The organism is Pseudomonas sp. GZD-209 (assembly GCF_049310485.1).
In the GTDB taxonomy this organism is placed as follows: Bacteria; Pseudomonadota; Gammaproteobacteria; order Pseudomonadales; family Pseudomonadaceae; genus Aquipseudomonas; species Aquipseudomonas sichuanensis.
Map to the genome: position 1 here is coordinate 1 of NZ_JBMOWQ010000058.1, position 45,652 is coordinate 45,652.

A 45,652-nucleotide genomic window follows, 5' to 3' on the forward strand; every position below is an offset into this window, starting at 1 on the left:
CCCCCGCTGTGGGACATCCCCCCCCCCCTTTTTGGGGGGGGGACGGTCTTCCCCCCGCGATTAGGCCGGTAAGGACAACACTTGCAATGACCTACACCCTCGACGACCTGCTGCACCTCATGGCCCGCCTGCGCGACCCGCAATATGGCTGCCCGTGGGACCTCAAGCAGGACTACGCCAGTATCGTCCAGCACACCATCGAAGAAGCCTACGAAGTCGCCGACACCATCGAGCGGGGTGATTTCGCCCACCTGCAGGGTGAGCTGGGCGACCTGCTGTTCCAGGTGGTCTACTACAGCCAGCTGGCGCGGGAAGAAGGGCGTTTCGAGTTCGCCGGCGTGGTCGACTCGATTACCCGCAAGCTGGTTCGTCGCCACCCCCATGTGTTTCCCACCGGCGCGCTCTATGCGCCCGTCGATACGCCCTCGTTGAGCGAGGCCCAGGTCAAGTCGCGCTGGGAAGAGATCAAGGCCGAAGAGCGTGCCGAAAACAGCGAGCCGGAGCAATTGTCGCTGCTCGACGATGTGCCGGCCGCACTGCCGGCACTGTCCCGCGCCGCCAAGCTGCAGAAGCGCGCGGCCACGGTCGGCTTCGACTGGCCCGACGCGCTGCCGGTGCTGGACAAGGTGCGCGAAGAGCTCGACGAAGTGCTCCAGGCGATGGCCGATGGTGACAGCGATGCGCTGGAGGACGAGCTGGGCGACCTGCTGTTCGCCACCGTCAACCTGGCCCGGCACCTCAAGCACGACCCGGAAAACGCCCTGCGCCGCGCCAACCGCAAATTCGAACGGCGTTTCCGTTTTATCGAACAGGCATTGCGCGAGCAGGGCCTGAACATCCAAGATCGTACCCTCGACGAACTGGACGCCCTGTGGGGCGAGGCCAAGCGTCAGGAAAAGAACCTGCCCAGCTGCAGCTGAGCCGATGCATAAGTGAGTAAAGACACCCATGAGCCTTTCCCTTCGCGACCAGTTGCTCAAAGCCGGCCTGGTCAACCAGAAACAGGTTTCCCAGACCAACAAGGCTGAGAAAAAACAGAAGCGCCTGGAGCACAAAGGCCAGGTCGAGGTGGACGACAGCCAGCAACGCGTGGCCAAGGAAGCCCTGGCCGAAAAGGCCAGGAAAGACCAGGAGCTGAACCGCCAGGTCCAGGAAAAGGCCGAGCAGAAAGCCCGCGCTGCGCAGATCAAGCAGCTGATCGAGGCCACCCGCCTGCCCAAGCTCACCACCGAGGACTATTTCAACTTCGTCGATGACAAGAAGGTCAAGCGCATCGCCGTCAACGCCCTGATGCGCAGCAAGTTGAGCAACGGTGCGCTGGCGATCGTCGGCCATGCCGGTGGCTACGAAGTCATCCCGCGTGAAGCGGCAGTGAAGATCCAGGAGCGCGACCCGCAGCGTATCCTGCTGCTCAACACCCATGTCGAAGAGGCGGACGAGGACGATCCGTACGCCGCTTACAAGATCCCTGACGATCTGATGTGGTAAGCATGAAAAACCCCGCCTAGGCGGGGTTTTTTGTTTGAAGGCGGTGTCACTGGCTAGTGCGCTGGTTTTCCAGGATTTCCAGTTCGCTGCGGTACTGCTGGGCCAGGTGTTCTTCGTGGAACATGCCGACCAGTTGGCCCTGTTGGTGCACGTCCCAGATCCGCACGCCAGCGGCCAGGCCTTCGTGGGACATTTTCGATTCGTCGCGTTCGGTTACTTGAACTGTCATCGTCAAACTCCACTGCTTGATGGGCTGCGGCACTGTGTCGCAGGCCTTCTTTATAGAGTTTGTTAGCAGGCTAAGTAAATTAAACGGCGATGAAACAAGTTTCATCCAATGACCTCATCGCGGGGCAAGTCGCATCGGCGCACCGCCGCTCCCACGGGAACCACATGGCGCGTGGGAGCGGGCTTGCCCCGCGATGAAGTCACATGAAACGCCCAGGCAAAAAGAAGCCCCGCACATGGCGGGGCTTCCGGTGTTACTGGGGCAGCGATCAGTTGCCCTTGACCGCCTTGCCATCGACCGTGCCGTCCTGCAGCACGATCACGTACTCCTTGCCGTCGGTCTCGACCTGGCGCAGTTGCACCAGCAGGTAGTCCCAGTTCTTGGCGAACCACAGCTCGGTGATGCGCTTGCTCTGGCTTGGGTCGCGTACGCGCTCGACCTTGATCGCATCGACCTGGCCGGCCTTGGTCGCCACCTTCTCGGTGCCCAGCACGCGGAAGTCGTAGGTGTCGATCTCGTCACCGTCGACCACCTGGTAGGTCATGCTCTTCTTGCCGGCGGCCACGTCATGCTGCAGCGCCAGCTGGTAGGACGACTTGTCCAGCACGCCGCGGTTGAGCGGCAGGTTGATCGCGTCGCCACGGTCGCTGCCGGTGACCTTCTTGCCGTTCCAGTCGAAGCTGAGGTCGACTTTCTTCGCCTTGCCCAGGCCGCCGCGTTCGAAGTGGTACTTCTGCGGCAGCAGGGTGTCGTTGTCGAGCTTGAGGGTGCTTTGCTCGGTGAGGCTGGCGATCATCATGGAGGCCTTGAAATTAAGGTCCCAGGTACCGTTGGCGTTCTTCACCAGGCTGCGCTCGGCAGTACCGCTCATGGGCAGCTGCTTCCAGTCAGCCGTGTAGCTGGCCGCGAAAGGCTTCAGATCAGCTGCCTGGAGGGGCAGGGCGAGCACGGCGAGAGCCAAGAGCAGGGCGCGACGCATAAATTCTCCTAGGATCGAATCAAGTGACCGCTGGCCGCCAGCGGCTGGCCATCCAGTAATGCACCCTGTTCGCTCAGACGCAAGCGCCCTTCGCCGAACCAGCGCACCGCCAGCGGGTAGATCTGGTGTTCCTGCAGGTGCACGCGCTGGGCGAGCGACTGCTCGGTGTCGTCCGTTGCAACCGGAACCACAGCCTGTACGACCAAAGGCCCGCCGTCGAGTTCCTCGGTGACGAAGTGCACGCTGCAGCCGTGCTCGGCATCGCCAGCCTCCAGCGCGCGCCGGTGGGTGTGCAGGCCTTTATACTTGGGCAACAGTGACGGATGTATGTTGAGCAGGCGGCCCTGGTAGTGGCGTACAAAGCCGCCACTGAGAATGCGCATGAAGCCGGCCAGTACCACCAGGTCGGGCTCGAAGCCGTCGATCAGCGCCATCAGCGCCGCATCGAAGGCTTCGCGGCCGTCGAAACCCTGGTGCTCGAGCAGCGCGGTGTCGATACCGGCTGCCTTGGCACGTTCCAGGCCGTAGGCATCGGCGCGGTTGGAAATCACCGCGCGGATGCGTACCGGGCTGTCACTGGCGCTGGTGTTGTCGATCAGCGCTTGCAGGTTGCTGCCGGAGCCCGACAGCAATACCACGACGTTGCAGGTCTTGCTCGGCATCAGTGTGCCTTGAGGTTCTGCAGCTCGACCTGAGCGGCGCCTTCGGCGGCTTCGGCGATGTGGCCGATCACCCAAGGCTGCTCACCGGCGGCGCGCAGTTCGTTCAGGGCGGCTTCGACCTGATCCTGGGCGACACAGATGACCATGCCGACGCCGCAGTTCAGTACGCGGTGCATCTCGTGCTCGTCGACGTTGCCTTTTGCCTGCAGGAAGTCGAACACCGCCGGGCGCTGCCAGCTGGCCACATCGACCACGGCCTGGGCGTTTTTCGGCAGTACGCGCGGGATGTTGTCCAGCAGGCCGCCACCGGTGATGTGGGCCATGGCCTTGACTGCGCCGGTGTTCTTGATCAGCTGCAGCAGCGGCTTGACGTAGATGCGGGTCGGCGCCATCAGCAGGTCGGTCAGCGGTTTGCCGTCGAGCTGGGTGTTTTCGATGTCGGTGCCGGACACTTCGAGGATCTTGCGGATCAGCGAGTAGCCGTTGGAGTGCGGGCCGGAGGACGGCAGGGCGATCAGGGCGTCGCCGGTGGCGACTTTCGAGCCGTCGATGATCTCGGCTTTTTCCACCACGCCGACGCAGAAGCCGGCCAGGTCGTAGTCTTCGCCTTCGTACATGCCTGGCATTTCGGCGGTTTCACCACCGACCAGCGAGCAGCCGGCCAGTTCGCAACCGGCGCCGATGCCGGTAACCACGGTGGCGGCCACGTCGACATTGAGCTTGCCAGTGGCGTAGTAGTCGAGGAAGAACAGCGGCTCGGCGCCGCACACCACCAGGTCGTTGACGCACATGGCGACCAGGTCCTGGCCGATGCTGTCGTGCTTGTTCAGGTTCAGTGCCAGGCGCAGCTTGGTGCCGACACCGTCGGTGCCGGAGACCAGCACCGGCTGTTTGTAGCCGGCCGGGATCTCGCAGAGGGCGCCGAAGCCGCCCAGGCCACCCATGACTTCAGGGCGTGCGGTGCGCTTGGCGACGCCCTTGATGCGTTCGACCAGTGCTTCGCCGGCGTCGATGTCCACACCGGCGTCCTTGTAGCTCAGGGAGGGTTGCTTGCTCATTGATCCAGGCCTTTAAGAGGGAGGGATTCTTGGAAAACGACCGGGACGGCCAAGGCCGGCTTCAAAAGCGGCGGCTGCCTGTACGTCACTGGTCTGCGAAGGCGCGCGATTTTATCAGGGTTGCCCCGAAGCGGCCATCCTCAGGCCGACGGGCAGGCCGGAAATCTGGGCAAAAAAGCGCTTTCACGGTGCGCGACTGGTTGCCGCGGCGGTGCCTGTATAAGGTATAGGCATCGTGACGGGCACAAAGGGCCGCGGCAGCGGAGCATTTCTCTGCGTTGCGCGGTCACAGCCGGCAGGTCCGGGCTCGTCGCTCGTGGTCATCTGGACAGGAATCCTCAATGCGTCTTTTCAATTACATCGCGGCCGGGTGCCTGGTGCTGGTCGGCGCTGCGGCGCAAGCCGAAACCGTCACCGGGCTGTATCAGGTTCGCGAACCTGTCGAAGGGCAGGGCGCCGATGCCCGCGCCCAGGCTACCAGCAAGGCCCTGGACACCTTGGTGCTGCGCCTGACCGGCGACCCCAAGGCGGCGCAGAGCCCGGCCTTGGCTGCCCTGCGCAAGGATCCCCAGCAAATCATCAACCAGGTCGGCACCGAGGCCGGGCCGCCCGAGGCGCTGCTGGTCGAGTTCGACCCCGGCAGCACTGAGCGCGCGCTGCGCCAGGCTGGCCTGGCGCTGTGGGGCAACAACCGTCCGTCGATCATCGGCTGGTGGCTCTACGACAGTGTCGAGGGCAGCAACCTGGTCGGCGATGGCCAGGCTGCCGCCGAACCGCTGCGCCGTGCCGCCCAGCACCGTGGCCTGCCGCTGCGCCTGCCGCTGGCCGACCTGCAGGAACAACTGGTGGCCAACGCCAAGCAGCTCGAGGGCAATGACCCGGCGCCGCTGCGCGAGGCGTCAGAGCGTTACGGCGCCAATGCCTTGCTGGCAGTGCATGCCCATGAGGCCGACGGCAAGTGGCAAGGCAAGTGGCAACTGTGGCTGGGCGACCAGCGCGAGCAGGGCAACGCCGAAGGTGCCGACCAGGCCGCCCTGGCCGATGCCGTGCTGCTGGCCGTGAGCAACCGCCTGGCGCCGCGCTATGTGACCCGCCCCGGTGCCAGCAGTGACCTGCTGGTACAAGTGCAGGGCATGAACCTGCAGCGCTATGCCGAACTGAGCCGCGTGCTCGAACCTTACGGCGCCCGTTTGCAGATGGCCGAAGGCGCCACCCTGACCTACGGCGTTACCGGCAACCGTGAGCAGTTGCGGGCGCAACTGGGCCTGGCCAAGTTGCAGGAGTTGCCTGCCGAGGCCGCGCCGGCACCTGCGGCCCAGGGCGAGCCTGGCACGACACCCCCTACCACTGCAGCCAAGCCGTTCGATGGCTTGCGTTTTCGCTGGTAAGGGGGCTTGGACATGATTGATATGCGTCGTTGGATCGGGCTGGGCGCCGCCTTGCTGATCGCCGTGCTGCTGTACCTGCTGCACAACATTCTTTCCCCCTTCCTGGTGGGGATTCTGCTGGCCTACCTGGCCGACCCGCTGGTCGACCGCCTCGAACGGGCCGGGCTGTCGCGGACTTGGGGCGTGGTGGTGGTCTTCAGCTTGTTCACCCTGGTGTTCATGGCCCTGCTGCTGGTGCTGATCCCCATGTTGGCCAAGCAACTGGTGCGCTTGTACGAGCTGGCGCCGCAGATGCTCGACTGGCTGCAGCATGTGGCCTTGCCTTGGGTGCAAAGCCGCCTGGGCCTGGCCGATGGTTTCTGGAAGTTCGACAAGATCAAGTCCGCCATCGGCGCGCACATGGGCCAGACCACCGATATTGTCGGTGTACTGCTGTCCCAGGCCACCGCGTCGAGCCTGGCCCTGATCGGCTGGCTGGCGAACCTGGTACTGATCCCGGTGGTGGGGTTCTACCTGTTGCGCGACTGGGACCTGATGATGGCCAAGCTGCGCAGCCTGTTGCCGCGTCAGCGCGAAGAGCAGGTGGTGGGGTTGGCCGGTGAGTGCCATGAAGTGCTGGGGGCGTTCGTGCGTGGCCAGTTGCTGGTGATGCTCGCCCTGGGCGTCATCTATTCCAGCGGGCTGATGCTGGTGGGCCTGGAATTGGGCCTGCTGATCGGCATGCTGGCGGGGTTGGCGGCAATCGTCCCGTATATGGGCTTCATCATCGGCATCGGCGCGGCCCTGGTGGCCGGGTTGTTCCAGTTCAGCGGCGATTTGTATCCGATGCTGGGGATTGTCGCGGTGTTCATGGTCGGCCAGGCGCTGGAAGGCATGGTGCTGACGCCCTTGCTGGTGGGCGACCGCATCGGCCTGCATCCGGTGGCGGTGATCTTCGCCATCCTCGCCGGTGGCGAGCTGTTCGGCTTCACCGGTGTGCTGCTGGCGCTGCCGGTGGCAGCGGTGATCATGGTGCTGTTGCGGCATGTGCATGACCTCTACAAGGAGTCGGACATGTATGGCGAGGCGATCGACCCGGACCTGTGACCGATCGCGGCGCATCGGCGCACCGCCGCTCCCACGCCAATGTCGGCTTCGTGGGAGCGGGCTTGCCCCGCGATGCGCTTGAATCCATCGCAACTGCTTGATTTTACTTGTGCTCTTCCCCTGCCGGATTGTGCCGCCCGCGTTGCGGGTATAGACTTTGCACACTCTTCACCAAAGGCCCCCTGTGGTCCCCGCGACCGCCCGCGAGCATGAAACCGATCCAGTTGCCCCTGGGTGTGCGTCTCCGCGATGACGCCACCTTCATCAACTACTATCCGGGCGCCAATGCCGCGGCATTGGGCTACGTCGAGCGGCTATGCGAAGCCGACGCCGGCTGGACCGAGAGCCTCATCTACCTGTGGGGCAAACAGGGCGTTGGCCGTACCCACCTGCTGCAAGCCGCTACCCAGCGTTTCCAGCAGCGGGGCGAGCCCGCCGTCTACCTGCCGCTGGCGCAACTGCTGGAGCGTGGCGTCGAGTTGCTTGACCACCTCGAGCAATACGAGCTGGTGTGCATCGACGACCTGCACGTGATCGCCGGCAAGGCGGACTGGGAAGAGGCCATGTTCCACCTGTTCAACCGCCTGCGCGACAGTGGCCGACGGCTGCTGCTGGCCGCTTCCAGCTCGCCCCGCGAACTGCCGATCAAGCTGGCGGACCTCAAGTCGCGGCTGACCCTGGCGCTGATTTTCCAGATGCGCGGCATGTCCGACGAGGACAAGCTGCGCGCCCTGCAACTGCGTGCCTCGCGGCGCGGCCTGCACCTGACCGACGAAGTCGGCCACTTCATCCTCACCCGTGGCACACGCAGCATGAGTGCGCTGTTCGACCTGCTCGAACGCCTTGACCAAGCTTCGCTGCAGGCGCAACGCAAGCTGACCATCCCGTTCCTCAAGGAAACCCTGGGTTGGTGACCCCCTGAAAACACCGGGCCAGAGCGGCAAAACAGAAAAGTCACATGTTTTTCGATAAAATTTGCAAATGGTTCTGATAGAAGGCATAGTTTCCCCCTTCTAAAGGACTACAGACACGGTCGTGCCCATGCTGAAGCGCTTCGCACCCCTCGTGCCACTTGCACTTGCCACCTTTCTGTTTGGTTGCGCCGTTCATGGCCCGGCCACTCAATCCCAGGATCATCGCCTGGCCGCCGAGCAATCGCTCAAGGTCAAGGCTTCCGCTTCTTCCGTATTCACCGAGGAAGAGCTGGCCAGCGAAGATGACCTGAATGCCTTCTCCAGCAACAGCAAGCCCTATCAGCTCCCGGTGCTGGCCGACAGCATCCTCGAGCGTGGCATGGCGCTGATCGGTACCCGTTACCGCTTTGGCGGCACCACCGAACAAGGCTTCGACTGCAGCGGCTTCATTGGTTATCTGTTCCGCGAAGAAGCCGGCATGAACCTGCCGCGCTCGACCCGCGAGATGATCAACGTCGATGCCCCCAAAGTCGCGCGCAACAAGCTCAAGCCAGGCGACCTGCTGTTCTTCAGCACCAACGGTCGCGGCCGCGTAAGCCACGCCGGCATCTACCTGGGCGACAACCAGTTCATCCACTCCAGCAGCCGCCGCAGCGGTGGTGTGCGCATCGACAGCCTTGGCGATCGCTACTGGAGCAAGACCTTCATCGAAGCCAAGCGCGCGCTGGCCATGGCACCGACCACCATTTCGCGCAATTGATTTGATATCAAAATGCTGTACCCTGCCGCGGCGGCGTAGCTGAAAAGCTCGCCGCCGTGCGCATTTACAGAAAGCGTCTAATCTAATTTCTCACCTATTTTCATCTTCGGCCTTGGCCGAGGCTTGTCTGACAGGACGTTCGCATCATGGCGATGTTGGCGCGCTTCGCATTTCTCTCCCTGGCGGCATTGCTTGCTGCCTGCTCCAGCCGTGCACCTGCCCCGGCGCCGGTCAAACAGCCCATGGTCTTCAGCCAGCAGCCGGCGGCATCGCCTGCGGCGGAGGATGTGCTGTTCCGCGCGATCGGCCTGGTCGGCACGCCGTATCGTTGGGGGGGTAACACCCCTGATTCGGGGTTCGATTGCAGCGGCCTGATCGGCTACGTGTACCGTGATGCTGCGGGCATCAGCCTGCCACGCACCACTCGCGACATGATCGTCATGCGCGCGCCCAGTGTGGACATCAATGCCTTGCAGTCCGGCGACCTTGTGTTCTTTGCCACCAATGGCGGAGCACAGGTCAGCCATGCCGGTATCTATGTCGGCGAAGGGCGTTTCGTCCATGCGCCGTCCACCGGCGGCACGGTGCGCCTGGACTATCTCTCCAGCAACTACTGGGCCAAGGCCTACCTGCAGGCCAAGCGAGTGTTGCCACCTGGGCACCTGGCGCAGAATCCCTGAACCCGGTGGGCCACCCACCTGGCCGTGCGCCCCTCAGGGCGCCTTGCTGATGCGCCAGGCGAGGTTGCCCATATCGTCCGCAACCAATACGCCACCGCGCGGTTTGCGCTTCCACGAGTCCTGCTGTCCAACCAACGTGCCCTGTTAGAAAGGCGGCGATAACGCGTCGGCGCCTGCGCGTTTCATTACCCACGTGAATTCCGGGCGAGACGGGCGCAGGGCGGTTCTACGCACTGGCTTGGCGAGGGCCGCTTTATATACCGCGAATGGTCGTGGTGGCTGGTAAAGGATGCGTGCTTCTTCATCGAAAGGAGCATGTCATGAGCGGCATCGAAAGCATCTTGCAGCGCAACCTGCAGGTACTGGGCACCGGGCGCGAGCTGGCCCGGCTGGCCGACGAGGTCCTGAGCGCTTATCCCGATCCCTACCAGTTGGCCGTGACCCAGGCGTCGGTCATTCTGCGCAAGCATACCGGCAAGGACTGGGACCCTCGGCAGGTCTGGTGGCATCAATTCAGCCATGCCAGCTCCAGCCATCGCAGCTTTACGGGGTGGGCGCACAGCGGTCCGCCGGCCAAGTCACTGCGCTTCACCGAGTTGATGGTCGAGCGCTTCGACCCCGGCTTCCAGGAAGCCACCGACTCGCTCGATCTCTATGGCGGCTTCTATCTCCAGGGGCCTCATGCGAACACCTACGATGAGCGCAACCAAGTGCCGCTGTTGGCCCGCAATGTCCAGCAGGACTTCTGGGCCTTGGATTTCGCCCAGTTGTACCGGCGCCAGATATCGGCATTCTGGGCCGCGCACCAAGATGACTTCAGGCTCCTGGCCAAGGTCAACCTGCTGGGCCAGTGTGCCCGTGCCGAGCAGGGCGGGCATATCGACAGCGTGGACGCGGCGCTGTTACGCGCTCATGTGGTGCCGGGGCTTTCGGCCGGGGAGCGAGCACCCTCGCTGGCACAGCTGCGTGAACAGTCGAGTGTCGAGCTGCGTGCAAGCGGCTATGGGCTGGGTGTCGCCAGTGGGGCGGCGTTGTATGCGATCCATGGGGCCGGTACCAGGGTCCTGTTGTACTGCCCCTGGGCCGAACAGGCGCTGCGAGGCTTCGACAACCCGCAGGACATGGCGGGATGGCTGCGCGAGCACCTGGCCACGGCCCAGGGCCGGGCAGCGTTCCAGCAGGCGTTGATTGCCGACCCGCAGGACCTCGAGGCTGTGCAAGCGGTGCAACAGGCCCTGCAAGCGCTGGGCGAGAGTCCGAGCGATGCGGCAGCGTTGGCGTTACTCGAGCATCAACGCAGCCCTCTCGAGCACCTTTTTGATGCTCTGGTGGAGCATGCCCGGCAGGACATGCAGCACACCGCCGCCCGCCTGGTGGATAACAGCCAGCTGCGCAAGGCCCTGTGGCGAGGATATCTAGGAGCTTTCCTGAAAGTATTCGGCGGCTTCCTGCCCTTGGGCTGGCCGGTGTCGCTGGTGCTGCTCGGCGCCACCCTGGCGAAGGTTGGCCTGGATGTGGACGGTGCGCTGCACGCCCGCAATGCCCAGGAGCGCAAGGCGGCGATGCGCACGGCGATCCTCGATTCGATCTTCGGCGCCTTGAACATGGTGGACGTGGGCTTTGGCAGCAGCCTGGCGTCCCTGGCCTACCAGGCGCCGTTCCATGAACTGGACGCATCGCTGGTCGAATGGGAGGTCGAGCAGGCCCCCACGCTGAGCCTCGAGGGGGATGAGGCCAACGAGCTGCTTGACAGCAAGCCGATGGGTAGCGACCGCCTGCAGGGGATTCGGCTTGGCCCGGACGGCAGTTGCTGGATCGAGCTGGAAGGATTGCCCTACCGGGTGCGCTTCAGCCCGGAGCTGTCGTCCTGGCTGATAGTACCCCCGGAAACCCCCTACGCTTTCGGACCCTTGCGCCCGGTGCGGATGAACGCTTCGGGCGAGTGGCAGTTGCTGGCGCCGCCACGCCTGCTGGGTGGGGCGCCGGCCGATGGCTTGGCCAGCGAGCCCTCGGCGTTCTGGGATGAGTACATGCACACCCACCTGGACCGCAGCCAGACCCTGTCGAATGCCGCGCGAGCGCGTCAGCGAGCTCTGTTGCAGGGGCGGGCAATCGATGTGCTGGATGACGAGGATGAGCCGCTGGTGGATGAAGATGGATTTGACTTCATCGACATTGAAGGCGAGCACGTTTACACCTACCGCCATGACGGCGAATACCGTAATCACCGGATCTTCATGTACACGGAAGAAGACGGTGCCAAGATCAATCGGTTCCTGCGCGAAGGCGAGCGCGAGTTCGATTACGGCGACGAGGTCGAGTACCTCGACAATCTCGCCGATGACCTGGAAAAGCTACCCTACAACAGCGAGGTGCCGCTGTATCGTGGCGGCCATGGCACACGCAGTACCAGTGGTACGCATTTTCGCAGCGGGCAGTTCAAGGTGGGCGATGTGCTGGTCAACACCGACCTGACTTCCTTCACCGAAAACCCCTACATCGTGCGCCTGTTCGCCGCCGACAACGATCTGGTGGCGGGCAGCGGGGTGGAAGGCGTCTTCGACGACAGTTCGGTGGTGTTCGAGCTGCCTGCCGGCAGCTATCAGCATGGCACGCCCATCAGTTCCTTCTCCAGCCATCCGAACGAGGCGGAAACCCTGTTCCTGCCTGGCTCGTATTTCCGCGTCGAGGCGCTCAGGGAAATCCGCGGTGGCGACTACCACTTCGTCAGCGTCAGGCTCAGCGAGGTGCCCAGGCCGGCCAGCGGCCAGGTCTATGAACTGCGCACCGGTGCGGTATTCGACAAGGCCGCCTACGCTGCCCGGCTGGGGAATGCGGAGCTGGCGAGCCGGTTCTTCCCTGACTGACGCGCTTCGGCGCGTCTAGCCATTTGTGCCCGGCGTCGTGGGTAAGCCGGGCACACGTGCGCAGGTACATACCTACCGCCCCCGACGTTCATGGCCCAGCCAGGATGCGTGTTCGATCACGACATCAAGGAGTGGGGTTATGAGCGGTATCAAGGAGCGCGTGGAGCAGAGTCTCGACGCCGTAGAGGCGGGGCGGCCGTTGGTGCGCCTGGTGGACGAGGTGATTCGCGAGTATCCCGACCCGTATGTACTGGCGAGCCAGCACGCGCAGCGCATGCTGCTCAAGCATACGGGCAAGGCCATCGATCCGCGTTTCGTCTGGTGGCACCAGTTTGACGGGGCCAGTAACAGCAGCCGCAGCTTCACGGGGTGGCGGCACAGCGGGCCGCCGCGCAAATCGATGCACCTGGTCGAGTTGCTGATCAATCGTTTCGATGCTCGGTTCCAGGAGGCACCGGACGAGCTTGATCTTTATGGCGGCTTCTATCGCCAGGGGCCGCACGCCAGCGACTTCGATGAGCGTAACGAAGTGGCGATGCTGGGCAGCAAGGTCCAGCAGGATCTGTGGGCACTGGACTTCGCGGTGGCCTATCGCGACGCAGTCACGGGCTTCTGGGCCAACTACTCCGGGCACTTTCGCGCACTGGCGAAGGTGAACGTGCTGGGGCAGGGGGCCGGCGCGTTGAGAGCAGGGCGCATCAGCCGCAGCGACTGGGCATTGTTGCGTGCGATGGCTGCTGACGATCTGGCCGATGGCGAGCTGCCGACGCTGGCCAAGCTCGAGCGGGACAGCACCACACAGCCCTTTGCCGTCAACCGCTATGTGCTCGATCAAGGCGACCGCGGCTGCCTCTACAGCTTTACGGTAGACAGCGGTCGCACCCTGCTTTACCGCCCATGGGCCTCGCAAGCGCTCATCAGCTTCGCTTCGGAACTGGCCATGGCAGGTTGGTTGCGTACGCAGCTGCAGGACCGCGACACCTTGGCTCGGCATGCGCTGGCGGCCCATACCGACGCGCGCGATCCGTCACGCGCCCATGCGGTCAGGACTCACCTGCAGAGTATCGCCAGCAGCGCGACCGACCAGGCAGCCCTGCACCTGCTTGGCTTCATGAAGCGAACCGTCAGCCCCGATATCTTCACTCACCTGGCTACCCAGGCCACTACCGAGATGAGTGACAACGCGTCGGCGATCTTGGGCAATGCCGAGTTGCGCAAGGCGATGTGGAGCGGTTATCTCGCGGCGTTCATCAAGGTGTTCGGCGGCTTCGCCCCCCTCGGCTGGCCCATGACCCTGATGTTGCTGGGCGCCAGTCTCGCCAAGCTGGGGCTGGACGTCGATGCGTCCCTGCATGCGGCGGACGAGCAGAGCCGCAAGGCGGCGCTGCGCGAGGCCATGCTCGACTCGCTATTCGCGGCATTGAACATGGTCGATCTGGGGTTCCAGTCGAGTTATGCCTCGCTGAGCTATGAATCATCGGTCAGCGAGACGGATATCGATCTGGATCGCTGGCAGGTGGCACAGGCGGCCCCGCAGCCGGTGGAGCACCTTGAATCCAATGCAATCGTCAGTGGCGAGTTGGTAAGCGACGGGCGTTTGCGCGGCATCAGAGTCGCAACCGATGGCGCTTGCTGGATCGAACTCGATGACCTGTCCTATCGCGTGCGCTACAACCACGACCTGCACGTCTGGCAGATCGTGCCGGCCCATAATCCCTTCGCTTTCGGCCCGCTGTATCCGGTGCGCCTGAACGCCGCCGGGGATTGGGAACTGCTGGTGCCGCCGCAGCTGGCGGGCGGAGCGCCACCTGCCGTGGAAGGCATGCCCAACGTCACCTCTGGGTTCTGGGACCGCCACGTGGCCATCGACGAAACGCGGAGCAAGATGGTTGCCGCCCAGGTGTTGCGTCGCCATAAAGCGTTGCTTGATGCCAGCGAGGTGCCACGGCTGGCCCCCGGCCAAGCCCCTGATCTGGACGAACGAGGTCTGGATTGTGTACGGGTCGAGGGCCAGACGCGTTACTCCTATCGCTCGGGCCGCGAATTTTTCAACTCCCTGATCGAGTACTACACCAGCGACGAATCCAGGGTGAATGATGTGTTCCGTTCGGGTAGCTATCGCTACGGGGACGAGGACGACTACATCCAGGCGCTTGCCGACAGCCTCGAGCGCTTGCCCAGAAACAACGGGGCCGGCCTCTACCGCGGAGGCAATGCCTCGCGCGGCACGGGTGGCGGGAATTATCGAAACGGCCAGATCAGGGTCGGGGATGTGCTGGTCAATACCGACCTGACCTCATTCACCGAGAACCCCTTCATGGTTGCCGAGTTCGCATCGCGATCGGCCGTGAGCGCGCCTGGGAACCTGTTGGGGGTGTTCGACGACAGTTCGGTGGTATTCGAGTTGCCGGCCGGTTGGTACCAGGACGGCACGCCGATCAGCGCGTTTTCCCTTTACTGGGATGAAAGCGAGACACTGTTCCTGCCGGGGCGCTACTTTCGGATCGTCAAGCTGGAGCAGGTTTACGGTGAACACTACCGCTTTATCCATGTGACCCTGCAGCAGATCCCCAAACCTGCGTCGGGGACCTTCTACGATCTGCGCACGGGATTGGTGTTCGACGCCCAGGCCTACGAGGCACGTTTCAAGACGCCGGGGCTTGCGCAGCGCTTCTTTGCGGCTGACAGCCCCCCTGCCAACGTGAGTACGGCCTGAGTCGGCCACTCAGGCTTGCTTGAGCAGCAGCGCCACGCCGGGGAAGTACTGCCCCAGTTCGTTGTGCAGCTTGCGGTAGGCGTAGGGGAAGTACCAGGCGATGGCGCAGGCGGTGTGCTTCTGCAGGTCGTCGACCAGGTCCTGCAGCTCTTCGGGGCTGGCGTGCTGGCCGGCTTTCCAGGGGGTGACGAACAGCGCGCCGGCCTTGAGCTGGCTGGCATAGCCGATGTGCTTGGCCTGGGCGGCGGTTTCCTGCAGCGCCGAGGCCAGGTCGAGGCGGGCGATACGTGGCCAGCGCTGGCCGGCATGCAGGTGCACAGAGGCTTCGGCGTTGCTGATCGACAGGTCGCACCGCCCCTCGCGTTCACCCTCGTCACGTTGCTTCTTGCTCTGGTACTGCTGCAGTGCCACCAGCTCGCCTTGCCAGGCCGCTGCCGCGAGCATGCCGACGTTGGCGGCGCTGCCATGCCAGTAGGGCGCGTCAGCGTCCCCTTGCAGCTGGTTGAAACGATCAATGCAGTCGACCCAGCGCTCCAGCGCCGGGCGCAGGAATTCGAACTGGGTATTGTTGATGATCAGGCCTTGCATGCTGGGCACTCCTTGTCATTGTCATTGAGGTCAGCGAAGTTGATGGCTAAGTGATATCATTGCCATCAGTGTGGCACAAGCCGACGGATTGGCCATTGATCCATGCCAGTTCGGCCCACGTTCGATTGACGCTCCCGGTGCAACCCTCTAACCTTCGCGGCGTGTTTCAGGTGCCCTGCGAACCGTGGTTTGGCAGGGTGAAACTGGGAAGCCGGTGGGCGCCAGCAGGCGCGATTCCGGCGCTGCCCCCGCAACGGTAAGTGAGTGCAAAACCGCGCAGGGCCACTGGGTGCAAGCACCCGGGAAGGCGCGCAGGCAAGGGCCAGGTGCCCGCTCACAAGCCCGGAGACCGGCCTGGAACTGCCAACGGCATCACGGAGGGTGATGCGCAGTGCGATGTGGCCCAGGCCACGGCCCCTGCGTGTTCTCCGTCTGCCCGCCTTTTACCTGTCGCCAGGCTGCGACAGCTGCGGAGAACCCTGATGAGCGAATCCCCCGAACGCGACGAACGCCACCTGGCGCGCATGCAGCGCAAGAAGGCGCTCATCGACGAGCGCATCGCCAACTCCCCTAACGAATGCGGCTTGCTGCTGGTCCTCACCGGCAACGGCAAGGGCAAGAGCAGCTCGGCCTTCGGCATGCTCGCCCGGGCCATGGGGCACGGCATGCAGTGCGGTGTGGTGCAGTTCATCAAGGGCCGCAACAGCACCGGCGAGGAACTGTTCTTCCGGCGCTTCCCCGAGCAGGTGAGCTACCACGTGATGGGCGAGGGCTTCACCTGGGAAACCCAGGACCGCCAGCGCGACATCGCCGCTGCCGAAGCCGCCTGGGCCGTGTCGCGCCAGTTGCTGCAGGACCCATCGATCCAGTTCGTCGTGCTCGATGAACTGAACATCGCCCTCAAGCACGGCTACCTCGACCTCGACCAGGTACTCAGTGATATCCAGGCCCGCCCGCCGATGCAGCACGTGATCGTCACCGGCCGTGCGGCCAAGCCCGAGATGGTCGAACTGGCCGATACCGTCACCGAGATGGGCATGCTCAAACATGCGTTCCAGGCCGGTATCCGCGCGCAGAAGGGCGTTGAACTGTGAGTGAAGCACGTCAGTGCCCGGCGGTGCTGATCGCCGCGCCAGCCTCCGGCCAGGGCAAGACCACCGTCACTGCCGCCCTCGCGCGCCTGCACCGCAACCTCGGGCGCAAGGTGCGGGTGTTCAAGTGCGGCCCGGACTTCCTCGACCCGATGATCCTCGAGCGTGCCAGCGGCGCGCCGGTGTACCAGCTGGACCTGTGGATGATCGGTGCTGATGAGAGCCGTCGCCTGCTGTGGGAAGCGGCCGGCGATGCCGACCTGATCCTGATCGAAGGGGTGATGGGGCTGTTCGACGGCACCCCGTCGAGTGCCGACCTTGCGCGCCACTTCGGCGTGCCGGTGCTGGCCGTGATCGACGGCACGGCCATGGCCCAGACCTTCGGCGCCCTGGCCCTGGGCCTGGCGCGCTACCAGCCGGACCTGCCGTTTGCCGGTGTGCTGGCCAACCGCGTCGGCACCTTGCGTCACGCGCAACTGCTCGAAGGCAGCCTGACCGAAGGCCTGCGCTGGTACGGCGGGCTGTCCCGCGAGCGCGGCATCGAGCTGCCCAGCCGCCACCTGGGGTTGGTCCAGGCCAGCGAGCTGAATGACCTGGATGCGCGCCTGGACGCCGCCGCCGAAGCACTCGCCGCCAGTTGCGATGCGGCGTTGCCACCACCGGTGAGTTTTGCCGCGCCAGCGCCGGCAGCGCTTGCGACTTCGCTCAAGGGTGTGCGCATCGGCGTGGCCCGTGATGAAGCCTTCGCCTTCACCTACGGCGCCAACCTGGAGCTGCTGCGCAACCTCGGCGCGCACCTCGAATTCTTCTCGCCGCTGCATGACCGCGAATTGCCCGCGGTGGATAGCCTGTACCTGCCCGGTGGCTACCCGGAGCTTCACCACCACGCACTGGCCGCCAACGCGCCGATGCTGGAGGCGATCCGCGCCCACCACGCCCAGGGCAAGCCCTTGCTGGCCGAATGCGGCGGCATGCTCTACCTGCTTGATGCCCTGACCGACGTGGCCGGCGAACGCGCCGCGCTGCTCGGCCTGCTGCCGGGCGAGGCGACCATGCAGAAGCGCCTGGCCGCCCTGGCCTTGCAGGCGGTCGAACTGGCGGAAGGCACCCTGCGCGGGCACACCTACCACCACTCGCTGACCAGCACCACGCTGGAACCGATCGCCCGTGGCCTGAGCCCCAACGGCGGCCGTGGCAACGAAGCGGTGTACCGCCTGGGCCGGCTGACCGCCTCCTACGTGCATTTCTACTTCCCCTCCAACCCCGACGCGGCGGCGGCGCTGCTGCGACCATGAGCGACCACGCCTACAGCGACGCCGAGCGCGCGGCCGTCTACCGGGCCATCGGTGAGCGCCGCGACATGCGTCATTTTGCCGGTGGCGTGGTGGCGCCGGAGCTGCTCGCACGCCTGCTGGCCGCCGCGCACCAGGCGCCGAGCGTCGGCCTGATGCAGCCGTGGCGTTTCATCCGCATCACCCGCACCGAGCTGCGCACGCGTATCCAGGCGCTGGTGGAGGACGAGCGGGTACGCACCGCCGACGCCTTGAGCGAGCGCTCCGATGAGTTCATGAAACTCAAGGTCGAGGGCATCAACGACTGCGCCGAACTGTGGGTGGCGGCGTTGATGGACAACCGCGAGCCGCACATCTTCGGCCGTCGCACCCTGCCGGAAATGGACCTGGCCTCGCTGGCCTGTGCCATCCAGAACCTCTGGTTGGCGGCGCGTGCCGAGGGCCTGGGCATGGGCTGGGTGTCGCTGTTCGAGCCACAGGCGCTGGCCGAGCTGCTGGGCATGCCCGCCGGGGCCAAGCCGGTGGCGGTGCTGTGCCTGGGGCCGGTGATCGAGTTCTACCCGGCGCCGATGCTGGCGCTGGAAAACTGGGCCGAGCAACGGCCTCTGAGCGAAATGCTGTACGAGAACCATTGGGGAGACCGGCCATGAGCGTGGCCTTGCTGACTGTCGCGGGCGTGGCCCTGGACGCCTTGCTCGGCGAGCCGCAACGCCGCCACCCGTTGGTGGGCTTCGGCAACCTGGCGGCGAACCTGGAGCGGCGCCTGAACGCCGGTGGCCGTGGCTGGCGCAGCCATGGTGTCAGCGCCTGGTTCCTCGCCGTGGTGCCATTGACCCTGCTGGCGCTGATCCTGTCCTGGCTGCCATACGTTGGTTGGATGGTCGATGTGCTGGCGCTTTACTGCGCGCTGGGCCTGCGCAGCCTCGGCGAGCATGTGCTGCCGGTGGCCCAGGCCCTGCGCCAGGGTGACCTGGACGAAGCGCGGCGCCGCGTCGGTTACCTGGTCAGCCGCGAAACCCGCGAGCTGGACGAGCCCGCCGTAGCCCGGGCAGCCACCGAATCGGTGCTGGAGAACGGCAGCGATGCAGTGTTCGCCGCGCTGTTCTGGTTTGCCGTGGCCGGTGCGCCGGGGGTGGTGCTGTATCGCCTGAGCAATACCCTCGATGCCATGTGGGGTTATCGCAACGAACGCTTCGAACGCTTCGGCTGGTGCGCGGCGCGTATCGACGACGTGCTCAACTACATTCCCGCGCGCCTGGTGGCGCTGACCTACGCTGTGCTCGGCAAGACCCGCCTGGCGCTGCGCTGCTGGCGCCAGCAGGGGCCGCTGTGGGACAGCCCCAACGCCGGCCCGGTGATGGCCGCCGGCGCCGGTGCGCTGGGCGTGGAGCTGGGCGGGCCTGCGGTGTACCACGGCGAGCTGCACGAGCGGCCACGCCTGGGCGAGGGGCCGATGGCCGACGCCGACGCCATCGAGCGCGGCTGGAGCCTGGTGCAGCGCGGGGTATGGCTATGGTTGCTGGTGATCTGCCTGGGGAGTTACCTGAATGCTTGAACACGGTGGCCGCCTGCTGCGGGCGGTGGCGCAGTACGCAATTGCCCGCGAGCGTTGGCTCGACCTGTCCAGCGGCATCGCGCCCTGGCCCTATGCCGTGCCGTCGATTCCCCAGGAGGCCTGGGCGCGACTGCCGGAAACCGAGGACGGCCTGGAGCAGGCGGCGCGCACCTACTATCACGCCGATCTGTTGCTGGCCGTGGCCGGTTCCCAGGCGGCGATCCAGGCCCTGCCGCAGCTGCGCGCGCCTGGGCGGGTCGGGGTGCTGACACCCTGTTACGCCGAGCATCCCCACGCCTGGCAGCGCGCGGGGCACACGCTGGTCGAACTGGCTGACGAGCAGGTCGATGAGGCAATCGACAGCCTCGACGTGCTGGTGCTGGTCAACCCCAACAACCCCACCGGCCGGCTGATCCCCCGTGAGCGTCTGTTGGCCTGGCATGCCCGGCTGGCAGAGCGGGGCGGCTGGCTGGTGGTCGACGAAGCGTTCATCGACAACACCCCGCGGCTCAGCCTGTGCGGCCATGTCGATCGGCCTGGGCTGATCGTGTTGCGCTCGTTCGGCAAGTTCTTCGGCCTGGCGGGGGTGCGGCTGGGCTTCGTGATGGCGCAACCGGCACTGCTGCAGGCGCTGGCCGAGCTGCTCGGGCCGTGGACGGTGAGCGGCCCGACCCGGGTGCTGGGCAAGGTGTGCCTGGCCGATGAACTGGCCCACCTGATGCAGATCGACCGCTGCGCCAAGGCCCGCGCGCGGCTGGTGGCGTTGCTGGGCGAAGCCGGCCTGGCGCCGACGGGGGGCTGCGACCTGTTCCAGTACGTGGCCACCGAGCGTGCGGCGCAGTTACATGAATTCCTCGCCCGGCGCGGCATCCTCGTGCGCCTGTTCGAGCAACCGGCGGCGCTGCGTTTCGGCCTGCCGGCCAATGCGGCGCAGGAGCTGCGCCTGCGCGAGGCACTGCTGGAATATCAAAAGGAATCGGCATGACCACCCTGATGGTGCAAGGCACCACTTCCGATGCCGGCAAAAGCACGCTGGTCACCGCCCTGTGCCGCTGGCTGCTGCGCCAAGGCGTTGCCGTGGTGCCATTCAAACCGCAGAACATGGCGCTCAACAGCGCAGTGACCGCCGACGGTGGCGAAATCGGCCGCGCCCAGGCGGTGCAGGCCCAAGCCTGCCGGCTGGCGCCGCACACCGACATGAACCCGGTGCTGCTCAAGCCCAACAGCGACACCGGGGCCCAGGTGATCATCCATGGGCGCGCGGTCACCAGCATGAACGCCGTGGCCTACCACGGCTACAAAGCCATTGCCATGCAGGCGGTGCTGGCCTCCCATGAGCGGCTTGAACAGGCCTATCAAGTGGTGATGGTCGAAGGCGCAGGCTCCCCCGCCGAGATCAACCTGCGCGCCGGCGACATCGCCAACATGGGTTTTGCCGAAGCGGTCGACTGCCCGGTAATCCTGGTGGCCGATATCAACCGTGGCGGGGTGTTCGCCCACCTGGTGGGTACCCTGGAGCTGCTCTCGCCGAGCGAGCAGGCGCGGGTCAAAGGTTTCGTCATCAACCGCTTCCGCGGCGATATCGCCTTGCTGCAACCGGGCCTGGACTGGCTGGAGCAGCGCACCGGCAAGCCGGTGCTTGGCGTGCTGCCCTTTGTCACCGACCTGCACCTGGAGGCCGAGGACGGCATCGACGTGCGCCAGGCGGTCAAAGGCGAACGTCTGCTCAAGGTGATAGTCCCGGTGCTGCCGCGCATCAGCAACCACACCGATTTCGACCCGCTGCGCCTGCACCCGCAGGTCGACCTGCAATTCATCGGCCCGGGCCAGCCGATCCCGCCCGCCGACCTGATCATCCTGCCCGGCTCCAAGAGCGTGCGCGGTGACCTGGCGCAGTTGCGCGCGCGTGGCTGGGACACGGCCATCGCCCGGCACTTGCGCTACGGCGGCAAGCTGATCGGCATTTGCGGCGGTTTGCAGATGCTCGGCCGCGAGGTTCACGATCCGCTTGGCCTGGAAGGCCCGGCCGGCTCCAGTGCCGGGCTTGGCCTGCTGGACTACGAGACGGTGCTTGAGGCCGAGAAGCAATTGCGCAACGTCAGCGGCACGCTGGCGTTGGAGCAGTCAGCGATCGCGGGCTATGAAATTCACGCCGGTGTCACCCGTGGCCCGGCCCTGGAACATCCCGCCGTGCAGCTGCAAGACGGCCGCTGCGACGGTGCCATCAGTGCCGACGGGCAGATTCTCGCCACCTATCTGCACGGCCTGTTCGAAGGCAGCCAGTCGTGCGCGGCACTGCTGCGTTGGGCCGGGCTCGCCGATGTACAGCCTATCGACTACGAGGCCCTGCGCGAGCGCGATATCGAGCGCCTGGCCGACCTGGTCGAGCAGCACCTGGACACCGCGCACCTGCGCCAGCTGTGTGGAATCACTGCCCATGCGTAACCTGATCCTCGGCGGCGCCCGCTCGGGCAAGAGCCGCCTGGCCGAGCAACTGGCCAGCAGCAGCGGCTTGCCGGTGACCTACATCGCCACCAGCGAGCCGTTGGATGGCGAGATGAACGAACGGGTACGCCTGCACCGTGAACGCCGCCCGGTCGACTGGGGGCTGATCGAAGAACCCTTGGCCCTGGCCAAGGTGCTGCGTGCCGAAGCCGGCGCAGGGCGTTGCCTGCTGGTGGACTGCCTGACGCTGTGGCTGACCAACCTGCTGATGCTCGACGACGAGCAACGCCTGGTGCAGGAGCGCGATGCGCTGCTGGCGTGCCTTGAGCAATTGCCGGGCACGATCATCCTGGTCAGCAACGAAACCGGCCTGGGCGTGGTGCCCATGGGCGAACTGACCCGCCGCTACGTCGACCACGCCGGGCTGTTGCACCAGGCCGTGGCCGAGCGCTGCCAGCGCGTGGTGCTGACCGTGGCCGGCCTCCCTCTCATGCTCAAAGGACCCGCTCTATGACCCAGATGTGGTGGCGTGATGCCTGCCAATCCCTCGACACCGCCGCCATGGACCAGGCCCGCGCCCGTCAGCAGCAACTGACCAAGCCTGCCGGTTCCCTCGGCCAGCTCGAGGGCCTGGCGATTCACCTGGCCGCCTTGCAGGGGCGCGAACGGCCCAGCGTGGACAAGGTCGCGATCAGCATCTTCGCCGGCGACCACGGCGTGGTGGAGGAGGGCATCTCCGCCTACCCGCAGGCAGTGACCGGGCAGATGCTGCGCAACTTCGTCGGCGGCGGCGCGGCAATCAGCGTGCTGGCCCGCCAGCTTGATGCGCGCCTTGAAGTGGTGGACCTCGGCACCATCGACCCGTCCCTCGAACTGCCCGGCGTGCACCACCTGCGCCTGGGCGCGGGCACGGCCAACTTCGCCCGCCAGCCGGCGATGACCGACAGCCAGCTGGCCGCGGCTCTGCAGGCCGGTCGCGACAGCGCCCTGCGTGCGGTCGAGGACGGCGCCCAGCTGTTTATCGGCGGCGAGATGGGCATTGGCAACACCACGGCGGCAGCGGCCCTGGCCAGCACCTTGCTGAGCTGCCCGGCGCGTGAACTGAGCGGGCCGGGCACCGGCCTGGACAGCGCCGGTGTGCGGCACAAGGCCGAGGTGATCGAGGCGGCGCTGGTACTGCACGGGTTGCGCGCCGACCAACCGCTGCAGGCCCTGGCCTGTGTCGGTGGTTTCGAGATCGCCGCGCTGGCCGGCGCCTACCTGGCCTGTGCCCAGCACGGCGTGGCGGTGCTGGTCGATGGCTTCATCTGCAGCGTCGCCGCCCTGGTGGCGGTACGCCTCAACCCGCAATGCCGGCCTTGGCTGCTGTTCGCCCACCAGGGCGCCGAGCCGGGCCACAAGACCCTGCTGGCCGCGTTGCAGGCCGAGCCACTGCTGGCCCTGGGCCTGCGCCTGGGCGAAGGCAGCGGTGCGGCGCTGGCTGTGCCGCTGCTGCGCCTGGCCTGTGCCCTGCACGGGCAAATGGCGACCTTCGCCGAAGCGGCGGTGGCGGACCGCCCGGCATGATCCTCGACCTGCTGCGCCACGGCGAAACCGAACTGGGTGGCGGCCTGCGCGGCAGCCTGGACGACGCACTGACCGCCACCGGCTGGGCGCAGATGCGTCAGGCCGTGGCACAGGCTGGCCCCTGGGACATCGTGGTCAGCTCACCGCTGCAACGCTGCGCGCTGTTCGCCGACGAGCTGGGCTCGCGCCTGGGCTTGCCGGTGCAGCGCGAGGCGGATGTGCGCGAGCTGCACTTTGGCGACTGGGAAGGGCGCAGCGCGGCGCAGATCATGCAAACCGAAGCCGATGCCCTGGGCCTGTTCTGGAATGACCCCTACGCCTTCACGCCGCCGGCCGGCGAGCCGGTGCTGGCGTTTGCCGGGCGGGTTGTGGCAGCGGTCGAACGTCTGGCCCGCGAGCATGCCGGCAAGCGCGTGCTGCTGGTCACCCACGGCGGGGTGATGCGCCTGTTGCTGGCAAGGGCGCGTGGTTTGCCCCGTGAGCAGTTGCTGCAAGTCGAGGTCGGCCATGGGGCGTTGATGCGCCTTGAGGCTAGCCTTGATGGCCATTTGCGCGAGGTCGGCTGAGATGCTGGCGTTCTGGATTGCCCTGCAGTTTCTCAGCAGCCTGCCGGTGAGCCTGCCAGGTATGCCGACGCCTGCGCAGATGGGGCGCTCGGTGCTGTTCTATCCCGCGGTGGGGCTGCTGTTCGGCCTGCTGCTGTGGCTGGCCGGCCACCTGCTGCAAGGTGTGGCGGCGCCCTTGCAGGCGGCGCTGTTGCTGGCATTGTGGGTGCTGCTCAGCGGCGCCCTGCACCTCGACGGCCTGGCCGACAGTGCCGATGCCTGGCTGGGCGGCTTCGGCGACCGTGAACGCACCTTGCAGATCATGAAGGACCCGCGTAGCGGGCCGATTGCCGTGGTCACCCTGGTGCTGGTGCTGCTACTGAAGTTCTGCGCTTTGTGGGTACTGGTGGAGGACGGCGCAGGCGGCCTGCTGGTAGTGGCGCCGATAGTCGGGCGGGCGGCGATGCTCGGATTGTTCCTGACCACGCCCTATGTGCGCCCGGGTGGACTGGGCACAGCATTGGCCGAGCATCTGCCGCGCCGGGCCGCTGGCTGGATACTGCTGAGCAGCGCCGGGGCCGTGGGCGTGGTGGGCGGCTGGGCAGTGATGGCGGCTTTGCTGGCGGCACTGCTGGTATTCGCCTGGCTGCGCCAGCTGATGTGCCGGCGGCTGGGGGGCACCACGGGCGATACCGCTGGCGCACTGCTGGAACTGCTCGAATTGACGGTGGTGGTAGCGCTGGCGGTGATGCGCTGAGCGGGTTATCAGCGTGTGAATTTTCCTGCGGCTGTCGCGGAAATTTCCTTTGATGGACTGACATATTCTCGGCAGCTTCGCCCTCGCAAGGAGCGCTCATGCGCCACTGGATCCTCGCCTGCCTGCTGGCCCTGAGCGGCCTGCCCGCAGGCGCCGCCGACCTCGTCAATTTCTGGAGCCTGCCGCGCCACGGCGGCAATAGCTTCAATCGACTGCCCCCCGACCAGGCCTACTTCGTTGCGCTCAAGGGCTATGGGGCCAGTTGGGTGCGGCTTTCCTACGACAAGTGGCAGCCGTCGGCACGCGACTTTCTCCTGGGCTCGGCGGATGATTATCAAGGGCTGGCGCAGGCCGATCTGCAACAGTTGCTGGAAGTCCTTGACCGTGCCCACGCGGCGGGCCTCAAAATTGTGATCACGCCCTTGTCGCTACCAGGCATGCGCTGGGCACAGAACAATCAGGGGCGTTTCGATGACCGCCTGTGGCAGGACAAGCGCTTCTGGGAGCAATCCACACGGTTCTGGCGTGACCTGGCACTGGCACTCAGGGACCACCCGGCCATCGCCGCCTACAACCTCATCAACGAGCCCGCGCCGGAAAAGCACGGTGGCCTGGCCGAGCACGCCACCGCAGCGCAGATGAAGCAGTGGTACCTGGGCCAGCAGGGTACTGCGCGCGACCTGCCGGCGCTTTACCGGCAACTGCTGGCGGCCATCCGCGACGTCGACGCAAAGACGCCGGTCATGCTCGATGCCGGTTGGTACGCCGCCGCTGATGCCTTCGCTTACTGGCCGTCGATACCGGACGACCCCCGCGTGCTGTACAGCGTGCACATGTATGAGCCTTATGCCGCCACCAGTGCGCCGAACATGGCCCGTCGCCAGCCGTTGGCCTACCCGGGGCCGGTGCCGTTCGCCGGGCAGACGCAGCAGTGGGATGGCGAGCGGGTCGCGCGGTACCTGCAGCAGCCATTGGACTGGGCCGCTTCGGTCGGGCTGCCGCGCTCGCGGCTGGTGGTCGGGGAGTTCGGCTGCATGCGCCGCCTACCTGGGTGTCGGCAGTACCTGGAGGACGTGCTGACGGTGCTCGACCGCCAGCAGTTGCATTGGGCGTTCTACAGCTTCCGTGAGGACAGCTGGGACGGCATGGACTACGAGCTGGGTGCGGCCAAGGTGCCTTGGCGGTATTGGCAGGCGATCGAGCAGGGCGCGCCGGACCCGCTGCCACGCAAGGCCACACGCGAATTCGAGCCGATCCGTCGACGCCTGCAGCCGTGATGGCGCTCATGAAACTTCTTGCAACATCCATATTGCGGGTATATACACGTAACCATGCTGACCAGTGAATGCATCTGTACCCACCTGCGTCGTGCTGCCCGTGGGGTGAGCCGACACTACGACGAGGCCCTTGCCGGCTTCGGCATCAATGTCGCCCAGTTTTCCCTGCTGCGCCACGTGCAGCGGCTAGACCGGCCGAGCATCACCAGCCTGGCCGAGGCCATGGGCCTTGAGCGCAGTACCTTGGGCCGCAACCTGCGGGTGCTGGAGGCTGACGGGCTGGTGCAACTGGCCGATGGCGACGACCAACGCAACCGGCTGGTGCTGCTGAGCGAGGCGGGCAGGGCACGGCTTGAAGCGGCGCATCCGGCCTGGCAGCAGGCCCAGCAGCAATTGGTGGAACAACTGGGCGAAGGCCAGCGCGACGAGTTGGTGCGCCTGCTGGAGCGGCTGGCTTGATGCATTACGATCATAAGCGGGTATATACCCGCATAAACCTTGCGATGTGCTGGAGACAACGACAATGACTTCCGTATGGCGGACCAGCGGTTGGGTACTTCTGGGGGCAGCGCTGATCCTGGCGCTGTCATTGGGTGTGCGGCATGGCTTCGGCCTGTTCCTGGCGCCGATGAGCGCCGATTTCGGCTGGGGCCGCGAGGTATTCGCCTTTGCCATCGCCCTGCAGAACCTCATCTGGGGCCTGGCCCAGCCGTTCTCCGGCGCGCTGGCCGACCGGCTGGGCGCGGCGAAGGTGGTGATCATCGGCGGCATCCTGTACGCCACGGGGCTGGTGCTGATGGGCATGGCCGACTCGATCTGGTCACTGTCGCTCAGTGCCGGCCTGTTGATCGGCATCGGGCTGTCAGGCACGTCGTTCTCGGTGATTCTCGGCGTGGTCGGCCGTGCCGTGCCGCCGGAAAAACGCAGCATGGCCATGGGCATAGCCAGCGCGGCGGGTTCGTTCGGGCAGTTCGCCATGCTGCCCGGCACCCTCGGCCTGATCCAGTGGCTGGGCTGGTCGGCGGCGCTGCTGGTGCTGGGCCTGATGGTGGCGCTGATCGTGCCGCTGGTGGGCCTTTTGCGCGACAACCCGATGCCTGCCCATGGCGCCGATCAGAGCCTCGGCCAGGCGTTGCGCGAGGCCTGCTCGCATGCGGGCTTCTGGTTGCTCGCCCTGGGCTTCTTCGTCTGTGGCTTCCAGGTGGTTTTCATCGGCGTGCACCTGCCGGCCTACCTGGTCGACCAGCACTTGCCGGCCATTACCGGTACCACGGTGCTGGCGCTGGTCGGGCTGTTCAACATCGTCGGCACCTACACCGCCGGCTGGCTGGGCGGGCGCATGTCCAAGCCGCGCCTGCTGACCGCGCTGTACCTGCTGCGGGCAGTGGTGATCGTGCTGTTCCTGTGGGCGCCGGTGACCCAGGTCAGCGCCTACCTGTTCGGCATCGCCATGGGCCTGCTGTGGCTGTCGACGGTGCCGTTGACCAATGGCACCGTGGCCACGCTGTTCGGTGTGCGCAACCTGTCCATGCTCGGGGGCATCGTGTTCCTGTTCCATCAGCTGGGGGCGTTCCTGGGTGGCTGGCTGGGCGGTGTGGTGTATGACCAGACCGGCAGCTACGACCTGGTCTGGCAGATCTCGATCCTGCTCAGCCTGCTGGCCGCCGCACTCAACTGGCCGGTGCGCGAGCGGCCGGTGGCCCGGTTGCAGGCGCAGGCGGCATGAACCGCCTGCTCGGGCGCGGCTTGCTGGCGCTTGCGGTCTTGTTGCTGCTGGCGCTGGCCTGGTGGGGCTGGCACCAGGGCGGGCTGGCGTTGCTGCAGCTGGGCATGAGCCTGTGTTAGGCGCTACCCTGCAGGAAGCATTTTCCTGCAGGAGCACCCCTGATGCATGCACGCTGGCTGACCTTACCCCTGCTGGCCCTGGCCGCCGCGACTTCTAGCTGGGCTGCTGACTGCCCGGCCCTGCTGCAGGGCAGCTTGCCCGAACTGCGTGGCAAGGAGCAGATCGACCTGTGCCAGCGCTTTGCTGGCAAGCCGCTGGTGGTGATCAATACCGCCAGCTATTGCGGCTTCGCCCCGCAGTTCGAAGGGCTGGAAACGACCTACAAGGCCTACCACGGCCAAGGGCTTGAGATGCTGGGCGTGCCGTCCAACGACTTCAAGCAGGAAGACGCCGACAGCGAGAAGACCGCCAAGGTCTGCTACGCCAACTACGGCGTGACCTTCACCATGACCAAGACCCAGCCGGTACGGGGCAAGGATGCGATCCCGCTGTTCGTCGAGCTGGCGCATCAGAGCAGCGCACCGAAGTGGAACTTCTACAAGTACGTGGTGGACCGCAAGGGCAAGGTCATCGGCAATTTCTCCAGCCTGACCAAGCCGGATGATCCGGCGTTTACTGCGGCGATCGAGAAGGCGATTGCTTCACAGCCCTGAGGTTGCTGAGGGGGCCTGGTTCCTGCCTTGGGATTGCATGTAGGCCACCAGTTGCAGGACGACAGGTTTGCAGCGCCTTCAAGATCGAGCGCCGCCCGCGCGGCGCTCGATCTCATAGTCGCTACAAAAACACCGCCAGGCACCTGAGGCCCAACCTCGCCTTAATGAGGATGCACCGTCAGCGCCACCAGGCGCACCACCAGTGGCCGTACCATCAGCACACAAACAAAGGCCACCGGCATCGCCAGCTGGTAGGCCTTGAGCACCTTGCTCAGGTAATCGTCGCCCACCCCGGCGGTGGCTGCGGTGATCACGAAGCACATCAGCATGGCCATGATCCCCGACATGAAAAAGGCAAAGACATAGGGTGTTGCAGCTGGGTGCAGCTTGCGTCGGTTGCGCAGTGCAAGAGGCTCGTTCATGGCTATTCCTGTGCGAAAGGTGAGGGCGCAGGTTAGCAATGACTGCCCAAGCGCCTGTAGACCTTGCCCAGTGTGTTCTTTATAAAGAGATTCTTACGAATCCGAAGGGCACGACATGGACCTGCTCAACGCCATCCGCAGTTTCATCAAGGTGGTCGAGGCCGGCAGCATTGCCGGGGGCGCCCGCGTGCTGGGGCTTAGCCCGGCAGCAGTCAGCCAGAACCTGGCGCGTCTGGAGGCTCATCTGCAGGTCCGCCTGCTGTCGCGTACCACCCGCAGTATGGCGCTTACACCGGCAGGCAGCCTGTACTACGCGCGGGTGAGCCATATCGAGCGTGACCTGGCCCTGGCCGAGCAAGCCGTGACCACACCCGACAGCGAACCGCAGGGCAGGTTATGCATTGCCTCGAGTTCGGCCTTTGGTCGGCATGTGCTGGCGCCGCTGATCCCGGCGTTTGCCGCGCGCTATCCGCAGCTTTCGATAGAGTTGGTGATGACTGACCGCAAGGTCAATCATGCCCGCGAGGACGTCGACGTCAGCCTGCGCATCACCCCGCAGCTTGAAGATCATCTGCTGGCCCGGCACATCGCGCGCATCCCCTTCATCTGCTGTGCCTCGCCCGGTTACCTGGCCGCCAACGGCTGGCCGGCCACGCCCGAGGCGCTGCGCGAGCATCGCTGCCTGGTGTTCCGTTACCCGGTGGACGGGCGCTTCCTGCCCTGGGGGTTCATGCGCGATGGCTTGCGTTTCGAGGCGCAGTTCGGCCCGGTACTGATCAGCGACGACATCGACGCCCTGACCCAGATGGCACTGAACGATGGCGGCATCACCCGCCTGGCCGAGTTCATCACACGACCGCACCTGGATGCCGGGCGGTTGGTGCCATTGTTCGAGTTCAGCGACAACGCCCAGGCCTATGCCCAGACCGAACCGATGGACGTATACCTGTGCCTGGCGGATCGCCACGCCATGACCACCAAGGTGCGTGCCTTCATGGCGTATCTGCAGGGCTGCCTGGGCGACAGCTGGCACGTGCAGGCATGAAAAAACCGCCACGAGGGCGGTTTCTTCATGCTGCGGCAGTGGCTCAGAAGCGGTAGGTGAGGGATGCACCGACACCGTGAGCACTGTTTTCGTACTTGGCCTGGTAGCGGCCCTTGGTCGGGCTCGCCAGGTTGACCTTGGTGTCTTCCTCCCACAGGTAGGAGTAGGCCACGTCGATGGTCATGTCGTCGGTCGGGCTGTAGCCGGCGCCCAGGCTGAAGATCTTGCGATCGCCAGTAGGGATGCGCGGCGAGCGGTCCTGGTTGTTGGTCGGCGACTGGTCCATGGAGAAGCCTGTGCGCAGGGTCCACTCCTTGTTCACCTTGTAGGCCGCACCGATGGCACCAGCCCAGGTGTCATGCCAGTTCTGCTCCTCGGTGATGGTGCCCAGCCCGCGCCCGACCGGGTTGGCGGCAACCCGTGCCGGCAGCTCGTTGGTGACGGTGATGTCTTTCAGGCGGCTCCAGCGGGTGAAGGTGGTGCCTGCGTACAGGGTCCACTGGTCATCCAGCTCGTGGGTGATCGAGAAGTCGGCCGACTCCGGGGTCTTGATCTTCAGTTCGGCGTCGAACTTGCTGCCACTGAACGGGCCGAGGAGCGCGTTGTTGACCTTGGTGTCGCCTTCGAGCTTGTAGTCGACCATCGAGTGGTATGTCAGGCCGATGCGGGTGCGGTCGGTGGCCTGGACCATGATGCCGATGTTGTAGCCGACGGCGGTGTCGTCGCCCTTGATCTTCACTTCGCCGTCATTGCGGCCAGGGGTGAACGGGTTGACGGTGTTCGAGCCCAGTTCGCCCTTGATGCGGTTGATGGTCGGACCGAAGCCGATCGACACTTTGTCGTTGAAGGCATAGCTGACGGTGGGCTGGAAGGTCACCACTTCGACGTGGCTCTTCTTGCCCCAGTAGCGTGCGGCGTCGCCGCTGCCATAGTCGGTCACCAGGCCGAACGGTACGTATACACCGAAGCCGACGCTCCAGTTATCGTCGATCGGCTTGACGTAGTAACCCATCGGCACGCCGACGACCGGGACCATGTCACCATCGGTTTCCCCCCCGAGGTTGCTGCCACGGCCGGAAATGTCGGATTTTGCAAAGATGGCTGCGCCACCCACGGTAATTTGTTCGCGCTTGAGGCGCGCCATGCCCGCCGGGTTGCCGTACACGGTGCTGGCATCTTCGGCAGAAGAAGAACGACCCGCGAAACCTGTCCCCATGCCGCTGACACTTTGTTCGTTCAGCGCGAAACCGCTGGCGAGCAAGTGGCTGGAAGCGAGGGCAACGGCAATACCGAGGGAGGTTTTGAGCATTGCTTTTTTCATTATTAGAAACTCCTTGGGATCTCCGGGGCGGAAAGCTACCAACAAATCTCGCTCCACGCTATAGGCTGTAACGCAGGAGATAGAGCGGTTTTGTAGGACAATCCGACCAAAATTCCATTTTTCCGGGGTGTATACGAGAACGACTCTCAGAACGACTCTCAGAACGGCTCTGTCGCAACGGGTTCGATGCAGTGCTGCCAGGCCCTGGTGAAGTCACGCAAGCGGCCCTGGGGGTGGAAGGTCTGGCGCCAGATGCGCGCCAGCCCCAGCAGGTCGTCGGCGGCGGGTAGCGGGGTGGCCTGCTCCTCGATGAGCATCCAGGCAATGGCGGTGGCGTAACGCAGGTTGACCGTGAGTTCCAGGTGCGGCCCGCCGAGGAAGGCGTGCTGGCTGGCCAGGCCACGGACCAGGCTGGCCAGCTCCGGGTCGCGGGCGAGGAACTGGTCCCACAGGCAGCGGTGGCGGTGCTCGGCAATGCGGTACAGGCCGTGGCCGCGCCTGTCGTGCAAGGCGGAGCCCAGTGCCGACTGGCTGGCGGCAACGCCCAGTAACAATGCTTCGGCGCTTTCGCAGTGGCGGTTCAGGTAGATCAGCGTTGGCCGGATCACGTATCGACTCAACTCGTTCGCAGCGATGCCCATGGTGCCCTCGAACAGATCAGGACCGACGGGCGCTGGAGCTTGGCAGCTGGTGAGTGGTCAGGCCCGTCGGAAGCGACCACGGCCGCTCGAGTTGAAGTGTAGTGTGATAAGCATGGTGTAAAGGGCTGTTTTTAAATCGATTGCTGCCTGAGGTCGCGGGGCATATGCCCGCTGGCAATTAAGCCAAGAACCGTCAGGCAGCTTGCATGGGCATGGATTCATGGCATGAATCGCGCGCCATTCATTCATGCAACCAGCGACTGGCGGGTGCGCTCGATCACTGCCTGCAAGGGCTCGGCGCGGGTGTACTGGTCCGGGTACAGGCGCTCGGAGTGGCAAGCGACGCCATACTCGTCGACCAGGGTGAAACTGAAGCTGCCCTTGCGGGGCGCTACGATCAGGCACTTCAGTGGAGCGAAGGCTTTGGAGAGGGTGCCAGCGGCAACCTGAATTTGATGATGGTTACTCATATTGTTGGATGTTCCTGCGTAAGACACGGGGTTTGATCCGTGCACAATAGAAACGTTCCAGTGACGTCTTTATTAAGGAGACGCAGAACCTGACTGGAACAGGGCAGCCAGAGTGGCGCAAGCAAAGGTGGGCGCTGGGCTGACTGGTAGGTACGACAAAAGGCAGGCAGCACACCGGGGCCAGGGTTCGAGGCACCGGGGAAGATCCTGATCAATCTGAGACGTGATTCGTGCTTGAGCAGCGTTGGCTGCCAAGTGGATCATCGAATGGGCCGGTCCTGATGGGGCATTGCCTGCTCGTGGTCGAGGGCATATGCGAGGACTGTGTGGCCGGAATTGACTTTCAGCTGGGTACTAACAGGGCGCACCCTACACGAATGGTCGAGGGTTGGCAAGCATCCAGTTGTTTTCAGCGAAGCCGGCCATTATGTCGATTCTTGTCGGTGCTGTGAAGAGGGGAACTGCCCCGTCAAATGCTTGGATGGCCTGTTTTCGAGCACGCCCATGCCGTTTGATGGTGCACTTGTACACATTTGAGACAGTGGCTGTTAGCCGCGTGCAACAGGCCGCAAACGCTTCGCCAATGACTTGACTGCGAGCTTAAGTCAATGAAAAAAAACACTAATTTTTACTGGTGAAAAAATCGACAGTTTGACTGTAAGCCCCGGTTCATAGGGGTTTGCGGGCTTCGCGAGGGGGTTGTCCACCGAGTTATCCACAGCTTCTGTGGATTGTCCCGGGCGCTTGCTCTAGCACGGGCGTGCCAGCAGTTTCAGCAAGTGTCCGACAATCGGGGTGATGCTGTGGGGGTGGAGTTACGCCTCGCAAAAACGTCAAGAAAAAAACATGAAAATAAAATCGATCCTGGCCAAAAGTCGCCGGGCCGTGGCGAAAAAAAAAGAGTAGAGTGGCGCGCCTCTTGAGTCACCTACGCTGTCGGTCATGAAGTTTCGCGGTAAACACCTCGCCAGTCCGGATGCATCGTTGCCCCCCAAAAAACACTTTTCCCTGAAAGTTGCCTTGTGGCTGCTCGACAGCCCGCGCCTGGGCGACAAACCCAGCGTCAAGCACCTGGCCGGGCGGATGCTCAAACAGCCGGCCCGCCAGGGCGTGGTGGTGGCCCAGAGCCGCCTGGGGCAGATGCTGTGCCGCGACTGTGGCAACGCCCGCGACCGGCGCATCGGCCACGAGCTGCTGCGCCAGGCTGCACGCGCCGGTGATCGCCGCGCACAGCTGGAGTACGGGCGTGCATGCCAGGCCCAGGAGCCCGAGCAGGCCCGTTACTGGCTGGAGCTGGCGGCGGGGCAGGGCTCACAGGAGGCGCGGCGGTTATTGCGCCAGTGGTGCGACAGCTGATCGCGCTGCGCACTGTGGGCGTGGGCTTGGCCCGCGATGAGGCCTCGCAGGCAAGCTGATCAAGCTGCTGATAAGCTGCGCAGCATTCGCAAAAGATCGTTCGGGGTAACCATGGCAGTGGATCTGACCAGCATTCTGCTGGGGTTGGTGGCGGGTGCCTTGCCCTGCCTGGGATGGGTCATGCAGGTTCAGCGCCGCCAGGGTGCCCGGGACGCAGAGCGGGCCTTGCTCGAAGAGCGCCTGAGCAGTGCCCAGCTGGCCCACGAAGGCCTGCAGGCCCAGCTTGACGCCGGCCGCGACGAGATCAGCGACCTGAGCGAAGCCAACACCGTCAAGCAGGCCCAGTTGGCCGCCCAGGGGCGCGAGCTGGAGCTCTTGCAGATTGACCGCGACAACGCCCGCGACGCCGCCCACGCCTGGAGCCTGGAGCGCGCCAACCGTGAAGCCGAGCTGCGCCGCTTCGAAGCGCAGGCGGCTCGCCTTCAGGCCGAGTTGCGTGAGCAGCAGGAAAGCCACCAGCAGCGCCTGGAAGACCTGCAGCAAGCGCGTGACACCCTGCGCGCCCAGTTCGCCGAAATGGCCACGAAGATCTTCGACGAGCGCGAGCAGCGCTTCGCCCAGACCAGCCAGCAGCAAATGGGCCAGTTGCTCGACCCGCTCAAGGAGCGCATCCAGGCGTTCGAAAAACGTGTCGAGGAAAGTTACCAGCAGGAGGCCCGCGAGCGCTTCTCGCTGGGCAAGGAGCTCGAGCGCCTGCAGCAGCTCAACCTGCGCCTGTCCGACGAAGCCACCAACCTCACCCAGGCGCTCAAGGGCCAGAAAACCCAAGGCAACTGGGGCGAGCTGATCCTTGAGCGGGTGCTGGAGCACGCGGGCCTGGAAAAGGGCCGCGAATACCAGACCCAGGTCAGCCTCAAGAGCGCCGATGGCGAGCGTTTCCAGCCCGACGTGCTGATCATGCTGCCGGGCGACAAGCAGGTGGTGGTCGATGCCAAGGTCAGCCTTACCGCCTACCAGCAGTTCGTCAGCAACAACGACGAAGCCGCGCTCAAGCAGCATGTGCTGTCGCTGCGCAACCACGTCAAAGGCTTGTCGAGCAAGGATTACAACCGCCTCGATGGCCTGCACAGCCTCGATTTCGTGCTGCTGTTCGTGCCCATCGAGGCGGCGTTCTCGGCGGCGCTGCAGGCCGAGCCGAACCTGTTCCAGGAGGCCTTCGACCGGCAGATCGTGATCGTCAGCCCGACCACCCTGCTGGCCACCCTGCGGGTGATCGACAGCCTGTGGAAGCAAGAGCGGCAAACCCAGAACGCCCGCGAGATCGCCGAGCGCGCCGGCTGGCTGTACGACAAGTTCGTGCTGTTCATCCAGGACCTGGACGAACTCGGCACCCGCCTGCAGCAGGTCGACAAGGCCTACGCCGCAGCGCGCAACAAGCTCTGTGAAGGGCGCGGCAACCTGGTCAGCCGCAGCGAGCAGCTCAAGCTGCTCGGCGCCCGGGCCAGCAAGAGCCTGCCGGCCGAATTGATCGAGCGCGCCTTGAGCGACGAAGCCGTTACTGAACCAGGCTCAGATGCCGATTGAGCAGGGCGCGCAGCGCGGCGGGCTTGACCGGTTTTGCCAGGTAGTCCAGGCCGGCGGCATGGACCATGGCGATGGTCTCGTTGCGCCCGTCGGCACTGATCACCACCCCCGGTACCGGCTCGCCCAGGCGCGCCCGTAGCCAGCCCATCAGCCCGGTGCCGGTCTCGCCATCGTCCAGGTGGTAGTCCACCAGCGCCAGGTGCGGGCGCAGCCCCTTGGCCAGCAGCACCTCGCATTCGGCCTGGTTGCGGGCGGTCCACACCTGGCAGCCCCAGCGGCTGAGCAGGCTGTTCATGCCGATCAGGATGCTGTCTTCGTTGTCCACGCACAGCACCTGCAGCCCGGCCAGTGGCTGGCCTGGCTGCTCCATTGGTGCCGGCGCCGCCGGTGCGGCGCTGCGGGCAATCGGCACGCTGACCCGGAACACGCTGCCCTTGCCCGGCCAGGAGCGGACTTCCAGCTGATGGCCCAGCACCCGGCACAAGCCGTCGGCAATCGCCAGGCCCAGGCCCAGGCCTTTTTCGGCGCGGGTCTGGTGGCTGTCCAGGCGTTTGAATTCCTGGAAGATCACCGCCAGCTTGTCGTCGGCGATGCCCGGGCCGCGGTCCCACACTTCCAGCCACAGCCGCTCGCCCTGGCGTCGCACGCCCAGCAGGATCGGGCCTTTGCCATAGCGCAGGGCGTTGGTGAGGAAGTTCTGCAGTACCCGGCGCAGCAGCTTCATGTCGCTGTCCACCCGCAGGCGGCTGCCGCGCAGGCGGAACGCCAGGCCTTTTTCGGCGGCCAGCAGCTTGAACTCGGCACCGAGGGTGTCGAACAGCTCGTTGAGGGCAAAGGCTTTGACGTCGGGGGTGACCTTGCCGTTTTCCAGGCGCGAGATGTCCAACAGGTCGCTGATCAGCTCTTCGGCCGAGCGCAGCGAGCTGTCCATGTGCTGCACCAGCTGCCGGGCTTCGTCGTTCATGCCCTCGGCCTGCTGCGACAGTGCGGCGGAGAACAGCCGCGCGGCATTGAGCGGCTGCATCAGGTCATGGCTGACGGCAGCGAGGAAACGGGTCTTGGACTGGCTGACGGCCTCGGCGCGGCTCTTGGCCTCGGTGAGCGCCTGGTTGAGCTGCGACAGCTCGTGGGTGCGCTCGGCCACCCGCTGCTCCAGGCCTTCGTTGGCGTCACGCAGGGCCTGCTCGGCTTCGCGGAACGGGGTGATGTCGGTGAAGCTCATGACGAAACCACCACCGGGCATCGGGTTGCCGATCAGCTCGATCACCCGGCCATTGGGGAACAGCCGCTCGGAGGAGTGCGCCCGGCCCTGACGCATCCAGTGCAGGCGCCGGGCCACATGGACCTGCGCCTCGCCCGGGCCGCACAGGCCGCGCTCGGCGTTGTAGCGGATGATGTCGGCGATCGGTCGGCCGACGCTGATCAGCCCGTCAGGGTAGTTGAACAGCTCCAGGTAGCGCCGGTTCCAGGCCACCAGGTGCAGGTTCTGGTCGACCACGCTGATGCCCTGGTTGATGTTCTCGATGGCGCCCTGCAGCAACGCACGGTTGAACTGCAGCACCTCGCTGGCCTCGTCGGCGATGCGCACCACATCCTCGAGCTGCATCTCGCGGCCTTCGATGGCCGCCTTGACCACTGCGCGGGTCGACGAGCTGCCGAGTACCCCGGCGAGCAGGCGCTCGGTGTGTTCGATCCAGTCGCCGTCGGCGTTCTGGTTGGGGTTGAAGCCCTTGCCCTGGCGGTAGGCGAAGCGGATGAAGCTCTGCCGGGCACGCTCTTCGCCCACGAAGCGCGCAGCCAGGTTGAGCAGGTCGTCGATCTGTACGGCCAGCAGCGGTTTGCTGCTGGGCCGGGCGCTGGTCTGCTGGCCGATGAAGCGCCCGGCCTGCCAGTGCTCCGAGACCCGCGTGCGCGACAGGATCGAGACCCAGGCGAACAGGGTGAAGTTGCCCGCCAGCGACAGCACCACGCCTTGGGTGAGCGGGGTGATCGGCAGGTCCAGCGGGTTGCCGTGCAGCCAGGCCAGCCCCGGGAACAGCGACAGCGACCAGCCCAGGCTGTGGGCGGCGATCGGCAGTACCAGGGTGTAGAACCACAGGAAGATGCCGGCGGCCAGGCCTGCAAACACGCCACGGCGGTTGGCCTGTTTCCAGTACAGCGCGCCGAGCATGGCCGGGGTGAGCTGGGTCACGGCGGCGAAGGCGATCTGGCCGATGGTCGCCAGACTGGCGGTGGAGCCGAGCAAGCGGTAGCTCACATAGGCCAGTAGCAGGATCACCACGATGGTCACCCGGCGCACCGAGAGCATCCAGTGGCGGAACGCTTCGAACGGCCGCTCGGCGTTGTTGCGGCGCAGCAGCCAGGGCAGCAGCATGTCGTTGGAGACCATGGTCGACAGCGCCACGGCCTCGACGATGACCATGCCGGTGGCCGCCGAGGCGCCGCCGATGAAGGCCAGCAGCGCCAGGCTCGGGTGGGCTTCGGCCAACGGCAGGCTGATCACGAACGAGTCGGAGATCACCGTGCCCGGCAGCAGCATCTGCCCGGCCAGGGCGATGGGCACGACGAACAGCGCGGCCAGGGCCAGATACAGCGGGAACACCCAGCGTGCCAGGCGCATGTCCTGGGGCTCGATATTCTCCACCACGGTTACGTGGAACTGCCGGGGCAGGCAGATGATCGCCATCATCGCCACGGCGGTCTGCACCACCATCGACGGCCAGTTGATGGTCTCCTGCCAGTAGCTCTCCAGGTGCACCGATTGGCGCGCCTGGGTGAACAGGTCGTCGAACCCGTCGTACAGGTTGAACACCACGAAGGCGCCCACGGCGAGGAACGCCAGCAGCTTGACCAGCGACTCGAAGGCGATCGCCAGGACCATGCCACGGTGGTGCTCGGTGACGTCCAGGCTGCGCGTGCCGAAGACGATGGCGAACAGCGCCAGCACCAGCGACACCACCAGCGCGGTGTCCTGCACGCGGCTGCCGGTAGCGTCGGCGTTGGCGCCGATCAGAAGGTTCACCCCCAGCACGATGCCCTTGAGCTGCAGGGCGATGTAGGGCAGCACCCCGACCAGGCAGATCAGCGCTACCACCACGGCGAGGGTTTGCGACTTGCCGTAGCGGGCGGCGATGAAGTCGGCGATCGAGGTGATGTTCTGCTGCTTGCTGATCAGCACCATCTTCTGCAGCACCCAGGGCGCGAAGATCAGCAGCAGCACCGGGCCCAGGTAGATCGGCAGGAACGCCCATAATTGCTCGGCGGCCTGGCCGACCGCGCCGAAGAAGGTCCAGCTGGTGCAGTACACCGCCAGCGACAGGCTGTACACCCAGGCACGCAGCTTCGGCGGCAACGGGGTGCTGCGGCGGTCGCCGTAGAAGGCGATGGCGAACATGATGGCCATATAGGCCAGGGCGACCACGGCGATCAGCCCGCTGGACAACGACATGCAAACTCCGGAGCAAAAAATGAAACGCGGTCACGATCAATCAGTCTGGCACGCAGGGGCGGGTTCGTCAGCGCCGACGTTGGTCGCAGTGGCAGGACGTCGCAGGTCCGATTGCGGGGCAAGTCGCATCGGCGCACCGCCGCTCCCACGCTGTCTTCGTGGGAGCGGGCTTGCCCCGCGATGGGCCGGTACTGCTAGCTAAGTATGTTGCCCCCCGCGCGTGCCCAACCAGTAGAACACCGCCGCCAGCACCACCGACCCGATCAGCAGATAGAACACCGACGCTGGCGCCATGTACCCCAGGGCCAGGCCCACCAGCATCGGCCCCAGCCCCGCGCCCAGGTTGGAGAGGTTCTGCGCGCCGTAATAGATCCCCCGCAGATGTTCCGGCGCGATCAGGTCGATGAACATGAACTCGGCGGGAATGACGATGATTTCGCCCAGAGTGAACACCAGCATGGCCAGGCACCAGGCCGCTGCCGAGCCGGCCAGGGAAAACCCCAGCAGCCCGACGACGAACATGGCCATGCCGGCCATCAACCAGGGCATCAGGTGCTGGCGGGCCATGCGCCGGCCGATCAGGTACTGCAGGGCGATCACCGTGAGGGCGTTGGTGGTCACCAGGTAGCCCACCAGCCGCGCCACTTCGGCGGGGTCGTGGATGCTCACCACCAGGTACTGCGACAGGTAGGCGGTGAACTGCCCGAACACCACGGCGCTGAGCACGCCGCCCAGGGTGAAGCACACCAGTCGCCGGTCGCGCAGCATGCCCAGGGCGACCTGGATGAAGCCTGCCGCCGGCGCGTCCTTAGCCTGGCTCGACAGACCGCGTTCGCCCAGGCGCTGATAAACCAGGCTCAGGCCCAGGCCAATCAGTGCCGACACCAGGAACGGCAGGTGGTCATCGGCTTCGATCAGCAGCACCCCGAGCATCGGCCCGGCGGCCCAGGCAATGTTGTTGAAGGTGTACTTGATGGCGAACACCTCGCCGCGCTGGTCTTCGGGCAGCAAGGCGCAGAACCCCGTCTTGGCGGCAATGTCGACCACGGTCTGGGCCAGGTTGGCCACCACCAGGAAACAGAAGAACAGCACTGCCGAGGTACTGGCCACCATCCCCGCGATGGCCAGGGCGAACACCAGCGCGCTGGTCACGATCAGCGTGTGGCTGCGCAGGGTGTCGACCAGGTGCCCGCCATACAGGCTCAGCAACGAGGCCAGGAACATCGCGCCACCGACCAGCAGGCCCGTCTGGCCGATCGACAGGGCCATGTGCGCGGACAGGTAAACCACCAGGTAGGGCAGGGTGATCGCCCGGGCCGTGGTGAGGGTGAAGGTGGTGAACAGCAGCAGGCGGACGGTGGCAGGGTAGCTTTTAAGGGCGCGCAGCATCGACGGATCCTTGTCTTTGTTAGCGGCCAAGCATATGCCAGGCGGCATGCCATGGGCTATATCTTTAAAATCGATAACAGATAGAGAAATTACCCGTTATATAGATATTCTTCAAAGGCATAAGATGAATCCACCTTACACAAGGCCAGGAGACAGCCCATGCCATGCACCCAGACCCGCGCACCTTCATGGCGCCCGTTCAGCCAATTGGCCCATCCCCGCGAGGTGATCCGCCAGTTCACCCCCAACTGGTTCGCCGCGACCATGGGTACCGGCGTGCTGGCACTGGCCTTTCACCAGTTGCACATCCCGCTGCTGGACAGCCTGGCCGAAGGGCTATGGTGGCTGACCATTGGCCTGTTCGTCTTGTTCTGTGTCTTGTATGGCGCCCGCTGGGTTCTGTTTTTCGACGAGGCCCGGCGGATTTTCGCCCACTCCACCGTGTCGATGTTCTTCGGCACCATCCCCATGGGGCTGGCCACCATCCTCAATGGCGCGCTGGTGTTCGGCCTGGCGCGCTGGGGCGAGGCGGTTGTGCCGTGGGTCGAGGGCCTGTGGTGGTTGGATGTGGGCCTGGCGCTGCTGTGCGGGGTGGCCATCCCCTACCTGATGTTCACCCGCCAGGAGCACAGCATCGACCAGATGACCGCGGTGTGGCTGCTGCCGGTGGTGGCTGCCGAAGTCGCCGCCGCCAGCGGCGGGCTGCTGGCGCCGCACCTGACGGACGCTCACGCACAGTTCCTGGTGGTGATCACCAGCTATGTGATGTGGGCGGTGTCGCTGCCGGTGGCGTTCAGCATCCTCACCATCCTCATGCTGCGCATGGCCTTGCACAAACTGCCGCCGGCCAACATGGCGGCCTCCAGCTGGCTGGCCCTGGGCCCGATCGGCACCGGTGCGCTGGGCATGCTGGTGCTCGGTGGCGACGCGCCGGCGGTGTTCGCCGCCAATGGCCTGGGCAGCCTGGGTGAGGTGGCCCGTGGCCTGGGCCTGGTGGCCGGCATTGTGCTGTGGGGCGCGGGCTTGTGGTGGTTGCTGACGGCCGTGCTGATCACCCTGCGCTACATGCGCCAGGGCATGCCGTTCAACCTGGGCTGGTGGGGCTTCACCTTCCCGCTGGGGGTTTACTGCCTGGCCACGTTGAAACTGGCGGCCTGGCTGCAGCTCGGCTTCTTCAGCGTGTTCGGTCAGGTGCTGGTGGTGGCGCTGGCCATGCTCTGGGCCCTGGTGGCCAGCCGCACCTTGCGCGGGGCGTGGCGCGGCGAGCTGTTCGTGTCGCCGTGCATTGCCCAGCGCTGATCGGCCTTACAGGTTGGGTGTGTAGTTGAAGGCGCTGGCGGCCTGGATATCGGTGAACGGGGTGACGGCGGCATGCTTGTTCATCACGCTGTTGACCAAGGAGCCTGGGAACATCTGGATGCCGTTGTTGAAGCGCTCCACTTCGCCGTTGAAGATCACGATGGCCGCGCCGACGTTCTGTTGCTGCTCGGCGATTTCACGCATGAGGTTGTTCATCAGCTCCGAGGCCTTGAGCTCGGGGTAGGCCTCGAAGGCCACACGCAGCCCGCCGAGCAGCGAGCGGGTGGCGTCCTCGGCCTTGGCCAGGGTCTTGCCGTCCGCCTCGACAGGCAGCTCGGCAATGGCGCTGCGCAGGCGGGTGATCCCGGCCAGCACGCCTTGTTCATGGTCGCGGTACAGGCCGGCCTGCTCTTGCAGCGCATCGAGCACCTTGGTCTTCTGCCGCTCATAGGTCAGCACATCGGCCCAGGCGCGCTTGACCCGGTTATGGTTGCCGACGATGCCGTTGTACAGGCTGATGACGATCAGCGGCACGCCGATCAGCACGGCCAGCAGGATAAGGGCGAAAAGGTCCATGTCAGTGCTCCGTCTGTAGCTGTGCCGGGGTAGGCGCAGTGAAATTGTCGTCGTGCTGCTCGGCCAGCGTGTGCACGGCGTCGAGCAGGGCGCTTAGCTGCGGCAGGTGCACGCCGTGGTCGATCAGCAAGCGGAAATCGCTCGCGCGGGTCAGCTCGCAAGTCAGCTTGAAAGCGAGCGGGTTGTCGTTGCTGCTCAGGCACAGGCGCCCGTGCTGCGAGAACTCCAGGTTGGGCGTATCAAGCTGGCGATGCAGGTCGATCAGGTGCAGTACCGTCACCGGCTTGGCGAAGCGGGCGCAGGCCATGGCCGAGCTGCCGGTGAGGCTGAAGGCGCGGTCGAAGTCGCTCGATGCGGTCTTGAAGTTATGCTCCATGTCGACCATGGATGAGCGGCCGCCGCTACCGCCGCCCAGGGCGATGCCCTGCACCCAAGGGAAGTCGATCACCAGGCTGTAGCGATCGTATTCCTGATAGGAGGTCACGGTTTTCGAGGTCGTGCCGCCCTTGCCATCGGACTCGGTTTCCTGGTGGGTCTGCTTGTCCACGTAATGCAGGTGGTACCAGCGGTAGTTGAAGCTGTGCAGCCGGCCCTGATAGTGGCCTTGCACGGCGCGGCGCAGGAAGCGTTTGTGGTTGCCGCGCACATAGTCGCGAAACTCGGTTTGCAGGCCCTCGAGCAACTGGCTGTCAGTCACCGGGATTTCCTGCAGGCCGGCGGTGATCAGGCTGGAGCGCTCGGCCAGGTCGTGGGCGAGGTTGGGGATGAGCTTCCTGCGCTGGTAAAGGACGATCAGGCTGAACACAGCGGCGCCGAGCAGGCCGAGCGTGAGGTTGGACGCAAGCTGCGGCAGGCTCTGGCCCAGCAGCTTGGCCAGCGGCGCCAGCAGCGGCTCGTAGGCCTGCAAGTAGCCTGTGATGCTGGCAATTGCCAGTGGCCCACAGAGCAGGGCAATCAGCCAGGGCAAGCGGTTGTCGAACTTCATGTTGCCGTAAAAGGCGGCCATGGCGTCCACGGCGACCAGCAGTTGCTGCTTGGTCGTGGCCGTGCGTGCGGTGTGGCTGGCCGCCTGCAGCGTGCGCTTGAGCCGGGCGTTGTGGGTATTCAATTGAATCAATGGCTGGCCTTCATCCCTGTTCAGTTCGGCCCCAAGGGGCGCACCTTCCGTGTTGCTGAGGGGCGGCAGTCTGCCAGCTTCGCGGTTGCCGTTCCATCGTGCCGGCCAACGGGCTTGCCTTCATCGTCCATTCCCGTGCAGATTTGTGGCTTTATGCGCTGAACGTGCCTCCAATGACAAAGCCCAAACAGGTACACGGACGATGAGTCACCCCTCGCAATTCACCCTGCTCGGCAAGCGGCGCTTTTTGCCGTTCTTCATTACCCAGTCGCTGGGCGCGTTCAACGACAACCTGTTCAAGCAGTCGTTGATCCTGGCGATCCTCTACAAGCTGAGCCTGGAAGGCGACCGCTCGATCTGGGTCAACCTCTGCGCCTTGCTGTTCATCCTGCCGTTCTTCCTGTTCTCGGCGCTGGCCGGGCAGTTCGGTGAGAAGTTCGCCAAGGACCGGCTGATCCGCGCGATCAAGCTGGCCGAGATCGTGATCATGGCTGTCGGTGCCATCGGTTTCATCACCAGCCACCTGGAGCTCATGCTGCTGACGCTGTTCGCCATGGGCACCCACTCGGCGCTGTTCGGCCCGGTGAAGTACTCGATCCTGCCCCAGGCCCTGCGTGAAGAAGAGCTGGTGGGCGGCAATGGTCTGGTGGAGATGGGCACCTTCCTGGCGATCCTCGCCGGCACCATCGGCGCCGGGGTGATGATGTCGGCTTCCAGCTACGCCACGGTGGTGGCCGGTGGGGTGGTCGGCACTGCCGTGCTCGGCTACCTGGCCAGCCGCTGGATCCCGCGGGCGGCGGCAGCGGCACCGGAAATGAAACTCGACTGGAACATCTTCAAGCAGTCCTGGGCCACCCTGCGCCTGGGCCTGGGGCAGACCCCGGCGGTGTCGCGCTCGATCGTCGGCAACTCGTGGTTCTGGTTCGTCGGCGCCATCTACCTCACGCAGATCCCGGCCTACGCCAAGGACTGGCTGCACGGCGACGAGACCGTGGTGACCCTGGTGCTGACCCTGTTCTCGGTGGGCATCGCGGTGGGCTCGCTGCTGTGCGAACGCCTCAGCGGGCGCAAGGTGGAAATCGGCCTGGTGCCGTTCGGCTCGTTCGGCCTGACCTTGTTCGGCCTGCTCTGGTGGTGGCATTCGGGCGATGTGCCGGCAGGCGCGGCGCCGCACAGTTGGCTGGACCTGCTGGGCATGAGCCAGGCCTGGTGGATCATGGCCTCGATCGTCGGCCTGGGCATCTTCGGCGGCTTCTATATCGTGCCGCTGTATGCCTTGATCCAGGCGCGTACCGCCGAAGGCGAGCGGGCCCGGGTAATCGCCGCCAACAACATCCTCAATGCGCTGTTCATGGTGGTGTCGGCGATCGTCACCATCGTCCTGTTGAGCCTGGCCAAGCTGAGCATCCCGCAGCTGTTCCTGGTGGTGTCGCTGCTCAACATCGCGGTCAACGCCTACATCTTCCGCATCGTGCCGGAATTCACCATGCGCTTCCTGATCTGGCTGCTCAGCCACTCGATGTACCGGGTGCAGCACCGCGAGCTTGAGCGTATTCCCGATGAAGGTGCGGCATTGCTGGTGTGCAACCACGTGTCGTTCGTCGATGCGCTGCTGATCGGCGGCGCGATTCGCCGGCCGATCCGCTTCGTCATGTACTACAAGATCTACAACCTGCCGGTGCTCAACTTCATCTTCCGCACCGCCGGCACCATCCCCATCGCCGGGCGCGGCGAGGACGAAGTGATTTATGAACGGGCCTTCGCCCGCATCAAGCAGTACCTGGCCGAGGGCGAGCTGGTGTGCATCTTCCCCGAGGGCAAGCTCAGTGCCGACGGCGAGATCGATGTGTTCAAGGGTGGGGTCAGCCGGATTCTCTCGGAAACGCCGGTGCCGGTGATACCGCTGGCGTTGCAGGGGCTGTGGGGCAGCTTCTTCAGTCGCGATCCGAACAAGGGCTTCTTCAAGCGCCTGTGGTCGCGGGTGACCCTCGTGGCAGGCGCCGCCATCCCGGTGGAAGCGGCGCAGCCCGAAGCGCTGCGCGAGCAGGTGAGCCTGCTGCGCGGCGATGTGCGTTAGGAAGGGATAAGGCGCAAGGTCAGCTGGCGCTGACCTTCAGGCCAACCAGGCCGGTGATGATCAGGGCGACACTGGCCAGGCGGATCAGCGCCATGGATTCACCGAACAGGATGATCCCGGCAATGACGGTACCCACGGCGCCAACGCCGGTCCAGATGGCGTAGGCGGTACCCAGCGGCAGCTCTTTCATGGCCAGGCCCAGCAAGCCAAGGCTGATGACCATGGCGCCGACGGTCAGCACGGTGGGCAGGGGGCGGGTAAAGCCGTCGGTGTACTTGAGGCCGACAGCCCAGCCAACTTCGAACAGGCCGGCGAAGAACAGGATGATCCAGGACATGGTGTGTCTCCATCTATTAATGATGGGGCCGTCCCCGATACGATCACGCGCAGCGTCGTGAGGTCGTCCTCACAGTGCGCATTATATTGCCCATTTGCCGAGGCCGGGGCAAGTCTCAGGGATCGGTGGTTGCCCCCTCGGAGGAAAAACCAGGCCCCCACAGGAGGGGGGAAGAGTGTACGGGAAGG

The 45,652-nt window shown here is 65.2% G+C and carries 43 protein-coding genes and 1 riboswitch; of the genes, 29 read left to right on the top strand and 14 right to left on the bottom strand.

The window, feature by feature from the left end; genetic code table 11:
• The first annotated feature begins 86 nt into the window (after positions 1 to 86).
• Complete coding sequence (gene mazG / locus ACO6VM_RS08855) at positions 87 to 920, top strand: nucleoside triphosphate pyrophosphohydrolase (protein WP_422403142.1); 834 nt, start codon at positions 87 to 89, stop codon at positions 918 to 920.
• Between the two features lie 28 nt (positions 921 to 948).
• Positions 949 to 1,488, top strand: a complete 540-nt coding sequence (locus tag ACO6VM_RS08860; RefSeq protein ID WP_422403143.1) for a DUF2058 domain-containing protein — start codon at positions 949 to 951, stop codon at positions 1,486 to 1,488.
• A 46-nt stretch (positions 1,489 to 1,534) separates the two neighbouring features.
• Here ACO6VM_RS08860 and ACO6VM_RS08865 read toward each other — a convergent pair whose 3' ends face one another.
• The 4 genes from ACO6VM_RS08865 to purM all read right to left on the bottom strand — a co-directional run bounded on the left by ACO6VM_RS08865 (position 1,535) and on the right by purM (position 4,416).
• The gene (locus tag ACO6VM_RS08865) at positions 1,535 to 1,717 is read right to left on the bottom strand and encodes a hypothetical protein (RefSeq protein WP_125462982.1); all 183 of its coding nucleotides are present in this window, start codon (positions 1,715 to 1,717) and stop codon (positions 1,535 to 1,537) included.
• Positions 1,718 to 1,985: 268 nt separating this feature from the next.
• A complete protein-coding gene (locus ACO6VM_RS08870) occupies positions 1,986 to 2,696 on the bottom strand; it encodes a DUF3108 domain-containing protein (RefSeq protein WP_125462983.1) in 711 nt (236 codons plus the stop codon).
• Positions 2,697 to 2,704: 8 nt separating this feature from the next.
• Positions 2,705 to 3,358 (bottom strand): phosphoribosylglycinamide formyltransferase, encoded by a 654-nt coding sequence (gene purN / locus ACO6VM_RS08875; RefSeq protein WP_390970354.1) that lies wholly within the window; start codon positions 3,356 to 3,358, stop codon positions 2,705 to 2,707.
• Positions 3,358 to 4,416 (bottom strand): phosphoribosylformylglycinamidine cyclo-ligase, encoded by a 1,059-nt coding sequence (gene purM / locus ACO6VM_RS08880; RefSeq protein ID WP_390970352.1) that lies wholly within the window; start codon positions 4,414 to 4,416, stop codon positions 3,358 to 3,360. Before purM ends, purN begins: the two co-directional genes overlap by 1 nt.
• 341 nt (positions 4,417 to 4,757) lie before the next feature.
• Between purM and ACO6VM_RS08885 the strand changes: the two genes are divergently transcribed.
• The 7 genes from ACO6VM_RS08885 (at position 4,758) to ACO6VM_RS08915 (ending at position 14,827) form a co-directional block, all read left to right on the top strand.
• Positions 4,758 to 5,804 (top strand): DUF2066 domain-containing protein, encoded by a 1,047-nt coding sequence (locus ACO6VM_RS08885; protein WP_422403144.1) that lies wholly within the window; start codon positions 4,758 to 4,760, stop codon positions 5,802 to 5,804.
• A gap of 12 nt (positions 5,805 to 5,816) precedes the next feature.
• Positions 5,817 to 6,890 (top strand): AI-2E family transporter, encoded by a 1,074-nt coding sequence (locus tag ACO6VM_RS08890; protein WP_422403145.1) that lies wholly within the window; start codon positions 5,817 to 5,819, stop codon positions 6,888 to 6,890.
• A 209-nt stretch (positions 6,891 to 7,099) separates the two neighbouring features.
• Positions 7,100 to 7,804, top strand: coding sequence for a DnaA regulatory inactivator Hda (hda, locus tag ACO6VM_RS08895; protein WP_110993035.1), 705 nt, complete (start codon positions 7,100 to 7,102; stop codon positions 7,802 to 7,804).
• A 127-nt stretch (positions 7,805 to 7,931) separates the two neighbouring features.
• Positions 7,932 to 8,564: a C40 family peptidase gene (locus ACO6VM_RS08900; RefSeq protein ID WP_390970346.1), complete on the top strand. Its 633-nt coding sequence runs from the start codon at positions 7,932 to 7,934 to the stop codon at positions 8,562 to 8,564.
• 146 nt (positions 8,565 to 8,710) lie between these two features.
• Positions 8,711 to 9,244, top strand: coding sequence for a C40 family peptidase (locus ACO6VM_RS08905; RefSeq protein WP_401059519.1), 534 nt, complete (start codon positions 8,711 to 8,713; stop codon positions 9,242 to 9,244).
• 320 nt (positions 9,245 to 9,564) lie between these two features.
• Entirely contained in the window at positions 9,565 to 12,111 is a 2,547-nt protein-coding gene (locus ACO6VM_RS08910) for a dermonecrotic toxin domain-containing protein (RefSeq protein WP_422403146.1), read from the top strand.
• Positions 12,112 to 12,250: 139 nt separating this feature from the next.
• Positions 12,251 to 14,827 (top strand): dermonecrotic toxin domain-containing protein, encoded by a 2,577-nt coding sequence (locus tag ACO6VM_RS08915; RefSeq protein WP_422403147.1) that lies wholly within the window; start codon positions 12,251 to 12,253, stop codon positions 14,825 to 14,827.
• Between the two features lie 9 nt (positions 14,828 to 14,836).
• On the opposite strand, the gene ACO6VM_RS08920 is transcribed toward ACO6VM_RS08915, so the two are convergent.
• Positions 14,837 to 15,415 carry a hypothetical protein gene (locus ACO6VM_RS08920; RefSeq protein ID WP_422403148.1) on the bottom strand — a complete coding sequence of 193 codons (579 nt, stop codon included), beginning with the start codon at positions 15,413 to 15,415 and terminating at the stop codon, positions 14,837 to 14,839.
• A 151-nt stretch (positions 15,416 to 15,566) separates the two neighbouring features.
• Positions 15,567 to 15,787: riboswitch (cobalamin riboswitch) on the top strand.
• A gap of 110 nt (positions 15,788 to 15,897) precedes the next feature.
• Here ACO6VM_RS08920 and cobO point away from each other — a divergent pair.
• The 15 genes from cobO (at position 15,898) to ACO6VM_RS08995 (ending at position 28,382) form a co-directional block, all read left to right on the top strand.
• Positions 15,898 to 16,509: a cob(I)yrinic acid a,c-diamide adenosyltransferase gene (gene cobO, locus ACO6VM_RS08925; RefSeq protein WP_153785001.1), complete on the top strand. Its 612-nt coding sequence runs from the start codon at positions 15,898 to 15,900 to the stop codon at positions 16,507 to 16,509.
• A complete protein-coding gene (locus tag ACO6VM_RS08930) occupies positions 16,506 to 17,801 on the top strand; it encodes a cobyrinate a,c-diamide synthase (RefSeq protein WP_422403149.1) in 1,296 nt (431 codons plus the stop codon). Before cobO ends, ACO6VM_RS08930 begins: the two co-directional genes overlap by 4 nt.
• The gene (gene bluB / locus ACO6VM_RS08935; protein ID WP_422403150.1) at positions 17,798 to 18,448 is read left to right on the top strand and encodes a 5,6-dimethylbenzimidazole synthase; all 651 of its coding nucleotides are present in this window, start codon (positions 17,798 to 17,800) and stop codon (positions 18,446 to 18,448) included. The genes ACO6VM_RS08930 and bluB overlap by 4 nt, the downstream gene beginning before the upstream one ends.
• Positions 18,445 to 19,353 carry an adenosylcobinamide-phosphate synthase CbiB gene (cbiB, locus tag ACO6VM_RS08940; RefSeq protein ID WP_401059530.1) on the top strand — a complete coding sequence of 303 codons (909 nt, stop codon included), beginning with the start codon at positions 18,445 to 18,447 and terminating at the stop codon, positions 19,351 to 19,353. The genes bluB and cbiB overlap by 4 nt, the downstream gene beginning before the upstream one ends.
• The gene (cobD, locus tag ACO6VM_RS08945; protein WP_422403151.1) at positions 19,346 to 20,338 is read left to right on the top strand and encodes a threonine-phosphate decarboxylase CobD; all 993 of its coding nucleotides are present in this window, start codon (positions 19,346 to 19,348) and stop codon (positions 20,336 to 20,338) included. The genes cbiB and cobD overlap by 8 nt, the downstream gene beginning before the upstream one ends.
• Positions 20,335 to 21,798, top strand: a complete 1,464-nt coding sequence (locus ACO6VM_RS08950; RefSeq protein ID WP_422403152.1) for a cobyric acid synthase — start codon at positions 20,335 to 20,337, stop codon at positions 21,796 to 21,798. Before cobD ends, ACO6VM_RS08950 begins: the two co-directional genes overlap by 4 nt.
• The gene (gene cobU, locus ACO6VM_RS08955) at positions 21,791 to 22,312 is read left to right on the top strand and encodes a bifunctional adenosylcobinamide kinase/adenosylcobinamide-phosphate guanylyltransferase (RefSeq protein WP_401059536.1); all 522 of its coding nucleotides are present in this window, start codon (positions 21,791 to 21,793) and stop codon (positions 22,310 to 22,312) included. The genes ACO6VM_RS08950 and cobU overlap by 8 nt, the downstream gene beginning before the upstream one ends.
• Positions 22,309 to 23,364 carry a nicotinate-nucleotide--dimethylbenzimidazole phosphoribosyltransferase gene (gene cobT / locus ACO6VM_RS08960; protein WP_347150576.1) on the top strand — a complete coding sequence of 352 codons (1,056 nt, stop codon included), beginning with the start codon at positions 22,309 to 22,311 and terminating at the stop codon, positions 23,362 to 23,364. Before cobU ends, cobT begins: the two co-directional genes overlap by 4 nt.
• The gene (gene cobC / locus ACO6VM_RS08965) at positions 23,361 to 23,930 is read left to right on the top strand and encodes an alpha-ribazole phosphatase family protein (protein WP_422403153.1); all 570 of its coding nucleotides are present in this window, start codon (positions 23,361 to 23,363) and stop codon (positions 23,928 to 23,930) included. The genes cobT and cobC overlap by 4 nt, the downstream gene beginning before the upstream one ends.
• A 1-nt stretch (position 23,931) precedes the next feature.
• Complete coding sequence (locus tag ACO6VM_RS08970) at positions 23,932 to 24,666, top strand: adenosylcobinamide-GDP ribazoletransferase (RefSeq protein ID WP_422403154.1); 735 nt, start codon at positions 23,932 to 23,934, stop codon at positions 24,664 to 24,666.
• A 98-nt stretch (positions 24,667 to 24,764) separates the two neighbouring features.
• Complete coding sequence (locus ACO6VM_RS08975; protein ID WP_422403155.1) at positions 24,765 to 25,943, top strand: glycoside hydrolase family 5 protein; 1,179 nt, start codon at positions 24,765 to 24,767, stop codon at positions 25,941 to 25,943.
• Between the two features lie 54 nt (positions 25,944 to 25,997).
• Complete coding sequence (locus ACO6VM_RS08980; protein WP_110993050.1) at positions 25,998 to 26,402, top strand: MarR family winged helix-turn-helix transcriptional regulator; 405 nt, start codon at positions 25,998 to 26,000, stop codon at positions 26,400 to 26,402.
• Between the two features lie 64 nt (positions 26,403 to 26,466).
• Positions 26,467 to 27,669 carry an MFS transporter gene (locus tag ACO6VM_RS08985; RefSeq protein WP_422403156.1) on the top strand — a complete coding sequence of 401 codons (1,203 nt, stop codon included), beginning with the start codon at positions 26,467 to 26,469 and terminating at the stop codon, positions 27,667 to 27,669.
• Entirely contained in the window at positions 27,666 to 27,788 is a 123-nt protein-coding gene (locus tag ACO6VM_RS08990; RefSeq protein ID WP_347150570.1) for a hypothetical protein, read from the top strand. Before ACO6VM_RS08985 ends, ACO6VM_RS08990 begins: the two co-directional genes overlap by 4 nt.
• A gap of 42 nt (positions 27,789 to 27,830) precedes the next feature.
• Positions 27,831 to 28,382, top strand: a complete 552-nt coding sequence (locus ACO6VM_RS08995) for a glutathione peroxidase (RefSeq protein ID WP_125463004.1) — start codon at positions 27,831 to 27,833, stop codon at positions 28,380 to 28,382.
• A 161-nt stretch (positions 28,383 to 28,543) separates the two neighbouring features.
• On the opposite strand, the gene ACO6VM_RS09000 is transcribed toward ACO6VM_RS08995, so the two are convergent.
• The gene (locus ACO6VM_RS09000; protein WP_390970317.1) at positions 28,544 to 28,804 is read right to left on the bottom strand and encodes a DUF2798 domain-containing protein; all 261 of its coding nucleotides are present in this window, start codon (positions 28,802 to 28,804) and stop codon (positions 28,544 to 28,546) included.
• A 115-nt stretch (positions 28,805 to 28,919) separates the two neighbouring features.
• Here ACO6VM_RS09000 and ACO6VM_RS09005 point away from each other — a divergent pair, with 115 nt between their 5' ends.
• Positions 28,920 to 29,849, top strand: a complete 930-nt coding sequence (locus ACO6VM_RS09005; protein WP_401059552.1) for a LysR family transcriptional regulator — start codon at positions 28,920 to 28,922, stop codon at positions 29,847 to 29,849.
• A 43-nt stretch (positions 29,850 to 29,892) separates the two neighbouring features.
• On the opposite strand, the gene ACO6VM_RS09010 is transcribed toward ACO6VM_RS09005, so the two are convergent.
• The 3 genes from ACO6VM_RS09010 to ACO6VM_RS09020 all read right to left on the bottom strand — a co-directional run bounded on the left by ACO6VM_RS09010 (position 29,893) and on the right by ACO6VM_RS09020 (position 32,281).
• Positions 29,893 to 31,170, bottom strand: a complete 1,278-nt coding sequence (locus ACO6VM_RS09010; protein WP_422403157.1) for an OmpP1/FadL family transporter — start codon at positions 31,168 to 31,170, stop codon at positions 29,893 to 29,895.
• A 158-nt stretch (positions 31,171 to 31,328) separates the two neighbouring features.
• Positions 31,329 to 31,811: a hypothetical protein gene (locus ACO6VM_RS09015; RefSeq protein WP_401059554.1), complete on the bottom strand. Its 483-nt coding sequence runs from the start codon at positions 31,809 to 31,811 to the stop codon at positions 31,329 to 31,331.
• A 245-nt stretch (positions 31,812 to 32,056) separates the two neighbouring features.
• Positions 32,057 to 32,281 (bottom strand): hypothetical protein, encoded by a 225-nt coding sequence (locus ACO6VM_RS09020; protein WP_125463009.1) that lies wholly within the window; start codon positions 32,279 to 32,281, stop codon positions 32,057 to 32,059.
• A 942-nt stretch (positions 32,282 to 33,223) separates the two neighbouring features.
• Here ACO6VM_RS09020 and ACO6VM_RS09025 point away from each other — a divergent pair.
• Together ACO6VM_RS09025 and rmuC are read left to right on the top strand one after the other, a co-directional pair.
• On the top strand, positions 33,224 to 33,637 hold the full coding sequence (locus tag ACO6VM_RS09025) for a tetratricopeptide repeat protein (protein ID WP_401059556.1): 414 nt from the start codon (positions 33,224 to 33,226) through the stop codon (positions 33,635 to 33,637).
• A 225-nt stretch (positions 33,638 to 33,862) separates the two neighbouring features.
• Positions 33,863 to 35,221, top strand: a complete 1,359-nt coding sequence (gene rmuC / locus ACO6VM_RS09030; protein ID WP_401059583.1) for a DNA recombination protein RmuC — start codon at positions 33,863 to 33,865, stop codon at positions 35,219 to 35,221.
• Here rmuC and ACO6VM_RS09035 read toward each other — a convergent pair.
• Both ACO6VM_RS09035 and ACO6VM_RS09040 read right to left on the bottom strand, forming a co-directional pair.
• The gene (locus tag ACO6VM_RS09035) at positions 35,193 to 38,669 is read right to left on the bottom strand and encodes a NahK/ErcS family hybrid sensor histidine kinase/response regulator (protein ID WP_422403158.1); all 3,477 of its coding nucleotides are present in this window, start codon (positions 38,667 to 38,669) and stop codon (positions 35,193 to 35,195) included. The two genes, rmuC and ACO6VM_RS09035, sit on opposite strands and share 29 nt — an antisense overlap.
• 198 nt (positions 38,670 to 38,867) lie before the next feature.
• Positions 38,868 to 40,058 (bottom strand): MFS transporter, encoded by a 1,191-nt coding sequence (locus ACO6VM_RS09040; protein WP_422403159.1) that lies wholly within the window; start codon positions 40,056 to 40,058, stop codon positions 38,868 to 38,870.
• A gap of 159 nt (positions 40,059 to 40,217) precedes the next feature.
• Between ACO6VM_RS09040 and ACO6VM_RS09045 the strand changes: the two genes are divergently transcribed.
• Positions 40,218 to 41,357 carry a TDT family transporter gene (locus tag ACO6VM_RS09045; RefSeq protein WP_422403160.1) on the top strand — a complete coding sequence of 380 codons (1,140 nt, stop codon included), beginning with the start codon at positions 40,218 to 40,220 and terminating at the stop codon, positions 41,355 to 41,357.
• A gap of 6 nt (positions 41,358 to 41,363) precedes the next feature.
• Here the strand turns inward: ACO6VM_RS09045 and ACO6VM_RS09050 are convergent, their stop codons facing one another.
• Both ACO6VM_RS09050 and ACO6VM_RS09055 read right to left on the bottom strand, forming a co-directional pair.
• Positions 41,364 to 41,933: a LemA family protein gene (locus tag ACO6VM_RS09050; protein WP_422403161.1), complete on the bottom strand. Its 570-nt coding sequence runs from the start codon at positions 41,931 to 41,933 to the stop codon at positions 41,364 to 41,366.
• A 1-nt stretch (position 41,934) separates the two neighbouring features.
• Positions 41,935 to 43,050, bottom strand: coding sequence for a hypothetical protein (locus ACO6VM_RS09055; RefSeq protein WP_422403162.1), 1,116 nt, complete (start codon positions 43,048 to 43,050; stop codon positions 41,935 to 41,937).
• A 202-nt stretch (positions 43,051 to 43,252) separates the two neighbouring features.
• Here ACO6VM_RS09055 and ACO6VM_RS09060 point away from each other — a divergent pair, with 202 nt between their 5' ends.
• Complete coding sequence (locus tag ACO6VM_RS09060; RefSeq protein WP_125857748.1) at positions 43,253 to 45,127, top strand: MFS transporter; 1,875 nt, start codon at positions 43,253 to 43,255, stop codon at positions 45,125 to 45,127.
• A gap of 19 nt (positions 45,128 to 45,146) precedes the next feature.
• Here ACO6VM_RS09060 and sugE read toward each other — a convergent pair whose 3' ends face one another.
• Entirely contained in the window at positions 45,147 to 45,464 is a 318-nt protein-coding gene (gene sugE / locus ACO6VM_RS09065) for a quaternary ammonium compound efflux SMR transporter SugE (RefSeq protein ID WP_023631604.1), read from the bottom strand.
• Between the last annotated feature and the right edge of the window lie 188 nt (positions 45,465 to 45,652).

Bases quoted from the DNA above. Each gene is read 5' to 3' on its own strand.
- cobC (WP_422403153.1), top strand. From the start codon at position 23,361: ATGATCCTCGACCTGCTGCGCCACGGCGAAACCGAACTGGGTGGCGGC.
- cbiB (WP_401059530.1), top strand. From the start codon at position 18,445: ATGAGCGTGGCCTTGCTGACTGTCGCGGGCGTGGCCCTGGACGCCTTG.
- ACO6VM_RS09020 (WP_125463009.1), bottom strand. From the start codon at position 32,281: ATGAGTAACCATCATCAAATTCAGGTTGCCGCTGGCACCCTCTCCAAA.
- ACO6VM_RS09040 (WP_422403159.1), bottom strand. From the start codon at position 40,058: ATGCTGCGCGCCCTTAAAAGCTACCCTGCCACCGTCCGCCTGCTGCTG.
- ACO6VM_RS08990 (WP_347150570.1), top strand. From the start codon at position 27,666: ATGAACCGCCTGCTCGGGCGCGGCTTGCTGGCGCTTGCGGTCTTGTTG.
- ACO6VM_RS08910 (WP_422403146.1), top strand. From the start codon at position 9,565: ATGAGCGGCATCGAAAGCATCTTGCAGCGCAACCTGCAGGTACTGGGC.
- bluB (WP_422403150.1), top strand. From the start codon at position 17,798: ATGAGCGACCACGCCTACAGCGACGCCGAGCGCGCGGCCGTCTACCGG.
- ACO6VM_RS08890 (WP_422403145.1), top strand. From the start codon at position 5,817: ATGATTGATATGCGTCGTTGGATCGGGCTGGGCGCCGCCTTGCTGATC.
- hda (WP_110993035.1), top strand. From the start codon at position 7,100: ATGAAACCGATCCAGTTGCCCCTGGGTGTGCGTCTCCGCGATGACGCC.
- ACO6VM_RS09060 (WP_125857748.1), top strand. From the start codon at position 43,253: ATGAGTCACCCCTCGCAATTCACCCTGCTCGGCAAGCGGCGCTTTTTG.
- ACO6VM_RS08885 (WP_422403144.1), top strand. From the start codon at position 4,758: ATGCGTCTTTTCAATTACATCGCGGCCGGGTGCCTGGTGCTGGTCGGC.
- ACO6VM_RS09025 (WP_401059556.1), top strand. From the start codon at position 33,224: ATGAAGTTTCGCGGTAAACACCTCGCCAGTCCGGATGCATCGTTGCCC.
- ACO6VM_RS08985 (WP_422403156.1), top strand. From the start codon at position 26,467: ATGACTTCCGTATGGCGGACCAGCGGTTGGGTACTTCTGGGGGCAGCG.
- ACO6VM_RS09010 (WP_422403157.1), bottom strand. From the start codon at position 31,170: ATGAAAAAAGCAATGCTCAAAACCTCCCTCGGTATTGCCGTTGCCCTC.
- ACO6VM_RS08970 (WP_422403154.1), top strand. From the start codon at position 23,932: ATGCTGGCGTTCTGGATTGCCCTGCAGTTTCTCAGCAGCCTGCCGGTG.
- ACO6VM_RS08950 (WP_422403152.1), top strand. From the start codon at position 20,335: ATGACCACCCTGATGGTGCAAGGCACCACTTCCGATGCCGGCAAAAGC.
- ACO6VM_RS08860 (WP_422403143.1), top strand. From the start codon at position 949: ATGAGCCTTTCCCTTCGCGACCAGTTGCTCAAAGCCGGCCTGGTCAAC.
- cobU (WP_401059536.1), top strand. From the start codon at position 21,791: ATGCGTAACCTGATCCTCGGCGGCGCCCGCTCGGGCAAGAGCCGCCTG.
- ACO6VM_RS09035 (WP_422403158.1), bottom strand. From the start codon at position 38,669: ATGTCGTTGTCCAGCGGGCTGATCGCCGTGGTCGCCCTGGCCTATATG.
- cobT (WP_347150576.1), top strand. From the start codon at position 22,309: ATGACCCAGATGTGGTGGCGTGATGCCTGCCAATCCCTCGACACCGCC.
- ACO6VM_RS09000 (WP_390970317.1), bottom strand. From the start codon at position 28,804: ATGAACGAGCCTCTTGCACTGCGCAACCGACGCAAGCTGCACCCAGCT.
- purN (WP_390970354.1), bottom strand. From the start codon at position 3,358: ATGCCGAGCAAGACCTGCAACGTCGTGGTATTGCTGTCGGGCTCCGGC.
- purM (WP_390970352.1), bottom strand. From the start codon at position 4,416: ATGAGCAAGCAACCCTCCCTGAGCTACAAGGACGCCGGTGTGGACATC.
- ACO6VM_RS09005 (WP_401059552.1), top strand. From the start codon at position 28,920: ATGGACCTGCTCAACGCCATCCGCAGTTTCATCAAGGTGGTCGAGGCC.
- ACO6VM_RS08905 (WP_401059519.1), top strand. From the start codon at position 8,711: ATGGCGATGTTGGCGCGCTTCGCATTTCTCTCCCTGGCGGCATTGCTT.
- ACO6VM_RS08980 (WP_110993050.1), top strand. From the start codon at position 25,998: ATGCTGACCAGTGAATGCATCTGTACCCACCTGCGTCGTGCTGCCCGT.
- ACO6VM_RS08865 (WP_125462982.1), bottom strand. From the start codon at position 1,717: ATGACAGTTCAAGTAACCGAACGCGACGAATCGAAAATGTCCCACGAA.
- ACO6VM_RS09050 (WP_422403161.1), bottom strand. From the start codon at position 41,933: ATGGACCTTTTCGCCCTTATCCTGCTGGCCGTGCTGATCGGCGTGCCG.
- ACO6VM_RS09045 (WP_422403160.1), top strand. From the start codon at position 40,218: ATGCCATGCACCCAGACCCGCGCACCTTCATGGCGCCCGTTCAGCCAA.
- ACO6VM_RS08915 (WP_422403147.1), top strand. From the start codon at position 12,251: ATGAGCGGTATCAAGGAGCGCGTGGAGCAGAGTCTCGACGCCGTAGAG.
- mazG (WP_422403142.1), top strand. From the start codon at position 87: ATGACCTACACCCTCGACGACCTGCTGCACCTCATGGCCCGCCTGCGC.
- ACO6VM_RS08995 (WP_125463004.1), top strand. From the start codon at position 27,831: ATGCATGCACGCTGGCTGACCTTACCCCTGCTGGCCCTGGCCGCCGCG.
- cobO (WP_153785001.1), top strand. From the start codon at position 15,898: ATGAGCGAATCCCCCGAACGCGACGAACGCCACCTGGCGCGCATGCAG.
- sugE (WP_023631604.1), bottom strand. From the start codon at position 45,464: ATGTCCTGGATCATCCTGTTCTTCGCCGGCCTGTTCGAAGTTGGCTGG.
- ACO6VM_RS08870 (WP_125462983.1), bottom strand. From the start codon at position 2,696: ATGCGTCGCGCCCTGCTCTTGGCTCTCGCCGTGCTCGCCCTGCCCCTC.
- ACO6VM_RS08975 (WP_422403155.1), top strand. From the start codon at position 24,765: ATGCGCCACTGGATCCTCGCCTGCCTGCTGGCCCTGAGCGGCCTGCCC.
- ACO6VM_RS08900 (WP_390970346.1), top strand. From the start codon at position 7,932: ATGCTGAAGCGCTTCGCACCCCTCGTGCCACTTGCACTTGCCACCTTT.
- cobD (WP_422403151.1), top strand. From the start codon at position 19,346: ATGCTTGAACACGGTGGCCGCCTGCTGCGGGCGGTGGCGCAGTACGCA.
- ACO6VM_RS08920 (WP_422403148.1), bottom strand. From the start codon at position 15,415: ATGCAAGGCCTGATCATCAACAATACCCAGTTCGAATTCCTGCGCCCG.
- ACO6VM_RS09015 (WP_401059554.1), bottom strand. From the start codon at position 31,811: ATGGGCATCGCTGCGAACGAGTTGAGTCGATACGTGATCCGGCCAACG.